General features: G+C 41.8%; 46 protein-coding genes and 1 tRNA gene (1 of these 47 running past the window's edge). 17 read left to right on the forward strand and 30 right to left on the reverse strand.

The genetic code is table 11. The features are described from left to right. The first annotated feature begins 276 nt into the window (after nucleotides 1–276). From QO187_RS09155 to QO187_RS09165, 3 genes are read left to right on the forward strand one after another with little or no spacing between them, the layout of a single operon-like run. Nucleotides 277–1,191, forward strand: coding sequence for an ABC transporter permease (locus QO187_RS09155; RefSeq protein ID WP_201548896.1), 915 nt, complete (start codon nucleotides 277–279; stop codon nucleotides 1,189–1,191). A 1-nt stretch (nucleotide 1,192) separates the two neighbouring features. Continuing rightward, entirely contained in the window at nucleotides 1,193–2,260 is a 1,068-nt protein-coding gene (locus QO187_RS09160) for an ABC transporter ATP-binding protein (RefSeq protein ID WP_371548120.1), read from the forward strand. After that, nucleotides 2,257–3,228, forward strand: a complete 972-nt coding sequence (locus tag QO187_RS09165) for a peptide ABC transporter ATP-binding protein (protein WP_102093680.1) — start codon at nucleotides 2,257–2,259, stop codon at nucleotides 3,226–3,228. Before QO187_RS09160 ends, QO187_RS09165 begins: the two co-directional genes overlap by 4 nt. A gap of 102 nt (nucleotides 3,229–3,330) precedes the next feature. Here QO187_RS09165 and QO187_RS09170 read toward each other — a convergent pair whose 3' ends face one another. From QO187_RS09170 to serS, 5 genes are all read right to left on the reverse strand, one after another. Further along, nucleotides 3,331–4,377 (reverse strand): NERD domain-containing protein, encoded by a 1,047-nt coding sequence (locus tag QO187_RS09170; RefSeq protein ID WP_371548123.1) that lies wholly within the window; start codon nucleotides 4,375–4,377, stop codon nucleotides 3,331–3,333. 127 nt (nucleotides 4,378–4,504) lie between these two features. Next, nucleotides 4,505–6,538: a hypothetical protein gene (locus QO187_RS09175; RefSeq protein WP_371548125.1), complete on the reverse strand. Its 2,034-nt coding sequence runs from the start codon at nucleotides 6,536–6,538 to the stop codon at nucleotides 4,505–4,507. 98 nt (nucleotides 6,539–6,636) lie between these two features. After that, the gene (locus QO187_RS09180) at nucleotides 6,637–7,092 is read right to left on the reverse strand and encodes a toll/interleukin-1 receptor domain-containing protein (RefSeq protein WP_371548126.1); all 456 of its coding nucleotides are present in this window, start codon (nucleotides 7,090–7,092) and stop codon (nucleotides 6,637–6,639) included. A 336-nt stretch (nucleotides 7,093–7,428) separates the two neighbouring features. After that, nucleotides 7,429–9,426, reverse strand: a complete 1,998-nt coding sequence (tkt, locus tag QO187_RS09185; RefSeq protein WP_201608105.1) for a transketolase — start codon at nucleotides 9,424–9,426, stop codon at nucleotides 7,429–7,431. 295 nt (nucleotides 9,427–9,721) lie between these two features. Then, nucleotides 9,722–11,008 carry a serine--tRNA ligase gene (gene serS / locus QO187_RS09190; RefSeq protein ID WP_371548129.1) on the reverse strand — a complete coding sequence of 429 codons (1,287 nt, stop codon included), beginning with the start codon at nucleotides 11,006–11,008 and terminating at the stop codon, nucleotides 9,722–9,724. A 498-nt stretch (nucleotides 11,009–11,506) separates the two neighbouring features. Between serS and QO187_RS09195 the strand changes: the two genes are divergently transcribed. Beyond that, nucleotides 11,507–12,166 (forward strand): YcxB family protein, encoded by a 660-nt coding sequence (locus tag QO187_RS09195; RefSeq protein WP_101206317.1) that lies wholly within the window; start codon nucleotides 11,507–11,509, stop codon nucleotides 12,164–12,166. Nucleotides 12,167–12,431: 265 nt separating this feature from the next. Continuing rightward, nucleotides 12,432–12,917: a Dps family protein gene (locus QO187_RS09200; RefSeq protein ID WP_102093673.1), complete on the forward strand. Its 486-nt coding sequence runs from the start codon at nucleotides 12,432–12,434 to the stop codon at nucleotides 12,915–12,917. A 118-nt stretch (nucleotides 12,918–13,035) separates the two neighbouring features. On the opposite strand, the gene QO187_RS09205 is transcribed toward QO187_RS09200, so the two are convergent. From QO187_RS09205 to QO187_RS09215, 3 genes are all read right to left on the reverse strand, one after another. Then, on the reverse strand, nucleotides 13,036–13,740 hold the full coding sequence (locus QO187_RS09205; protein ID WP_102093671.1) for a DUF2057 family protein: 705 nt from the start codon (nucleotides 13,738–13,740) through the stop codon (nucleotides 13,036–13,038). 87 nt (nucleotides 13,741–13,827) lie between these two features. Then, nucleotides 13,828–14,631: a DnaA regulatory inactivator Hda gene (hda, locus tag QO187_RS09210; protein WP_102093670.1), complete on the reverse strand. Its 804-nt coding sequence runs from the start codon at nucleotides 14,629–14,631 to the stop codon at nucleotides 13,828–13,830. Between the two features lie 328 nt (nucleotides 14,632–14,959). Beyond that, on the reverse strand, nucleotides 14,960–16,066 hold the full coding sequence (locus tag QO187_RS09215; protein ID WP_102093668.1) for an AI-2E family transporter: 1,107 nt from the start codon (nucleotides 16,064–16,066) through the stop codon (nucleotides 14,960–14,962). A gap of 521 nt (nucleotides 16,067–16,587) precedes the next feature. On the opposite strand from QO187_RS09215, the gene purM reads away from it, so the two are divergent. Continuing rightward, complete coding sequence (gene purM / locus QO187_RS09220) at nucleotides 16,588–17,649, forward strand: phosphoribosylformylglycinamidine cyclo-ligase (protein ID WP_102093667.1); 1,062 nt, start codon at nucleotides 16,588–16,590, stop codon at nucleotides 17,647–17,649. Then, entirely contained in the window at nucleotides 17,649–18,341 is a 693-nt protein-coding gene (gene purN, locus QO187_RS09225; protein ID WP_102093665.1) for a phosphoribosylglycinamide formyltransferase, read from the forward strand. The genes purM and purN overlap by 1 nt, the downstream gene beginning before the upstream one ends. A 173-nt stretch (nucleotides 18,342–18,514) precedes the next feature. On the opposite strand, the gene QO187_RS09230 is transcribed toward purN, so the two are convergent. Beyond that, nucleotides 18,515–19,888: an NAD-dependent succinate-semialdehyde dehydrogenase gene (locus QO187_RS09230; protein ID WP_371548133.1), complete on the reverse strand. Its 1,374-nt coding sequence runs from the start codon at nucleotides 19,886–19,888 to the stop codon at nucleotides 18,515–18,517. A gap of 388 nt (nucleotides 19,889–20,276) precedes the next feature. After that, nucleotides 20,277–21,266: a LysR family transcriptional regulator gene (locus QO187_RS09235; protein ID WP_102078583.1), complete on the reverse strand. Its 990-nt coding sequence runs from the start codon at nucleotides 21,264–21,266 to the stop codon at nucleotides 20,277–20,279. Nucleotides 21,267–21,964: 698 nt separating this feature from the next. Here QO187_RS09235 and QO187_RS09240 point away from each other — a divergent pair. Both QO187_RS09240 and QO187_RS09245 read left to right on the forward strand, forming a co-directional pair. Then, nucleotides 21,965–23,551 carry an isocitrate lyase gene (locus tag QO187_RS09240; protein WP_101206309.1) on the forward strand — a complete coding sequence of 529 codons (1,587 nt, stop codon included), beginning with the start codon at nucleotides 21,965–21,967 and terminating at the stop codon, nucleotides 23,549–23,551. Between the two features lie 153 nt (nucleotides 23,552–23,704). After that, the gene (locus QO187_RS09245; protein WP_102093076.1) at nucleotides 23,705–25,345 is read left to right on the forward strand and encodes a CYTH and CHAD domain-containing protein; all 1,641 of its coding nucleotides are present in this window, start codon (nucleotides 23,705–23,707) and stop codon (nucleotides 25,343–25,345) included. Between the two features lie 144 nt (nucleotides 25,346–25,489). Here the strand turns inward: QO187_RS09245 and QO187_RS09250 are convergent, their stop codons facing one another. Further along, entirely contained in the window at nucleotides 25,490–26,005 is a 516-nt protein-coding gene (locus tag QO187_RS09250; protein WP_102093075.1) for a L,D-transpeptidase, read from the reverse strand. A 140-nt stretch (nucleotides 26,006–26,145) separates the two neighbouring features. Here QO187_RS09250 and QO187_RS09255 point away from each other — a divergent pair, with 140 nt between their 5' ends. Continuing rightward, nucleotides 26,146–27,414, forward strand: a complete 1,269-nt coding sequence (locus QO187_RS09255) for a hypothetical protein (protein WP_371548135.1) — start codon at nucleotides 26,146–26,148, stop codon at nucleotides 27,412–27,414. Between the two features lie 145 nt (nucleotides 27,415–27,559). On the opposite strand, the gene QO187_RS09260 is transcribed toward QO187_RS09255, so the two are convergent. Then, on the reverse strand, nucleotides 27,560–28,798 hold the full coding sequence (locus QO187_RS09260; protein WP_057761167.1) for an argininosuccinate synthase: 1,239 nt from the start codon (nucleotides 28,796–28,798) through the stop codon (nucleotides 27,560–27,562). A 336-nt stretch (nucleotides 28,799–29,134) separates the two neighbouring features. Here QO187_RS09260 and pyrC point away from each other — a divergent pair, with 336 nt between their 5' ends. The 3 genes from pyrC to QO187_RS09275 all read left to right on the forward strand — a co-directional run bounded on the left by pyrC (nucleotide 29,135) and on the right by QO187_RS09275 (nucleotide 31,763). Further along, the gene (gene pyrC, locus QO187_RS09265; RefSeq protein WP_102093073.1) at nucleotides 29,135–30,205 is read left to right on the forward strand and encodes a dihydroorotase; all 1,071 of its coding nucleotides are present in this window, start codon (nucleotides 29,135–29,137) and stop codon (nucleotides 30,203–30,205) included. A 291-nt stretch (nucleotides 30,206–30,496) separates the two neighbouring features. After that, nucleotides 30,497–31,156, forward strand: coding sequence for a ribonuclease T (gene rnt / locus QO187_RS09270; RefSeq protein ID WP_101206451.1), 660 nt, complete (start codon nucleotides 30,497–30,499; stop codon nucleotides 31,154–31,156). A 531-nt stretch (nucleotides 31,157–31,687) separates the two neighbouring features. Then, nucleotides 31,688–31,763, forward strand: a tRNA-Glu gene (locus tag QO187_RS09275). Nucleotides 31,764–32,004: 241 nt separating this feature from the next. On the opposite strand, the gene QO187_RS09280 is transcribed toward QO187_RS09275, so the two are convergent. The 12 genes from QO187_RS09280 to QO187_RS09335 form a co-directional block, all read right to left on the reverse strand. Beyond that, nucleotides 32,005–32,613, reverse strand: a complete 609-nt coding sequence (locus tag QO187_RS09280; protein WP_371548138.1) for a BLUF domain-containing protein — start codon at nucleotides 32,611–32,613, stop codon at nucleotides 32,005–32,007. A gap of 430 nt (nucleotides 32,614–33,043) precedes the next feature. Next, nucleotides 33,044–33,772, reverse strand: coding sequence for a 2-C-methyl-D-erythritol 4-phosphate cytidylyltransferase (gene ispD, locus QO187_RS09285; protein ID WP_371548140.1), 729 nt, complete (start codon nucleotides 33,770–33,772; stop codon nucleotides 33,044–33,046). A 167-nt stretch (nucleotides 33,773–33,939) separates the two neighbouring features. Then, the gene (locus QO187_RS09290; protein WP_057761172.1) at nucleotides 33,940–34,248 is read right to left on the reverse strand and encodes a septum formation initiator family protein; all 309 of its coding nucleotides are present in this window, start codon (nucleotides 34,246–34,248) and stop codon (nucleotides 33,940–33,942) included. Between the two features lie 166 nt (nucleotides 34,249–34,414). Continuing rightward, complete coding sequence (gene eno, locus QO187_RS09295) at nucleotides 34,415–35,731, reverse strand: phosphopyruvate hydratase (protein WP_057761174.1); 1,317 nt, start codon at nucleotides 35,729–35,731, stop codon at nucleotides 34,415–34,417. Between the two features lie 313 nt (nucleotides 35,732–36,044). Next, complete coding sequence (locus QO187_RS09300; protein WP_371548142.1) at nucleotides 36,045–38,411, reverse strand: heavy metal translocating P-type ATPase; 2,367 nt, start codon at nucleotides 38,409–38,411, stop codon at nucleotides 36,045–36,047. Between the two features lie 247 nt (nucleotides 38,412–38,658). Continuing rightward, nucleotides 38,659–38,880: a heavy-metal-associated domain-containing protein gene (locus tag QO187_RS09305; RefSeq protein WP_371548143.1), complete on the reverse strand. Its 222-nt coding sequence runs from the start codon at nucleotides 38,878–38,880 to the stop codon at nucleotides 38,659–38,661. A gap of 254 nt (nucleotides 38,881–39,134) precedes the next feature. Then, nucleotides 39,135–39,392 (reverse strand): heavy-metal-associated domain-containing protein, encoded by a 258-nt coding sequence (locus QO187_RS09310; RefSeq protein WP_341610138.1) that lies wholly within the window; start codon nucleotides 39,390–39,392, stop codon nucleotides 39,135–39,137. Nucleotides 39,393–39,419: 27 nt separating this feature from the next. Further along, nucleotides 39,420–40,295, reverse strand: coding sequence for a 3-deoxy-8-phosphooctulonate synthase (gene kdsA / locus QO187_RS09315; RefSeq protein ID WP_371548145.1), 876 nt, complete (start codon nucleotides 40,293–40,295; stop codon nucleotides 39,420–39,422). 215 nt (nucleotides 40,296–40,510) lie between these two features. Beyond that, entirely contained in the window at nucleotides 40,511–42,145 is a 1,635-nt protein-coding gene (locus QO187_RS09320; RefSeq protein WP_371548147.1) for a CTP synthase, read from the reverse strand. A gap of 230 nt (nucleotides 42,146–42,375) precedes the next feature. Next, nucleotides 42,376–43,461, reverse strand: a complete 1,086-nt coding sequence (locus QO187_RS09325) for a porin (protein ID WP_371548149.1) — start codon at nucleotides 43,459–43,461, stop codon at nucleotides 42,376–42,378. Between the two features lie 299 nt (nucleotides 43,462–43,760). Continuing rightward, nucleotides 43,761–44,870 (reverse strand): porin, encoded by a 1,110-nt coding sequence (locus QO187_RS09330; RefSeq protein WP_371548151.1) that lies wholly within the window; start codon nucleotides 44,868–44,870, stop codon nucleotides 43,761–43,763. 609 nt (nucleotides 44,871–45,479) lie between these two features. Continuing rightward, a complete protein-coding gene (locus QO187_RS09335) occupies nucleotides 45,480–47,678 on the reverse strand; it encodes a malate synthase G (protein ID WP_371548153.1) in 2,199 nt (732 codons plus the stop codon). Nucleotides 47,679–48,229: 551 nt separating this feature from the next. On the opposite strand from QO187_RS09335, the gene QO187_RS09340 reads away from it, so the two are divergent. Continuing rightward, the gene (locus tag QO187_RS09340) at nucleotides 48,230–49,027 is read left to right on the forward strand and encodes a tRNA-(ms[2]io[6]A)-hydroxylase (RefSeq protein WP_371548155.1); all 798 of its coding nucleotides are present in this window, start codon (nucleotides 48,230–48,232) and stop codon (nucleotides 49,025–49,027) included. A 178-nt stretch (nucleotides 49,028–49,205) separates the two neighbouring features. Here the strand turns inward: QO187_RS09340 and QO187_RS09345 are convergent, their stop codons facing one another. The 6 genes from QO187_RS09345 to mtgA all read right to left on the reverse strand — a co-directional run bounded on the left by QO187_RS09345 (nucleotide 49,206) and on the right by mtgA (nucleotide 53,751). Beyond that, a complete protein-coding gene (locus tag QO187_RS09345) occupies nucleotides 49,206–49,406 on the reverse strand; it encodes a hypothetical protein (protein WP_057761189.1) in 201 nt (66 codons plus the stop codon). Nucleotides 49,407–49,478: 72 nt separating this feature from the next. Next, nucleotides 49,479–49,805, reverse strand: coding sequence for a hypothetical protein (locus QO187_RS09350; RefSeq protein WP_102092250.1), 327 nt, complete (start codon nucleotides 49,803–49,805; stop codon nucleotides 49,479–49,481). A gap of 66 nt (nucleotides 49,806–49,871) precedes the next feature. Then, complete coding sequence (locus QO187_RS09355) at nucleotides 49,872–50,138, reverse strand: hypothetical protein (protein WP_102093062.1); 267 nt, start codon at nucleotides 50,136–50,138, stop codon at nucleotides 49,872–49,874. A 53-nt stretch (nucleotides 50,139–50,191) separates the two neighbouring features. Next, nucleotides 50,192–50,362: a hypothetical protein gene (locus QO187_RS09360; RefSeq protein ID WP_185156594.1), complete on the reverse strand. Its 171-nt coding sequence runs from the start codon at nucleotides 50,360–50,362 to the stop codon at nucleotides 50,192–50,194. Nucleotides 50,363–50,677: 315 nt separating this feature from the next. Continuing rightward, nucleotides 50,678–52,876: a polyphosphate kinase 1 gene (ppk1, locus tag QO187_RS09365; RefSeq protein WP_102093079.1), complete on the reverse strand. Its 2,199-nt coding sequence runs from the start codon at nucleotides 52,874–52,876 to the stop codon at nucleotides 50,678–50,680. A gap of 185 nt (nucleotides 52,877–53,061) precedes the next feature. Next, nucleotides 53,062–53,751, reverse strand: coding sequence for a monofunctional biosynthetic peptidoglycan transglycosylase (gene mtgA, locus QO187_RS09370; RefSeq protein WP_102093061.1), 690 nt, complete (start codon nucleotides 53,749–53,751; stop codon nucleotides 53,062–53,064). Between the two features lie 298 nt (nucleotides 53,752–54,049). Here mtgA and QO187_RS09375 point away from each other — a divergent pair, with 298 nt between their 5' ends. From QO187_RS09375 to QO187_RS09385, 3 genes are all read left to right on the forward strand, one after another. Next, nucleotides 54,050–54,364 carry a glutaredoxin family protein gene (locus QO187_RS09375; protein WP_102093060.1) on the forward strand — a complete coding sequence of 105 codons (315 nt, stop codon included), beginning with the start codon at nucleotides 54,050–54,052 and terminating at the stop codon, nucleotides 54,362–54,364. Nucleotides 54,365–54,852: 488 nt separating this feature from the next. After that, the gene (locus QO187_RS09380; RefSeq protein WP_101205167.1) at nucleotides 54,853–56,625 is read left to right on the forward strand and encodes an L-lactate permease; all 1,773 of its coding nucleotides are present in this window, start codon (nucleotides 54,853–54,855) and stop codon (nucleotides 56,623–56,625) included. Nucleotides 56,626–56,716: 91 nt separating this feature from the next. Next, nucleotides 56,717–57,671, forward strand: the 5' portion of a protein-coding gene (locus tag QO187_RS09385; RefSeq protein WP_102093059.1) for an alpha-hydroxy acid oxidase. 233 nt of this gene lie beyond the right edge of the window; the window shows 955 of its 1,188 coding nt (coding positions 1–955); it begins with the start codon at nucleotides 56,717–56,719; its stop codon lies off the right edge, out of view.

Consider the following 57,671-nt stretch of genomic DNA (forward strand, 5'->3'; position numbering starts at 1 on the left):
GCTTTGTACTCAACAAAAAACTTGGTAATCCGCCTCTTCAGTTTGATTTGCTTATTTCAAGTTGAGAGTGGGGTTTAGTTTATTTATTGATATTTTGTATGGTCTGATCAATCCACGTATTCGCCATACTTCTTAATCTAACATTAATAAATACTCATATTATAAGTAGTGACGAATAGCGATTGCATGGTTTTGAAGGTTTTTGGCAGGTTTCTAATGACTGTTAGGAAGGAAGCCCAAACGAATCCAATGCGCTAGCCACTATAGGAAATGCTCATGAAGCCTTCTGCTCTCCCCTCTGATGTCAATCTGATGGCAGCCACACCGCCGTCATCTTGGCAGCTATTTTTATCGACGTTCTGCCGAAACAAAGGCGCCGTGATTGGTTTTATCGTACTGGCATTAATGGTACTTGTTGCCATACTTGCGCCTGCTATTGCGCCTCACGATCCTTACGAGCTGTTCACCGGTCAAGAGCAATTGCCGCCTGCCTTTTTAGATGGCGGCAATGCGATGTTTTGGCTAGGCACTGATGATGCGGGCCGAGATACATTGTCTCGAGTGATGTATGGCGCACGTTATTCATTGTTTATCGGTCTAAGCGCAACGACTCTGGCGATGTTGGTTGGTATCTCATTAGGTCTAAGTGCGGCGTTTTGGCCAAAGGTCTGGGGCAAGGCCGTCATGTTAGTCAATGACATTTTGATGTCCTATCCGAGCTTGCTATTGGCCATCATCATTGCCGCTATCTTAGGCCCTTCTATGACCAATACGATTATCACGATCGCACTGGTCTGTACACCACCGTTTATACGTCTGACCCGTGCCACTGCAATGGTAGAGCTACAACGTGAGTACTTTATCGCCTCCCAAGTGATGGGTGCTGGCGTGCTCAGACTGTTGTTTATCACCATTTTGCCCAACTGTATGGCACCGCTTATCGTACAGGCAACGATGATTTTCTCGTCTGCTATTTTAGAAGCAGGTGCGATTGGTTTCTTGGGCTTTGGCGTACAGCCACCAGATGCAGAATGGGGCGCGATGCTAGGTACGGCGCGTCAATATATTCAAAGTAATGTTTGGCTAGCAATTTGGCCGGGTGTCGCTATTTTCTTGGCTGCACTATCGATCAACCTGACTGGTGATGGCTTACGCGATGCGCTAGATCCTAAATTAAAGCAGGTGACCTAAGATGACTGAACCATTAATCAATACACCTATCACTCACACGTCTATGAATGGTGCATCAACAAAAGACTCACCCTTGCTGTTAGATATTGAAAACCTGTCGGTTACTTTTGGACAAGGAGTGCGTGCCTTTCGTGCAGTGGATGATGTGTCGCTAAAGATTACCCAAGGTGAGGTCATTGCTGTCGTGGGTGAATCTGGCTCAGGTAAATCAGTCACCATGATGGCGCTGATTGGGCTATTGCCACCTTCTGCGACCGTACGTGCACAGCGAGTGGTCTTTGACAATAAAGACATGCTCAGTATGTCAGCCAAAGAGAAACGCGGCATCATTGGCAAAGACATCTCTATGATTTTTCAAAATGCGATGTCTTGCCTAAATCCAAGCTTTACTGTTGAAATGCAGTTAGGTGAAGTGCTACGTAAGCACCTTGGTTTACGAGGCGCAGCGGTACAGACACGCATATTAGAGCTGCTAGAGTTGGTTGAGATGCCCGATGCCAAGAACCGTCTCAAAGTATATCCGCATCAACTATCAGGTGGTATGAGTCAACGAGTCATGATAGCGATGGCGATTGCTTGCGAGCCAAAACTACTTATCGCAGATGAACCAACCACCGCACTCGATGTCACGGTACAAGCACAGATCATGGATTTGCTGAGCCGTTTGCAACGCGAAAAACAAATGGCCATGGTATTAATTACCCACGATTTGGGCCTTGTCGCGCAAAACTCGCGTGATGTCGCGGTTATGTATGCGGGACAAGTGGTCGAAACCAGTACCGTGCCAGAGATTTTCCAAAATCCTGCACATCCTTATACTGAAGCATTGCTACAAGCCATCCCTGAATTAGCCATCGGTCAAGATAGGCTAAACAGTTTACCAGGGGTCGTGCCAAGTCAATATGACCGGCCAGCTGGTTGCTTGCTGTCTCCGCGTTGTCCGTATAAAGAACCTGCTTGCGAAGTACCGCCACCTATTTTAGATACACCCAATGGCAAGGTGCGTTGTATTGATTCTAATATTACCTCTCGCCCCTCTCACGCTGCTACCTTGGAGTCACAAGTATGAGTAATAAAGTGGTCCTAAAAGCAGACAATCTACACAAGCACTATCCAGTATCACAAGGTCTGGGCAAAGCAAAGGCCTACGTAAAAGCGCTCAATGGTGTCTCATTCGAGCTTGAAGCTGGCAAGACATTGGCAGTCGTCGGTGAGTCAGGCTGCGGAAAATCTACCCTTGCCCGCCAGTTGACACTGATTGAAGCGCCCACACATGGTGAGCTATTTATCAACGATGAAGGCACCACTGGCTATAGCAGAAAGGCACTAAAAGAGTTGCGTACCGAAATTCAAATGGTCTTTCAAAATCCTTATGGTAGCTTAAATCCGCGTCATACCATTGGCTATCAATTGACAGAACCATTGGATATCCATACCAAACTGTCTAAAGAGGAAAAGCGCGACAAAATCAACGAGATGATGAGACATGTCGGTCTACGTCCCGAACACGCTGGTCGTTATCCGCATATGTTTTCGGGTGGTCAGCGTCAACGTATTGCCCTCGCCCGCGCCATGATGCTCAACCCTAAAATCGTCGTCGCTGATGAGCCAACTTCCGCACTCGATGTATCTATTCAGGCGCAAGTCTTAAATCTATTTATGGATTTGCAGGATGAGTATCGTACCGCTTACGTTTTCATCTCGCACAATTTGTCGGTCGTGCGCCACGTCGCTGATGATGTGATGGTGATGTATTTGGGTCAAGCTGTTGAACACGGCCCGAAAGAAGCGATTTATAACGCGCCAAAACATCCTTACACCATCGCGTTACTAGCTGCTGCACCAACGGTAAACGGCCATAAAAACGATTTGACCCTACAAGGTGAGCTACCAAGTCCGCTCAATCCACCAAGTGGCTGCGCCCTACATAAACGCTGTCCCTATGCCAAGCAGCAATGCAGCGAGGTAGAGCCACAACTGCGCGAATGGGACGGTCGATTGGTTGCTTGTTTACGTTTAGAAGAGATATATGGTTAAGGTGACTAAGGTTAAAATGATTAAGGTTAAAATGATTAAGGTTAAGATGATTAAGGTTAAGATGATTAAGGTTAAGATGATTAAGGTTAAGATGATTAACGATTAATCAATATTCACCACACCGCGACATTTAGGAAATTTGCTACAACCAAAAAAGGTCTGACCTTGATTTAGGCCTTTTTTTGCCACGCGCTTTATCATCTCACCGTTACACCTTGGGCAGGTTGGTGTTTGAATTAAATCAGCTGTATGGTCTATCACCTCAACTGTCGCAGAGGAACTCGCTGCTAGTTCAGGATCCATAACTTCAAACGGCGTAAGAAAAACCTTATTAGCAATATCGTGCGATGTAATTGTATGCTGAGTGACTGCCTGCTGAGTATTCAAACTATCAATTGATAACTCGCTAGTTTCAATCTCAGTTTGGCCAGACCATCCATGTACTTCCCTACTTTTTAGAACAGCTCGTTTAGCGGTCTCTTTTACTATCGGCTCTGATTTAGGCTTATTGGCCACTTTAGCAAATGGTTTATCATTAGCGTTACCGCTAGGCTGCTTATTCGTATTTTGGCTTGGATTGCTATGCTTGTCTTTTAGATAGGCTTTATGCTCTCTATTGGTACGCCAAGACTTACTAAATCTATTGCTATTAATCTGCTCAACGATAGATGCAACCTCATCTTCAGTGAGTATCTTATCTTGCTTTTTCTTTACATACGAGACCATCCCACTCGTCAATACGTGCTCGGGCAACTCATCACGAGTTTTCAGCTCACACTCACCGATGAAAGCAATCATCGAATGGAAGTAGCTCAGCTCTAAGCCTAATAAATCTGCGAGCGTCTTAATGTGCAAGTAGTTTTGGCGCAATGGATTTTGGAATTTGAATTTACTTCCATTTTGGAAAACTTGTGTCCACTGTCTTTGGTTCTCGCTACCATATATCCAGCCTTTATAGTTTTTGGTCTCAATCACAAAGATGCCGTATACAGAAACGATGATATGATCGATTTGGGTACTGCCACCATTGGCTCTTGGCAAGGTAATACCGTTTAATCGGTGATAAACATCTTTTTCAAGCTTTAGCCACATGGCGACGTTGATGACGGTTTCACCTAGGAAACCTTTAAAGCTGGATTTTAGGGACATTGTTTCTAGCTATAAAGTAATATCTAAACTAGATAGGTTATACTTCAATAATCTATCTAGCTCAGCTAAGTATAATTAAGAATCTGATTGGAAAAATCAGTACTATTATATTGATTCTAAATGAATTTTATAGCTTAAAATGCTCGATACTTAAAGCCTTATGATTATTGGAGTTGCCATATAACTTAGTATTTCTACTGAAGTGAGCATTCTTGACATTTATATTTAACTTATCAGCGACCCATTGTAAGTCTTGATATGTTAACTCATATAGATATAAATGATTATGTATTATCTGATTAATTAGTTTTTTGAAAAAAGTGCTATTTGTTTCATTCATAATACTTTGAATGTAATCTTTAGGTAGTGTTGTCGGGTGAAGTTTTAATTTCACTGCCAAATTAATTAGCTTATGCGAAAGACTTTCAGAAGATATATCAATAAACTTTTCTATCTGCTTCTGTGAAATGCTTTTTGCTACTAAATCTACTATGAAATATGATAAGTTGAAGGCTATAAGCCTCACATATGTTTTTGCTTTTTCCTGAGCTTCAAGTAACGTTAAACTTTCATTTTCCATTATAATATTTGTTAGCAAACTTACAAATTCATCTTCAGTCATGATGATAGAGTCTACGAAAAACCTTACTATTTTGAACCCTAAAGTATTACATTGTTCTATCGCATATTCAATCTGACTGGTTGGAAGCGAGCCGAACCTATTTTTGAGCACCTGACCTATAACTTCTATGCTTCTAAGGGCTGAACCTGCTTCATCTAATAATTTTAATTGTTTGGCAACTTCAAGATCGTCAGAAATATGCGGCTCCATACTTTGAGTTGCATGAATGTTTATTTCTTCTACAGTATCTTTTTCATGTGATGCTCTATCTTTTGACCTTAACAGCTCTTGTCTTTTCTTTGTTGTACTATCCCCATTATAAGACAGCGTATAATTTTCTAGAAAATTCTGAAAAAACTTATTATCACTTCTGATATCAAACTCCTCTAAGTCTGATAACAACTCAGAGGAATATAAGATAATATTATCTACTAAGTCCGTATTCCTCGCATGATGGACTAAGAATATTAAAACGCTTGCCTTCTTCTCATTATTTAAATTCTGACAAATATCTTCAACAACATCTGTCATATTTCCGTAGTTATCAGCTATATGTTTTCCAGCACAGTAATAGAATACATACTGCTGATTAAATCTGTAAGTATTCTCGTGATCTATATAAATAATATGAGAATTTACCAAAATTTCTTTGATATTATCAATAGTAATGAATTTTTCGCTATATTCTCTAAACCATGAATTAAAATCACTCTCTGAAAAACTATCTTTATCAACTTTTAATAGTCTAAAAGAAAGATAGGATAAGAAGCTAATAACTGAATCAAACGACTCATGGTTAACTTGCTTAGATAAAAGAGAATATAAAAGAACTCTATAACATTCACCTAAAGAAGTCATAGTATAATTTCGAGTAGAGAAGTTTTCATGCGTCTGAAGAATAGTTAAAATAAATATTGGCTTTGCATCGACGACATTGTTTTTAATAACAGACTCTACATGCCCTGTTAGACTATCAACTCTTTCATGGTATTCATTATTATTGATAGTATATATGCTAGGGTTACCAACAGACAGCCATTTGCTATATAACTCATCCCTCTTAACATATCCAAAATCTTGAATCCTATAGCCTTCTATTTCAGAATGCTCACTATAAATACTATTAGAAAAATAGTCTCTTTCTGAACAAAAGAATATTACTATATCGTAAAATTTAATAGAACTTGAAAAGCATATCTCTAAATACTTGTCATTCAGTGCAATATCCTGAATATCATCAACTACTAGTGCTTTTTTACCATTAAATACTTTTCCCTGAAAGAACTCTCCTTTTTTATTTTGCTTTTCAAAAAACTTTTCAGCACTTACTTCTTTTAAATCACGGCCGTTTACTTTTATTAGACCGTATCCTGCTTCAAGTAAGTCAATAGCTATTTTTTTACAAAGACTTGTCTTCCCAGAATACTCAGAACCAACAAAGGTTATTTTTTTGTCTAATTTCCAGATATCAATACTATCTATTATTTCGCCATCCTCTAAACTTTTCACGTGAGGATAAACAAATATATCTTCAAGCAATAACGAGTCTTTTTTAGGATGCTTTATCCTATCTGAAAAGTTATTTAAAGACGCTTGAAATTTAAGTAATGGACTGTTTGAAGCAAGTAACTCAATATTTAATTCTTTTTTTTTAGCTCATCTAGAACCCTTACTAATTCATCATTAATGTTAACTAAGCATTCATTACGGTCTTCAAATTTATCAAGTGGCTTAGCGTCTTTGGGTTGACAAATAATTTCCTTGAAAACGTACTGATTCCAGGTGCAACTGGATAGTATAATTGGAAAGATTGCTGTCTTATCAATCTCGTTTCGTTCTATTGCAGTCTTAAGCTCAGTATTCATACATACATTGGAAGATAAATAATCTTGAGAGAGTAAACATATAAAGATAGAACATTCTTCAAGAGCTGAATTAACATCATCTATAAAATTACTACCAGTTAAAATTTCTCCATCATGCCACAAATCGTATCCATAGTTATTTAATGTACCTCTGAGATACTTCATAATTTGTAGCTTATCATTCATATCTTCGTGGCAATAACTTAAAAACACTTTGCGATTTTCCATAATATTTTCTTGACCTTTCAGAAAGGGAATTATTTAGTTTACTTGTATAAGAGTTTGAAATAACATATTAAATTTTATAATTTCTGATGATTAATAAGTTCTGCTACAACTTGCTCATCAAACTGAGAGTACTGAATTCTAAGCTAAACTTAATTTACCATAAATACTCAACTCATGACTATTTTTATCTCTAATTACAGTAGGCATACTGATGAAATAATCACGGACAATAGCGCAAAGCAGGATTAGCCCCAAAACCTAAATATCATTCACAAAAAAAAAGCCACCAGATTTCTCTGATGGCTCTTTTTTTAAACACTAACTAAGTTAGGTCTATCACACCAAACTATTTACCGCTTCAATCACAGCATCCGTCGTGATACCAAACTCTTTATACAAGTCGCTAGCAGGAGCAGATTCGCCATAAGTCGTCATACCGATGACTTTGCCATCTAGACCAACGAACTTATACCAGTAATCTACATGCGCGGCTTCTACTGCGACGCGAGCACGAATATTGGCAGGCAATACCGCTTCGCGATAGCTAGCATCTTGCTCGACAAAAATCTCAGCACATGGCATAGACACTACACGTACGCCAACACCATTTGCGCTTAGTTTTTCATACGCTTCCATCGCTAAGCCAACTTCTGAACCAGTGGCGATGATGATTGCTTGTAGCTCGCCTTGCTCTTTTGCCAGTACATAGCCACCTTTGGTGATGTTAGCGACTTGCTCGCTATCACGTGCTTGATGTGGCAAGCTCTGACGGCTAAAGATCAATGCTGATGGGTTGTTTTCTGATTTGATTGCTTCTACCCAAGCACTCGCAGATTCAGTCGCATCACACGGACGCCATGTACGTAGGTTTGGCGTGGTACGTAGGCTAGTTAATTGCTCAACTGGCTGATGCGTTGGGCCATCTTCACCCAGACCGATAGAGTCATGGGTATAGACGTGGATGACGCGCTGCTTCATGAGTGCGCCCATACGTACTGCGTTACGTGCGTATTCCATAAACATGAGGAACGTCGCTACGTAAGGGATAAAGCCGCCATGCAATGCGATACCATTGGCAATCGCAGTCATACCAAACTCGCGTACACCGTAATAGATATAGTTGCCGTCAGCATCTTTTTCGATGCCTTTAGCACCTTTGAATAGCGTCAGGTTCGAGCCAGCTAGGTCGGCTGAACCACCCAATAGTTCTGGCAATAATGGCTGCAAGCTGTTGATAGCGTTTTGGCTCGCTTTACGGCTAGCAACATCCCCACCCGCTTCTTGCGTTTGCTGAATATAGGCTTGCGCTTGACTAGCAAAGTCAGCAGGCAATTCACCATTTAGACGGCGTGATAGTTCTGCTGCAAGCTCTGGATAGGCTTTCTTATACGCTTCAAAGTCTGCGTCCCAGTTCTTTTGCTGCACATCGCCTTTGGCTTTGGCATCCCATGCTTCATAGATTTCATCATCTAACTCAAATGGGGCATGCTTCCAAGATAGCGCATCACGAGTCAAGGCGATTTCATCATCACCAAGTGGTGCACCATGACTGGCGGCTAGACCTTGTTTGTTCGGGCTACCAGCACCGATCGTGGTTTTACAAATAATTAGACTTGGCTTAGCAGTCTCTGCAATCGCTTGCTCCGTTGCTTGCGTGATTGCATCAGTATCATGGCCGTCGACTTTGATCACTTGCCAGCCGTATGACTCAAAGCGCGCTTCGGTATCATCAGTGAACCAGCCTTCGACATTACCATCGATTGAGATACCGTTATCATCATAGAAGAATACCAGTTTTCCAAGCGCCAACGTGCCAGCTAGCGAGCACACTTCATGACTGATACCCTCCATCAAGCAACCATCGCCCAAGAACGCATAGGTATGATGATCGACAACGTTATGACCGTCACGGTTGAACTGTGCGGCAAGTGTCTTCTCTGCGATCGCAAAACCAACCGCATTAGCAATACCTTGTCCTAGTGGACCAGTCGTCGTTTCTACACCAGGCGTGTAACCAAGTTCAGGATGCCCTGGGGTTTTTGAATGCAGCTGACGGAAACCTTTAAGGTCATCAACGCTCACATCGTAACCTGATAAATGTAGTAATGAATAAATAAGCATCGAGCCATGACCGTTTGACAGTACAAAGCGATCACGGTTGTGCCAATTAGGATCAGCTGGATTGTGCTTCAAAAATTTGCGCCACAAAACTTCGGCAATATCAGCCATGCCCATTGGCGCACCCGGATGTCCAGAGTTGGCTTTTTGAACTGCGTCAAACGACAGTACACGGATGGCATTGGCTAGTTTACGTTCGCTAATTGGAGCTGGCATAGAGTGTCCTAATATTCGAATGAGTCGTATAAAGATAAGAGGAGAGTTTACTCAGAGGATAATCCATCAAAAACGCGACAGGCGTCCTCAATGGATAGGCTATAAAATAAAAATGCAATATTAACATATTTGCTATGAGCCTAGCCAAAAATGCGGTGACAAGACCGTTTATATTTAGCAATGACTCACATCAGTTTTGTTAAACGATAAGCAATGACGGACTTTGATTTAAGTTATAAATAACAAGCTGCGAGTGACCTAAGTGACAAGCAGCTCATTACTTATATTCAATCTATTAAACTGAAATAGTCTCAGCACCGCCCATAAACGGACGTAATACTTCTGGAATCGTGATGCTACCATCAGCGTTTTGATGATTTTCCATCACTGCTAGTAGCGTACGACCCACGGCCAAACCTGAACCATTTAAAGTATGAGCTAAGCTGGTTTGTTTACCATCTTTGACACGCGTACCCATACGGCGCGCTTGGAAATCACCACAGTTAGAGCAGCTAGAGATTTCACGATAAGTATCTTGGCTTGGCAACCATACTTCGATGTCATAGGTCTTTTGTGCGGCAAAACCCATATCGCCAGTACATAGTTGTACCGTGCGGTATGGCAACTCAAGCTGCTGCAAGATATATTCAGCCTGCCCTGTCATTGCCTCAAGCAACTCATCAGATTGCTCAGCGGTAGCGATGTTGACCATTTCAACTTTTTCAAACTGATGCTGACGAATCAAGCCACGGGTATCACGCCCGTGCGAACCAGCTTCACTACGGAAACATGGCGTATGCGCCGTGAATTTTAGCGGTAGCTCTTTGATATCCAAACGTTCGCCGCGTACCAAGTTGGTCATTGGCACTTCAGCGGTTGGAATAAGGTAAAAATCCATTTCATCGTTATTCGTGTGATTGCTCAATTTAAATAAATCATCTTCAAACTTAGGCAACTGACCCGTACCTTTCAAGCTATCGCTATTAACGATATAAGGTACATAGGTCTCAAGATAGCCGTACTTCATAGTATGCGTATTCAACATAAATTGAATCAACGCACGATGCAATTGCGCCAATTGTCCTTTAAGCACGTTAAAACGGCTACCAGTCAACTTAGTCGCTGCCTCAAAGTCCAACATACCAAGCGTCTCACCAATATGAGTATGATCTTGAATCTCAAAGTCAAACTCACGCGGCGTGCCCCATTTACGCACTTCTACGTTATCGTCTTCTGACGTACCGACTGGTACATCCGCCGCCGGAATATTTGGAATTTGCAAAGCTGCTTGAGTGATACGCTCTTGTAGCGTACGTAGCTCGTCTTCCGCAGCTTTAATCTCACCGCTAACGCTTTGCATCTCAGCCAATAGCTCACTAGCATCTTCGCCTGATTTTTTTAGGGCACCTACTTGTTTAGCACCAGCGTTACGGCGTGATTGCAATTCTTCGGTTTTGACTTGTAGAGACTTACGCTCGTTTTCAATCGTCTGCCAGAACTCCATATCAAGCTCATAACCACGGGTGGCTAGCTGCTGTTGTAGGTCGCTTAAATCGCCGCGTAAGAGTTTCGGATCAATCATAGTAGTTGCCTGTAACACTAAAGGTGAGTAAAAGGTTTAAAAGTATTATTAATAGAGTAATTGCCTAGCACATCGCTATCACAGTCTTTGTGATAACTGGCTATGACGTTATGTTTTATATCAACATATCTTGTAGACGCTATAATACCAAGACACGGCAGATTTGACCATGTTTTGGATATCTTTGACTGCTTTTCACTGTTTTTGGCTGATTTTCACTAGCTTTTGTTCATTAGGCTAATCACTGATAGCAAGTTATTCTATTTCTAATTTCTCACTTTTGCTTTCGTCTAGTCTGAATAAACTGAGTATAGAGCTTGAACTACGTCATTAATATAACATCTATCAGTGAACAGTCTTGCTTATATGTTTCATTTAGGAGTACTTTTCGGTAAGATAAGCGCATACCTTTATTCACTTCTAGCCAAGTACAGCATTGCTGCTTCGCTTTGGCAGTTTTAATCCAACGCTTTTAATATAAGTATTTGAGAAACCTTTATGGCCTTGTACCCCTACACGCTCCAACCTGTCGCCTTAAACCTAACTGAGGCTGAATTCCACCAAGCACAGTATGAACTGTTTGCCAGTGCCAGCCCGTCTTTTGGTTTATCAAGCTTTAAGACCAAAGAGTGGATCATCATGGCAGTGGTTGTGGTACTTGCTATTGCAGGACTTATCTTTGTAACAGGCTATTCAACCATTATCTTTTGGTTAATGCTGGTTGGTGTGGTGATATATCTATTGGCGCGTACTTTAGGTTTTAAATGGTACGTAAAAAGAGAGTTTGACAAACAAGTGGCCGACCAAGAGATGCCAGATGAAATGCGCCAAATGAAGTTAGGTGTACAAAAGCATGGTCTAGTCATGGCGATGCCAAGCAACCAGCCTGATATGATGAAAAACTCGCAAATGCGCGGTATGCAAATGCGTGCAGGCGCAACTCAGCAAGCGGTTATTCCTTGGACCTCTATCAAGAGCTGGGATGAGACTGACGACTATATCTTTATGATGTTTGAGCTAAAAGGTCAGCAAGGTAGCCAAATCGTACCGAAACGCTTGCAAGCACAGAAGTTTCCTATCGATACGATACGTCAACATTTACAAGAAGTGGTTCCCGTTAAAGGCTTAAATCCTGAAAACTTGCAGCCACCAGCGTAAATGTAATGAGGTCTCTCTATCGTTTAGAAAAACAGTAAAGAGACTTAGTTTTAGTTTTATAAAACCAATCGTAAAATTGTATTTATTAAATTTAACTTATTAATAATAGTTTGCTATTATTATAAGCATCAAAGGAAGAGATAGAGTTTATATTGATAGGTACAGATAAAAAATAAAGTATTTTCGCTGTATTTCAATTGATTAGAGTCTTTATTCTTCTTTATTTATTATCATATAACTACACTCACACTATAAGGACAATACTATGAGCAATTCTAACAATGCTACTAACCAGATCGGTCTAGAAAAATCTGACATGAGCGAAATTATCGCTCAATTAAACAATCTGCTATCAACGTATCATGTATTTTACTTAAATGTACGTGGCTATCATTGGAACGTAAAAGGTGAGCATTTCTTTACTTTGCATCCAAAGTTTGAAGAGCTATATACGTCACTACAATTACAAATTGATGAAATCGCTGAGCGTATCTTGACTTTGGGTGGTACACCACTTCACGCTTATAGCGATTTTACGCAGCATACTAGTATTAGTGAAGACAAAAACGTCAAAGATGGCACAAGCTGTGTCAAAGGCGTAGTCACTGGCTTACAAGCGTTAATTGCAGAGCAACGCCAAGTATCAGCGTTAGCAGAAGAGAGCGAAGACCAAGGTTCAGCTGACCTAATCGATGCTTACGTACAAGAGCAAGAAAAACTGGTATGGATGTATAACGCGTTTTTGGGTTAAGAATCGTTAGATTTTACTAGGCTAAATTTTAATAAGCCTAATGATCATCAAATACTAAATAATAAAAAAGCACCTAATTAGGTGCTTTTTTATTGTCTATCTTTTAGAAAAGACTGTTTTATTTTTCGATCCATTGACGCATTTTTTCACGTTCAGCAGGCGTGGCTTGTAGCCATACTTGCATAAACGTATCTAACGTACTAGTAGAAGTATTTACGCTAGATGTTTGCTTAACAGTGGTCGTGCCAGTGTTGACGTTGCTAGTAGAATTTACTACTGGTTGATCTAAAGAGGCGATAGCACGTTGGTTCTGTAACTCTGCATCACCTGCACCGCCGAACACGCCGCCTAGCGCTTTACCAAGGCCTGAAAATAGACCACCTTGGTTACCGGCCATACTTTGCTGGCTAGCAATGACAGTATTGTTTTGTTGCACAGCGAGCGTAGGCTGCTTGGCATATTCTCTAGCAGCTTCATAATCTTCTGGTTGATTAGGCATAGTCAAACGATATGTTTGATTGTCGGCCAATTGTGCCGTCACACTGACATTACCTGAACGCAAATAATCATGCTCATCACGACGCAAGTTATATAAACGGTCATACTTAGCAGTAATAGCATGTTGTCCAGGCTGTAACGTAAATGTTTTCTGCAGCGGCTGAAAAGCGCTCTGCTGAATTTCCTGTCCATTAATAGCGGTTACTTTGATATGGTCATCAACCTGTAGGGTCACTGCTGCCTGTGACAACATAGAGACCGAGGCAGCACCTACCAATAACGTACCTATCGTTAATTTTTTTAGCAAAGAAGCATTCGATTTCATAAGTTATTCCATTAATAGTAAAAGCGAGTTGGACAAAGTATTTGTATTCTAACGGTTATTCATTTTTTGCTGCTAAGAGTTTCACTGTTAAAAATCAAGTGGCATCGTATGTTGGTCTTGATCAGGCGTGTCGTTATCTACTTGCGTCTCTTGAGCGATATCCGCCAGCTCCGCGGCAAGCGTTTGCTCATCGATGGTACGCAGAGCATCGCTTATGACTGCTTTTGAGATATTACTGCGACCAAGGTTAGAAAACATTGGTTGAATATAATTAAGTACTTCCATCATCGCACCGATACGATGCGGTCCATCGGTCAGTAAGTGATCAATAATTCGATCGTCAAACTGCCATCCACGCCGACGCAAAATAGACTGTAATAATGCTTGTCTGTCTGCCAAATCATGACCAGTAGGCACTTTAAAAGTAGGTGCCTGTGCCAAACGCGTCATTAAATCCCTTAGCTGGAATGGTAAGTCGTCAGCGGGTTTATTGGCGGCAAACAATAACTGGCGTTGCCCTTCTCGGCTACGATTAATCAAATGAAATAAAGCTTCTTGCCACTGACTGCTTTGCTCAAGCACTTCCAAATCATCGATAGCAATCAGATCAAAATTTTCTAAAGATGATAGTACATGGACATCTGTATGAATCAGCTCATTAAGGGACAAACAGATAGCCGATTTGTCCATTTCGATAAATGACTCGCAAATAGCAGACAGCAAATGAGACTTACCTGTGGCAGGGCTACCAAACAGATATAGTTGACCGATCAGGCCGACATGTAACTGCCGTACTGCATCGATAATCGACATCCAACCGGGACCGGCAAAGTCGCTGAGACTTGCATCATGCTTAATGTCCAGATTGAGACTTAGCTGTGCTTCTGCCATGAATCATCAACTCGTGTTGCGTAGTGCAATGGAAAAATACAATAAAAAAGATAGGTTACTTTGAGCTGTATTCATTACTATTAATACTAGTCGATACAGCTGTAAGTAATGGCCCTATAGCCTTTGCAAAAATCGGTCAGTCACTTTGTCGAAAACAACGTTAGCAAAACTGGTACCAAAACGGTTGATACTATCAACACTGCGCCTATATATAACATATTTACAAAATGACTGACAAGTCTTTTACCCATTAAGCCTTATCAATCATTGCGTTCCTATCCTAATATTACATATCAATCTTTATCTAGTGTATTCAATAATAAGATAATTATCTTTTTTCAAACAGTGCCAGTTGTTTACGGCCTTTATAAAAGTCAGTGGTCCGATAATAGTTGTATAAATGGCGGAACAGGACATTTAAGACAGCGGACACTGGTAAGGCGATTAGCATACCGACAAAACCTAATAGACTGGCACCAGCCAATACGGCAAATATGACCCATAATGGCGATAGACCAATCTTATCACCTAACAGCAATGGTTGTAGGATATAACCTTCTGCAGCTTGTCCAATCAAGAACGCCCCTGCGACCAATGACAAATACGTCCAGTCCAATCCGAACTGAAATAGGCAGGCGATAATAGCCGCGATAAAACCAATACCAAACCCTAAGTACGGTACAAAACTGGCAATGCCTGCTACCATACCAATGATAAGCCCAAGCTCTAATCCAATAAGCTGCAACTGTACAGCATAAATAGCGCCTAGCAACACCATCACCAGCAATTGACCTTTGATAAATGCCATCAAGGCCAGATCACACTCCTTAGCTATTTCAGTCACTTTTTGACAGTAAGCACCTGGTATCGCCATTTTCCAGTTATGCAAACGCTGATCCCAATTAAATAGGAAGTAAAAGGTCAAAATAGGCACTAATACAATAAGACCTGCATTATTGATGAAGTTCATACTTGAGGTCAGTATTTGGCTCATCATGGTACTAGCATCAGCGAACTTATAGTTCGTTTGCATATAATCGACGAGAGTATCGGAAAACTCTTTAGACTCTAATTGGGGCAGTTTGATACGAGTATTACTATTGAACCACTCTCGTACGACTTGGTTATACCAATTAAATATCTTTGGCAAATAATCCCACGCCGCTTGCAACTGATGCCACAATGTCGGTACCAACCACCATAATAATAACGCCATCCCCAAAGTAATCGTCGAGTAGACAATAATAATCGCGACCCAGCGCTTGATATATTTTGATAGGCGCTTGACTAGAGGATTAAATAGGTAAGCCAGCATAAAGGCAAAAACGAAGGGCACGATGACGGGCATCATTAAATACAAAAGAAACACAGCCACCACTAACGCCACGACAATAAATAAACGCCGAAAAAAAGGATCTATTGGTTGATTCATCATGGCAAGTAATCCTATAGTTGGACGAGGTTAAAAAATTGACAGGTTTGAAAAAGTGACAGGGAGTCAGTCAGTGATAGCGATTTCTAAATGGTATAACTATAGCTATCACAATGTATCACTAGGCTAATTGCTTTCTTTTCTCATTAGTTTTAGCTAGCTAAACTGAGACGTATCAACGTTCCTAAAGAACCTAATTTTTGATAAATTTATGTTTAGTCGTTTTTATTCTGTCAATCACATTTGGACTTGTATTAAGGCCATTATTGACAATAAATTTAGCGTTCTATTATCGCAGAGTACAATAAAAAATCAGTCATTTTTTGTTTCTTAACCGCTTATTTGCCACTTAATGCAAATCTTAGTCAAATATTGGCAAGTTGCTTTGCGAGTACGGTCTGTTTTTGGGTATAATGCGCGCACTGTCTTTAAACTTTGCTTTTGAACTTTATAACGCTGATTTTTGCGTGCTCAATTACTTTACCTTCTAATCCCAATTATCTATCCCCAACTGTGAGATGACTATGAGTGACAAGCCTTCTTTAAGCTACAAAGATGCTGGTGTTGATATCGATGCAGGCGATGCTTTGGTTCAGCGAATCAAGTCCGTTGCAAAAGCTACTACTCGTCCTGAAGTCGTGGGTGGACTTGGCGGTTTTGGTGCGTTATGCCGCATCCCAACAGGTTATACCTCACCATTATTGGTTTCTGGTACTGATGGCGTCGGCACCAAACTAAAATTGGCCCTACAGCTGAACCGTCATGACACGATTGGTATTGATTTGGTCGCGATGTGCGTCAATGATTTATTGGTTTGCGGTGCAGAGCCATTGTTCTTCTTAGACTACTATGCAACTGGTAAGCTGGATGTTGATGTAGCGGCGACTGTCGTGACTGGTATTGGTGATGGTTGTAAACTTGCTAACTGTGCGCTTATCGGTGGTGAAACTGCTGAAATGCCAGGCATGTATCAAGACGACGATTACGATCTAGCTGGTTTTTGTGTAGGCGTGGTTGAAGAAGCAGAAGTCGTCACTGGTGAAAATGTCGCAGAAGGCGATGTACTGATTGCACTTGCCTCAAGTGGCGCGCACTCAAACGGCTATTCATTGGTTCGTAAAGTCATCGAAGTTAGCGGTGTGGATGTTACGAGTAGCGACGAGCAACTAGACGGCCAGCCTATTCAAGACGCTTTAATGGCTCCTACCCGTATCTATGTAAAAGCAATCAAAGCATTACAAGACACGCTTGGTAGCTCAGCGCTTCATGCGATGTCACACATCACAGGTGGTGGTCTGACAGATAACTTACCACGTGTACTACCTGATAATCTAGCAGCTAGCATCGATACCAATAGCTGGCAGTTCTCAGAGCTATTCACTTGGCTACAGACCCAAGGTAATATCGCGCAGAGCGAGATGTACCGTACCTTTAACTGCGGCGTTGGTTTTGTCATCGTTGTGCCAAAAGACAAAGCAGATGCTGCTATCCAAACCTTGACTGATGCAGGCGAGACAGCTTGGCAAATAGGTGAAATGATCAAACGCAGCACTGATGGCCAGGCGGATGCAGTGGTGTACCGTTAATGTCAACTGATAACGCAAGCCAGCCTATCAAACCATTGCGTATTGCTGTTCTAGTCTCAGGAAGTGGTAGCAACCTGCAAGTGTTAATCAATGCAATGCAAGCAGGTGCGCTACCGATTGAAATCGTTGGTGTCATTAGTAACCGTGAAGATGCTTATGCATTGACACGTGCTAAAGATGCCAATATTCCAGTTGCGGTATTGTCACACGTTGCTAGTGGTAAACGTATGGGTATCAAGACATTTGAAACCCATGCCAACGAGCAGTTAATAGCATGGCAACCTGATTTGATTGTCTTGGCTGGGTTTATGCGCGTACTAAGTGGCGCATTCATCGATAATGCACCAGCGTCCATGATTAATCTTCACCCTTCTCTACTTCCGGTTTATAAGGGTTTAGATACTCACAAACGGGTTATACAAGCGGGTGAACGTCGTCATGGTTGTAGTATTCATAAAGTAACCGCGGAGCTTGATGCAGGTCAGGTATTGACTCAAGCCGTATTAGATGTCGATATCAACGACACTGTAGAGAGCTTGCAGTCACGGGTACAGAAGCTTGAGCATCAGTTGCTACCTTGGACGATTTTACTCCTAGCAAAAAATGTATTGTCACTTGAAACAAATAATACATCATCGAAAACACAAACTTATTTACCTAAGTTGCCTCTGCAACTGCTTATAGACGGATAGAAAATCTCAAGCTTATTAAGTTGATTTTAATACCACTTTATATAGCGCAATAAAAAGCCCAGCTACTCATTATGAGCAACTGGGCTTTTTTATTTGATAACTATTTATTATTTACTATTACTTAAAATCGTAAATAGTTATCTATTTAGCTAATTTGTCTAATCAGTTCATTCTTAGAATACGTGAACCGCTTTAATATTGACAAACTCTTTGATACCAAATCCACCATGCTCGCGACCATAGCCTGAGTTCTTCACACCACCAAATGGCAGTGCAGGATTGGCAAGACCGTAACCATTGATATAGACCATACCAGTATCAAATTGCTCACTGGCTAAGCGAATGGCTTTTTCTTCATCTTTTGAGAAGATAGCGCCGCCTAGGCCGTAACGACTGTCATTTGCAATGCGCATTGCATCGTCTTGGTCTTTCGCACGGATTAGTGATGCTACAGGACCAAATAATTCGTCGTCGTAGGCAGGTTGACCTTTTTCAACGTTCTCTAAGATAGTTGCTGGATAGAAGCTACCTTTACCTTCAGGTACCTTACCGCCAACAGCAATCGTTGCACCTTTAGCCACACTTTGTTCTACTTGCTCATGTAGCTGCTCACGTAAATCTGCACGTGCTAATGGACCGATATCTGAGCTGTCATCCATTGGGTCACCCGCTTTGGTACCTTCAAATTTCTCAACGATACGCTTGCGGAATTCGTCATATACGCTATCGACTACGATAAAGCGTTTGGCCGCTACACAAGTTTCACCGTTATTGATTAGACGTGCTTGCGTACAAGTTTCTACTGCTGTTTCAATGTCAGCATCTTCTAGTACGATAAATGCATCGTTCGAACCTAGCTCTAATACAGCTTTTTTAATTGCTTTAGCTGCTTGCTGTCCAACGATCACGCCTGCTTTGTCACTACCTGTTAATGTCACGCCGCGTACTTTGTCATTGCCAATCAATGCTTCTGATTGATCATGGTCAATAATAATCGTACGGAACAAATCACTTGGTAATTCAGACTCGTGAAGAATTTTTTCAATTAGTAGACCAGAGCCTGTTACGTTTGATGCGTGTTTTAGTAAGACACTGTTACCTGCCATCAAGTTTGCAATGGTATAACGGAACACCTGATACGCTGGGAAGTTCCAAGGCTGCATACCGTAGATGATACCGATAGGTTGGTACGTCACTAGCCCTTTTTTCATGCTTTCGATATCTCGTACATCATCAGCTAAAGAAGCGACGCCATTTTCAGCAGTGTAATCACAGATAGCTTTACAGAGATCAATCTCTTGCATGCTTTGGCTATATAACTTACCGCGCTCTTCAGTCATCAGCTTAGCCAGCTCTTCTTTGTACTCCATCAGCTTATCACCAATAGACTTGATGATACGGCCACGTTCTTCGTGACTCACTGTACGCCATTCTAGAAATGCGTTATATGAAGCATCGACAATCTTGTTGACTTCGTCGTTGCTCATATAATTGTAGTTACTGATTTCTTCGCCCGTGGTTGGGTTAATAGTAGTAATGTCTGACATAGTTACTGTCCTTATTATTCGAATTTATAATCGGGTTTGTTGCCACTTGTAGTTATTTTGCTGTGACAGCTTTAATTATTAAATTTACGTCGATAGCACAATCTATTGGTAGCTCGTTTTCTATCTGCCGTTATCTTAACAAGCTATTTGATTAAGAGTTTTACAATATATTGTGAAGTGTGTTGAAGATGTTAATAGTGTGACTGACTTATTAAGTATAACTAAATATCATATAATAACTCTTAAACGCTATAACACAAAAAACCAGCCTAGTGGCTGGTCTAATAACTATATATAGTGGGAGCTAAAGAAAAATATTTTTATTAAAATTCAGATAATCAAAAATATTCTGCTCTAATAAAAGATAGATTTAACTCACACAAACCAATCAAAACAAATGATTAATAACCGGTATCTCTTGTGGTGGATTTTCTTCTTCAGCAACGACTTGTCGTGCCACATGCATAATTAACTGACGTAACCAGCGATGGGCTGGGTGATGCTGCAACAAAGGAGACCATGCCATCGTAAGCTCAAACTCAGGAATAAAAAACGGCGGATCTTCCATCATAATGCTGTCGTTATTTGCCTGCATTCTTGCCACACGCGTGGGCAAAGTCGCTATCAAATCTTTATTTGCTGCAAGCATAGCAGGCATTTGATAGTGTCGAGTAAAGACACTGATTTGACGTTTTTGCCCAAGGCGCTGTAGGGCCTGATCGATAGATCCTAGTCCACCAGATTTCTCTGGATTAACCCCAAAACCCACACCCATACCGGTTTTAGATACCCATACGTGCTGTGCTTTAAGGTAGTTTTTCAGATTAAAACGATTGGCATAAGGACTTTCAGACGACAGTAAACAACTAAATGTATCACGCCATACCAAAACCTGATGAAAGCTTTGTGGTATCTCATTAAAACGGTTAATCGCTAAATCAACTCGTCCCTGCTCCATATCTCGATAAGAGACGTCTGATGGAGTCAAAAAGTCCAAAATCACATTAGGTGCTTCAGAACGTAGTGCTTTTACCAGCTTAGGTACTAGGGTCGCTTCAGCATAATCCGATGTCATAATACGAAACACACGAGAGGTACTATAAGGGCGGAATTCGGTACGTGGCTCCAACACTTGAGTCAAATCAGCGAGTATCTCGCGGATACGTGGCTGTAGCTCAAGGGCGCGTTCAGTCGGTGTCATACCCTCAGACGAGCGTACCAATAATGGATCATTAAACAGCTTACGCAAACGGCGCAAGATATTACTCATAGCAGGCTGAGTAATCCCAAGCTGCTCGGCTGCGCGAGTAACGTTTTTTTCTCGTAGCAACACATCTAGATGGACTAATAAATTTAAATCAACCCGCTGCAAATTCATATTTGGTTCTCTTGGCTTTTGAATAAACGCCATATTAAGGCTGGCATTTGTAGTGCTGCTACGGTGATTTGTGCGCTATAACAGCATAATTTCATTATTTTTTACTAATTTTGTTCTGGATTTTTCTATTAGCTATCCATTATAACTCATTAAACCTATCGTAAGACCCTGTTATATAAACATTATATCATACAGAAATACCAAAGATAACTATCATAAATTAGATAAATCTTGGTAAGGTGGTTATAGTGAGTTCTATAAAGGATTTGCAGCATAGAGGACGAACGTTAGGTTCATAAGCTGTTTTTATCCGATTAAATATTATCGCTAAGTAATATATTAATGGTTTTTATCAGTCGTTAAATACGGTTAATTGACCTCATTATTGTAACATCTCTTGCTACCAATTATGACATCACTGCCTATTAAATATTCAGATACCTTTTAGATATATAGTGAGAATCGATGAATATTTATAAACCAGCAATTATTTTCAACTGTTGAGTTCAGCAAACTTCTTGTAATAGCCTAACGGTTTGTTTAGGGTAAATAGAGCTTCGATAGATAAACGATAGACCAAATTTTGAATATTACTTTTTAGTACAAAGGTTTTAGTAAAGCGGATTTTAGTAAAACGACAGACCCATTATTTTAACAATTAACTTATTTGTTTTTACACCCCACCAAGGAGACTATAGATGTCAACTGCATATAAATCAGCGATCGACTTAGTACGTGAATTAAAGCAAAAGCACGGCAACTGGCAGAACATTAGCGAAGTTGATGCTGCACGTATGATGTCACAGAACCGTTTCAAAACGGGTTTGGATATCGCAAAATATACTGCAAAAATCATGCGTCAAGACATGGAAGATTATGACAATGATACGTCTCAGTACACGCAGTCTTTAGGTGCATGGCATGGTTTTGTTGCACAGCAAACTATGTACGCTAAGAAAAAATATTTCGGTACGACTTCTAAAACTTATATCTACCTTTCAGGTTGGATGGTAGCTGCCCTACGCTCTGAGTTTGGTCCACTACCTGACCAATCTATGCACGAAAAAACATCAGTACCTAAACTAATCGAAGAAATCTACACCTTCTTACGTCAAGCAGATGCTAAAGTATTGAACGACTACTTCCGTGAGCTAAACGCTGCTGAAGAAGCTGGCCAAGACACTTCAGCTATCCTAGAAAAAATCGAAAACTTTGATTCACATGTTGTGCCAATCATCGCTGATATCGATGCAGGTTTCGGTAATGAAGAAGCCACTTACCTATTGACTAAGCAAATGATCGAAGCTGGCGCTTGTGCCATTCAGGTTGAAAACCAAGTATCTGACGCTAAGCAATGTGGTCACCAGGCTGGTAAAGTCACTGTGCCACATGAAGACTTCATCTCTAAGCTAAACGCTATCCGTTATGCATTCTTAGAGCTTGGTGTTGAAGATGGCGTTATCGTTGCTCGTACTGACTCTGAAGGCGCATCACTAACGCAAAAAATTCCAGTATCAAATGAGCCAGGCGATCTTGCTTCTAAATACATCGATTTCATCGAAATGGAAGAAGTAACGCTAGAAAATGCTCAAGAAAACGACAGCCTACTTAAGCACAATGGCAAACTAGTACGCCCAGTTCGTCTACCTAACGGTCTATATCAGTTCCGTGAAGAGACCAACATTGACCGTGTTGTACTTGACTGTGTAACTGCTCTAGAAAACGGCGCTGACCTACTATGGATCGAAACACCGACTCCAGACGTAGAGCACATCAAAATGATGGTTGACCGTATTAAAGAGCAACAGCCTAAAGCCAAGCTTGTATACAACAACAGCCCATCATTCAACTGGACGCTTAACTTCCGTAAGCAAGTTATCGCTCAGTGGGAAGAAGAAGGCAAAGATATCTCTGCATACAATAAAGATGACTTGATGAGTGCTGATTACGACGGTACTGAGCTTGATGCAGCCGCTGACGTAGCCGCTAAAAACTTCCAACGTGATGCGTCACGTGAAGCTGGTGTATTCCATCACTTAATCACGCTACCGACTTACCACACGACTGCTCTTAGCGTTCATGAACTTGCTAAAGGCTACTTCGGTGAAGAAGGCATGCTTGCTTATGCAGCTGGCGTACAGCGTAAAGAAATCCGCGAAGGTATCTCTTGTGTTAAGCACCAAGCAATGGCTGGTTCAGACCTTGGCGATGACCACAAAGAAATCTTCTCAGGCGATAACGCTCTGAAAGCTGGCGGCGGCAAGAACACGATGAACCAGTTCTAATAACCGACAGACTAGCAGTATTTATCAAAAAACCGCCCTACATCATGTAGGGCGGTTTTTTATTGCGGTTTAAATAATCAGAGAATGGTAGACTAATAATTGTTTATCACAACCATCGATCAGAGCCATTAGTCAGAATTATTAGGAGCTAATATGCAAGAGATAGAGCTGAAGTTTTTGGTACCAGAGTCACGACTGAAGGGATTAATGCGTCAAACGCACGTTAAATCCTCACAAGTGACACAACTGGCTGCACACTATTACGATACGCCTGACCAACAGCTTGCACAGGCAGGTATCGGTCTGCGTATTCGCAAAGAAGGCGATACATGGGTACAAACCATTAAAGCTGGTGGTGATGGTATCGCGGCACGCTTGGAGCACAATGCCGTACTCGATAATGAGCAAGTACAAATAATGCTCAATAATAATGAGCAAGTACAAATAATGCTCAATAATAATGAGCTGATGCCTGATTTAACGATATATGAAGACACCCCAATCGCTGCAGCATTGGCTGACTTTAAACTCAAAAAGCTAGCAAAGACGCTAACACGACTTTATGTGACTGACGTCGAGCGCACTACGCGGTTGCTAACAGAAAGTAATGAGAATGAAACCGATAACTGTATCGAAATGGCTTATGATCAGGGAGAGATTATTCATGGTACTGATGACTCGCTACGCAAAGCTATTCAAGAGATAGAATTTGAATTGGTGTCAGGAGATTTAGATTTTCTATTTACGACTGCCAAAACATGGTGCAAGCGCTATAAGCTGTGTCTATCTACCGTTACCAAAGCTGAAAACGGTAGCTTACTTATTAACGGACAAAATCACAGTCCAGCAGTCAACGCAAACCTAAGTCAATTGCAAATAGACAAAGACAGCAGCGCACCTGCCTTTATACGTGCGGTCGTACACAATTGCTTATTGCAGATATTACCAAACAGCAGTGCTATCGTCGCTGGCAGCATAGATGACGATCATATTCTACAGTTACGGATTGGTATTGATCGCTTGCGTACTGCGTTGAAAGCATTTACCGACTTCTCTGATGAAATTAATCCTGAATGGCTACCGATACTAAAGCAAACTGCAACCTTACTTAGCGATTACTATCAACTTGCTTATATCAACGCACAGATCGAACCTGAGCTACAAGCATGTGGCGCGCCTGCCGTTGACTGGACGACAGATATCGAAAATATCAAGATCACACCTATCAATACGCTGCAAGCCAATGACTTTCAGATAACCTTGCTAGAGCTGATTGCCTTTACTATGAGCGACCCAAGCATTGAACCTCAGACTGATCAGCTTGCCCGCGATAAGCTAACGAAAATCCTCTCTAAACAATATAAAAAATGCCTTAAAACCAATAAAAAAGCTGACGAAATAAGTGATGAAGTAAGTGACGAAGTAAGTGTTGCTGAGCTTGTGAGCGATGACATCGAGGTAAACACAGACACTGCTGATAATGACCAACCTGAAAGCGAGCTGCTTAATCAGTTAAGAGATTTGCGTTACATCAGTGAATTTTCTACGCCTTTACTAAGTAAGAAAAAAGCTAAAAAGAAAACCAAACGTTGGCTAAAAAGGCTGATAAAAACGCAAAAAGCGTTAGAACAACTAAACGATGATAATCAATATCAGCAGTTCTATGAGTTAAAATCAACAACAGATACTAATGCTTTATATGGTGCGGGTTGGTTTACGGCCATACTGACTGATGACCAGAGTCATATTGATGCACGGTTAGCAAAATTTGCGGACAGCTCAACGTTTTGGTAATAGTAGTATCATTTTTATGAGGGATACTGCTTTCATAAAGTAAACTCACTCAATAAAAAAGACAGCTAGTTATATAACTAGCTGTCTTTTTTTATTGTGTTTAAATAGTTTCTGTCAGCGCCATAGCTAAATGTGCAACATGTCCTAATTAGCCACAATCGTAACAGGCATACCCTCTTCTACTTGCTCAAATAATTCTACAATATCTTCATTACGCATACGGATGCAGCCATGTGATAGCGGAATACTCATTGGTTCAGTATCTGGTGTACCGTGAATATAGATATAGCGCTCATAAGTATCGCAGCCACCTTGGCTATTGCTACCTTTGTTTAACCCTTCTTCAAGACCGCTTAACCAGAGAATACGGCTCAATATCCAGTCACGCTTTGGATGTAGCTCACCAAGATTTGCATCGTATATCTCACCTGTCGGCACACGCCCAACAAATACCGCATTCATAGGCTCGCTACCACCTATTTTTTGTTCAATGATATGCCTACCGAGCGGTGTGCAACCACTATCCTGCTGACTACCAATACCATTCTTTGCAGTGGAGACTACGTATCTCGCAACCTCAGTTTGCTGCTGGTACATCGTCAATGTTTGCTCAGCGATATTAATCACGAGTTGTTTATCAAGCGTCTTATTATTGGTCATAAATGCTTCCGACTATCAGTCATTCATCAGATTACTATCAAGGTTATTAGTAAAATGATTGAAAATTTCTATTATCAAGGGATTGTATCAAGACATTTGGCACCGTAATATAGGGGCACACTTTTTGATGCTAGCAGATTATGACGACTATTTCACCGACACGTGTGTCGATGTATGATTTTTTATATCATGATACCCAGCCTATGCTGTCACTTTTGGCCGATGCGGCACAGCTCTCTCTGCCGCAAGCTCGCTTAGGGATGGATGCCAGTCTACAAGCCATCGTAAGTGCGCTGCTCGCCTATCAGCAGCGTCATCAGGGACAAGCAGTCAGCAAAAAGCTGTTTAGTCGTAGTGCTGTCAAAGAGTTACGGCAGTATAATTCAATGAACTTTGCCACCATTAGCGCCACACTCTACCATCGTCACGATGCAGCAGATGCTGTATTTAGTGACAACGCCCGTGTCATAAAGGCAAGCGAACATATCGCTGAAAAGATCGATGCAACGATGCAACAGGCTCAAACTCTACTCACCTCATTGTGCGTGATTGTGCTGCGTGAATTGGCTATCCTGACAGAATACAGTCAACTAGACAGTGATGAGATCAATAAATGGTTTGCGCTACAACCACAGTTTTTATCAGCAGCCCGATTTAGCCCAGAGCATACGCATACCTTATCTGCTGAGACAGAAAGCAATAGTGACCTGCCCGAATCAACTACTGAAGCTGATGAAGCGATAGAGAATAGTCCCGAGAGTAATGCTGAGCATACGTTATTAAATGCTGAGCAGTTATCAAGCACTCCACCTTCTTTTGATCCTTACTGGTATGAGCTGACCGGATTCAAACCTGAAAACTATGCACCTGTACAAGACATGCAAATGGCAACAGGCAATTACTTAAAAGCCATTGGACGCTCACCTGACAATCTACAGCAGGGGCGTCACAACGATATGCTGGTATTTACGGAGATGCATGCCGTTGCCTTACCACATCAACGTTGGCTGCTTCAATTAGCCAAAATCTCAGATATCTATCTCAGTCGAAATCGACTGCGCGTTAACTCTGAACCAGCCAATCCGCCTAAACCGCCTTTAGTAAGTTTGGGACTAATCGGCGGCAATAACGATAATACACCGACCACTACTAGTGAAAAGCCCATCGAATATGAGGCTTCTACACCGCTATGGAAAAATCCTGTCATTCTTATCATCATACTTGTCGTTGGTGTCCTTGGTGCACTCGCTACCTTGAAATACCAATCGCAAAAATCTGACGGTGCGATCCTAGCAACTGAAGAAGTATTAGAACAAGATGCCATTGATGAGCGCCAACAGCAAGATGTCGCCATCGTAATGGTAGATGAAGATGAATCTGACGTTGTAGAGACAGAAAAAGCTGAGTAAAGCCTTTTACTTTTGAAATAGCTATCCTCAAAGCAACCGTTTTAGCAACCATTTACTAGCCATAAAAAAAGAGACCCTATCAACATAGAGTCTCTTTTTTGTTATGCCATCTAAGTTACGAATTGACTATCAGTAGCCAAAAAACTTACTTAGATAAATCGCGACCACGGCTAGCTTCGATAGCTAGACGTAAACCATTTAAACGGATAAAGCCTTCTGCGTCTTTTTGGTCATAAGCGCCCGCATCATCTTCGAAAGTGGCAATTTTTTCATCAAATAATGAATCGTCAGATTTACGACCAACAACGCTCACGCTACCTTTATACAGTTTTACGCGTACCGTACCGTTGACGTATTCTTGTGATTTGTCAATCAATGCTTGTAGCATCATACGCTCAGGGCTGAACCAATAGCCATTGTAGATGATTTTTGCGTAGCGTGGCATTAGCTCATCTTTTAGATGGGCAGCTTCACGATCAAGCGTTAGTGATTCGATACCGCGATGCGCTTTTAGCATAATCGTGCCCGCTGGTGTCTCATAGCAACCACGTGATTTCATACCGACGTAACGGTTTTCAACGATATCTAAACGGCCGATACCATGTTTGCCACCGATTTCATTCAGCTTAATCATGACTTCATAAGGCTTAAGCGCTTCGCCATCGATAGCAACGATGTCGCCTTTTTCGTATTCTAGTTCTAGATACTGTGCTTCATCAGGTGCTTCTTCTGGGCTGACAGACCAGCGCCACATGTCATCTTCTGCTTCGGTATACGGTTCTTCTAGAACACCGCCTTCATAAGAGATATGCAGTAAGTTAGCATCCATTGAGTAAGGAGACTTTTTCTTATTGCCCGCATAATCGATTGCGATATCATGCTCTTCAGCATACTTCATCAAGCTTTCGCGGCTTGATAGATCCCACTCGCGCCAAGGAGCAATAGTTACTACGTCTGGTGATAAGGCGACTGCACCTAGCTCAAAACGAACTTGGTCATTGCCTTTACCAGTCGCACCATGACTGATAGCATCGGCGTTATGCTCTTTAGCAATCTCAACCAAACGCTTGGCAATCAATGGACGAGCAATAGACGTACCTAGCAAGTACTCACCTTCGTAGATAGCATTAGCACGGAACATAGGGAATACATAATCACGAGCGAACTCTTCGCGCAAATCTTCGATATGGATATGCTTGATACCCATTGCTTGAGCTTTGGCTCGTGCTGGCTCAACTTCTTCGCCTTGACCGATATCAGCGGTAAAGGTGATTACTTCCGCATCATAAGTTTCTTGTAGCCATTTAGCGATGATTGAGGTATCAAGACCACCTGAATAAGCCAAGACGATTTTATTGATATTTTTTGGATCAAGTTGAGCCATGAAGAACTCCCATTATGAAATATAGTTTTAGAAAAGGCGACGATCAAATCGAAAGCAAGTCGAACGATAATTACACTGCTCAGTGTACATCATATTTACTATAGGCAAAAGTCTAACTGCCATAAGGCATGCGCTTTTGAATTAAATTCTAGTCAACCTCATTTTTGCCACTAGGATTTAAACATCATTTAACGACAAGATATTAATCTTAGCTCGATGAATTATGTACAGATATCTAGCCTTATATTTAGTCAAGTGGGCAAATCTGTTATGATAGACCCACAGTAACACTCCCTTTTGTTTCCTTTATTTGACGATATAGAGCGCTTTGACACTATGACTGATTCGATTAGAGAATTGACCATCCTTCAGCCAGATGACTGGCATATTCATTTGCGTGACGATCTAGCCTTGAGCACGACCGTACCGCATGCAGCAAGCAGCTTCAACCGTGTCATCTGTATGCCTAACCTTGTGCCTCCAGTCAAAAATGCGCAAGATGCGATTGCCTACCGCGCACGTATCATGGAAACTTTGGCAGCAAGTGATTTAAGTCTTGAGCGCAAGTCAGCTTTTGATCCGCGTATGACTCTATACTTAACGGATAATACCACTGCCCAAGATATCGAGTTGGCAGCGCAGTCAGGTATCGTACAAGCTGTCAAACTCTATCCTGCTGGAGCAACTACCAACTCTGCAGATGGCGTCACTAATATTAATGCCTGTGTCGATGTCTTTGAAGCATTAGAAAAATATAATTTGCCATTGCTAATCCATGGTGAGGTAACCCAAGACCATATAGATATCTTTGATCGTGAAAAGCGTTTCTTAGATGAAGTGCTGGCACAAATTATCGTGAAATTCCCTACGTTGAAAATAGTAGTAGAGCACATCACTACCAGCGATGCGGCAGATTTTGTATTGTCGCAAGGCAACCATGTTGCTGCGACTATTACGCCGCAGCACTTGATGTTTAACCGCAACCATCTATTGGTTGGTGGCATCAAACCGCATTTTTATTGCCTACCTATTTTGAAGCGTGAGAGCCACCAAAAAGTGCTATTAGATGTAGCTACTAGTGGTAATCCAAAGTTCTTCTTGGGTACTGACTCTGCGCCACATGCGACAGACAAAAAAGAAGCCGCTTGTGGCTGTGCCGGTTGCTATAGTGCAGCCACGGCGCTGCCTTTGTATGCGACCGCCTTTGATAGTGTTGGAAAAATAGATAAGCTTGAAGGTTTCGCTAGTCGTTTTGGCGCTCAGTTCTATGGCTTACCTCTGAATGAAAGTACGATCACGCTTGTCAACACGCCTATGCAAGTACCGACTGACTATCCTTATTTTGATGGTGCATCATTGACGCCCTTGATGGCAGGTGAGACGCTACATTGGTCAATTAAGGCTTAACGCACGCAAAGCTTAGCCTTCAATAAACGACCTATTATTTTATCCTATGATATTAATGATACCTTTGTAGTAGATTTCTTTGTACTAAAGGTACAGTTAATATCATAGGATGCTTATTTCTTATTTGATATATTAGTACGACTGATAAAAGTGATTTAACTTTATATGACCAATCAAAACATAGCGACCTTGCCTGACGAAGACTTATCACACCCTAAATCTGCCAGTCTTAATGCTACTCTAAATACTTCTCCTAAAGATGCAGCCTCAGCGACAGATGAGCAAGCGCCTATGGCCTTAAAAGACCGCTTTCGTAAGTTCTTGCCTGTCGTCGTCGACGTGGAAACAGCAGGCTTCAATGCCCAGACCGATGCCCTGTTAGAAATTGCCTGCATTCCCGTCTTACTGAATGAGCAAGGTGTATTTTATCCAGGTGAAGCTTTTAACGCTCATATTGAGCCTTTTGAAGGCGCAAACTTAGAGCCAAGTGCGCTTGCCTTTACTGGTATTGACCCTAAAAACCCAATGCGTAAAGCCATTGCGGAAGATGAAAAGACAGCATTGCGCCGAATCTTCAAAGGGTTAAAAGACGTACGCCGTGACGAAGAATGCCGTCAATGTGTCTTAATTGGGCACAATGCTCATTTTGACTTGGCTTTTTTGAATGCAGCTGTGCTACGAACCAATAGCAAAAACCACAATCCATTTCATAACTTTTCAGTATTCGATACCGTCACCTTATCAGCATTAGCGTTTGGTCAAACTGTACTAGCACGCGCTTGTAAAGCAGCAGGGTTAGAGTTTGATGGTAAGAATGCTCACTCAGCTCTGTATGACACTCAAAAGACTGCTGAACTATTCTGTCATATATTAAATAACTACCCTATGTTGGCCAATGCGCTGCATAATGAAGACGCGAAAGAAGAGTCAGCTGATAGCGACAGTCAATAAGTCACATATCCTATATTGCCAATCATACATAATAGTGCTATTTGTAATACTTGATGACTTTGACATCTTGATTTGGCAATCAATAGGGATATGATTGATATCATAATATATAGACGGAACTATTTTAGTGATGACAGACGTAGTTGTTCTATTCGATACGAATAACTGTCTGATGATAAAATATCACTCTTAAGTGATGTAGTTATATCCTATAGATGGTTTAAGTTGCTCACACTGTCTTGATAGTAAGCACTATCAAGATTAATAGGAGGGACTTTATTATGGATCCACAGCTCAAGTTATGGGGTACCATTCTCGGCTATATGCTACTTGCATTGACGATTAGCGCCTGTACCTCTTTATGGATTCGCTATCATTTAAAGCGAAATGACCTACATCCTCGTCGCGCAATTAAAAAAAGATATTTAATTTTAAAAAGACGTAGAAAAAGGCTTGACAGGAAGCGCCGACGCTATTAAAATACGCACCACTTCAGCATAAATGGTGAAAGCAGTTGAAGTGTTGTTACTAGTCCCCATCGTCTAGAGGCCTAGGACACCGCCCTTTCACGGCGGTAACGGGGGTTCGAATCCCCCTGGGGACGCCACTATTTGGCGTCACTTGTTAGCACTATTGCTTAGCATTAGATTAGACTAACAAGCGTACCACCAAAAACCCAGTTCATAATTTATTATGAACTGGGTTTTTTTATATCTCTCATTAAGAGCTAATTTATTCTTTTAAATGAAAAAGCCAGCATTCAATAGATGCTGGCTTTTTTTTATTTGACTATCTTATTACTTATAAATATAGCTAGGCTCAATGGGAACTTTATTCATATCTATCGATTACAGCAGTAACCATAGCAACGTAGCCACTATCATCAATCCTAATATTGTCTGGATTAAAAAGAACGCCTGATGCTGCCCTACAACCTTACTTAGAGTCACCCCTAACGTACTGTATTTGACAGGTGGCGTATCAACGTTACCTGTTCTCGTTTGCTCTTCATAGTAGCCCTGCAGCACGTCTAAGAACTTCTGCCACTCATTAGAATCCCACTCATACGGCTTAAATGGCATTAACTTTTTAAGCTCAGGCTCTTTAGTCATCCAACGCTCAAGGGTAATCGAACGTAATGACCAACCGGCAAAACGACGTTTGGTAATTTCAGAAAAATCTAAAATCTTTAATTCTTTATGTCGATCATCTACCAACAAACGATTTTTTAGATTGGTTAGTGCCTGCTCTGAGCCTTCGACACACTGTAAAAAGTAGCCATTGCCATAGCAAAGAATACCCGTGACATTATCTATTTGATTGCGTTCAACCGCGGTCTCTGAGATATCATTAAGCGTGCTAGGACTTGAAAGACCAGTAGAGGTAATCCGGCTTATATATACAAGCTGGCAGAGATCTGGCGTTACTGGATTTGTTGAATCGTTGATTGTTGACAATCAGCTTCTCCCTATTATCAGGTAAATGTCGCTAAAACAATCATACTAACTTCAGAAAAAATATAGAGACAACATAACTAATCGTAATGAATCGGTCTGATATATTATTGATTTTATAAGTTTTTATATTAATTGTATTAAGTTAGTTACATCATAGGTTAGTTTGGTCATTAAAGCAACCTATTACTGGACATAGGCCCGCTCAGACACAAAAACATATCTAATAACCATATTATATTCCAAAGTAGATTATATATATTCTCGGTATAGGTTTTAGTAATAGATTATTTTTGAATTCATTAGTTTTTAAGAATAGTATAGAAAATTTTAACGAGGATATAGTGGCTACTGAAGCCATAGTTCTTATCATGGCCATTATTAAGCATAAAAGGAGTAAAACTGATGCTCGTTAGCGGAAGCAGAGTTGAAACTAAGACTGAAGTGCCATAATCGCTGTTAACAGTACCGCATCATCAGGATAGGTCAATTTGATATTTTGGCGACTACCAGAGACTAAGCGTATTGGAAAACCTAGTTGTTCAAAAGCACTGGCTTCATCTGTGATACTTAGCTGATGCTCAAACACATAATTTAGGACTTTTTTCAATTGACCTAAGCGAAAAACTTGCGGGGTTTGTGCTTGCCACATGTTGCTACGATCCATGGTAGATTTGGTATAAGAATGTGGACGACTCTCTTCTGCGGAGATAGCTGGCTGATAGGAAGCTTTTAACGTATCGGCCACTGGTGTCGCTAAGATAGCGCCGTAAGGCTCCAGCATCGCTGCTTCAATCACTTGATCGATATCTACATTCGGTACAGCGGGACGTGCCGCATCGTGAATAAGCACCAAATCTGAATCATCAGCACCTGTCTGACTAATTGCTTCAACGCCTGCTTGTACTGACTGCCAACGCTCTGCTCCGCCGACTGCATAGTGTACACGAAGGGCAAACTCTAATTGTTGAGCCGTGCTGTCATCGGCTGATATGACCAATAGACACCTATTGATGTAATCACTACAAGCAAGTCGTGCCACGCTATGCTGCAACAGCGTCTGACCTTCTAGCATTGTATATTGTTTGGCGATAGACGCACCAAAACGGCTGCCGCGACCAGCTGCAACGATCATGGCATGTATATTAGGGATTGTATTCATAGTAGTGTACTCATGGTTTAAGCCCATGACAGTATATGTAGAGAGGAATAAAGCAGGTGTTAAGTGTGATGAATGGTGTCAGATAACAACATTATGATGATGCATCATGAAAATTAATTCATGTCGTAAAAGTTAGTATATCCGTGAAAGTTAGTGTATTTATAAAGCTAATAGTTGCTGTGCGTGGTTGGTGCGGTGGATACTTGGACAAAAGTCTCATTCGGTTTGATTAAACCTAAATCTAAGCGAGCATGCTCTTCTACGGCCTCAAGCCCCGTTTTCAAATCTTGAACATCGGTGCGTAATAGATTATTTGCCGCAACTTGATTGTCATTCAAACGTTGTTGCTCTTCGATTTGAGCTGTCAACTTATTATGCTCAAAACGGCCATTTTCACCCAACCAATACTGATATTGCAACCCTAAAAGCACTGCAACGGCTAAAGCAAGTAGTATAAATTGGCTAAAATATTTCATAAGGTGATAACGCCAAACGGTATAAAAGAGGATAGTAAATTTTAAGCTGATTAGGCGATATATAAATGGTTATATATCGCCTAAATATTGACTTCAGCTGATGATTTTAGGCTTTTTAGCGTATATTACTTAACGCATATTACGCGCCAAAGAGCCAGTCAAACTCTTAGCCACGTAGACCGATAAATTCTTCACGGCCACGGTAGCTTGCGCGTACTTGCTGCTCGATACGTAGCAATTGATTGTACTTCGCTACGCGGTCTGAACGGCATAGCGAGCCAGTTTTGATCTGACCAGCAGCGGTACCAACTGCCAAGTCTGCAATGGTGCTGTCTTCCGTTTCACCTGAACGATGTGAAATGATGGTTGCATAGCCATTTTTCTTAGCCATATAAATCGCATCTAGCGTTTCTGACAAGGTGCCAATTTGGTTAAATTTAATCAAAATTGCATTGGCAATGTGCTTATCAATACCTTCTTGCAAGATCGCAGGATTGGTCACAAACAAATCATCACCAACCAATTGAACTTTATCGCCAATCTGCTCGGTCAGATATTTCCAGCCATCCCAGTCCGACTCGTCAAGACCGTCTTCGATAGAGATAATAGGATACTGACGTGCCAGCCCAACTAGGTAGTCTGAGAACCCTTGGCTATCAAAGGCTTTGTTACCTTCGCCTGCCAAAACGTATTGACCATTTTTATAAAATTCACTAGCTGCACAATCTAGCGCAAGATGAATATCTTCACCAGCTTTGTAGCCGACTTGTTCAATCGCTTGCATGATAACCGTGATGGCTTCTTCGTTACTACGTAGGTTCGGCGCAAAACCACCTTCATCACCAACGGCAGTGTTTAGACCTTGTGATTTCAACACAGACTTTAAGCTATGGAAAATCTCTGTACCAGCACGTAGCGCTTCTGAGAAGCTAGTGAAGCCTACAGGCTCAATCATAAACTCTTGAATATCAACCGTGTTGTCCGCGTGCTCGCCACCGTTCAAGATGTTCATCATCGGCACAGGCATGGTCAACGATGTTTGATTGCGTAGATTGGCAATGTATTGATGTAATGGCAGATTCTGTGACTTGGCTGCCGCTTTTGCAGTCGCAAGTGACACAGCTAGCATGGCGTTAGCACCCAAGCTTTCTTTGTTTTCTGTACCATCTAGCGCAATCATGGCATCATCAATCGCCTGTTGCTCAGTCACATCTTTGTCAATCAAGGCACTGCGGATTTGACTGTTGACATTAGAAACGGCTTTTTTGACGCCTTTACCCATAAAGCGGGTCTTGTCGCCATCACGTAGCTCAAGCGCTTCACGTGAGCCTGTTGATGCGCCACTTGGAGCAGCAGCACGGCCGACAGTACCGTCAGCTAAGATAACATCAGCTTCGATAGTTGGGTTGCCGCGCGAGTCTAAAATTTCACGAGCGCGAATGTCTTTAATTGCGGTGACGTTGTTGGTTTCTTCAGCGTACATAATGTCTGTTAATTCCTTTGGTCATGCCAAGTTTGTGAGATAAATAACGGCAGCTAGCATACAAAAAAGATAAAGCAAAATATCATATAGCCAATATACCTAGAATCCCTTCAAGCCTTTCTGCCATATGGCTGTATTTACATATGAAGGAAGGCTTATTGAACAGATTAACGGTTGGCTATCGTGCTTGGCATCATAGCATATATTTTGCCAAACTTCCCTTATCTTACACTGACTTGCGGTCATAAATATAATCAGGGTTAGCGGCGTCTAGTGCAACGCGATTGTCTGTGTCTATGACATATCAGAGCGACTATTTCAGTGATGATTTTACCAAACTGCTTTTCTTATCCATATTAGATACCGTATTCTCAAGCGCAACCTCTGTCTTAAACCGTGTCAATCGTAGTGCATTCATAAGTACTGAGATGGAGCTAAGCGCCATAGCGGCCGCTGCAATCATCGGATTTAGAAACCCAAACGCAGCAAGCGGAATACCGAGACAGTTATAAATAAAGGCAAAAAACAGATTTTGCTTGATATTGCGTAGCGTCGCTTGAGCGATTTTTTGTGCCGCATCGATATGCATGAGCGACTCACCCATAAGACGTGCAGAGGCACTATGCTGCGCGACATCAGTCCCCTCAAACATCGCAAAACTGGCATCGGCAGTAGCCATCGCTGGCGCATCGTTGACACCGTCTCCTGCCATCGCTACCTTATGACCAGCAGTTTGCAATAGTGCAATTTGGCTGGCCTTGTCACGCGGGCTCATCTTGCCATAAGCCTTATCAATACCCAACTGCCCTGCTACATGATCGACGACGGACTGCTTATCACCACTCATCAAGATGACATTGATACCCGCATCTTTTAGCGCAGTGATTGCTTGCGGGGTATCTGCTTTTAGATCATCTGCTAGGGCAAACGCGCCTAATGGCTCATCATTAATACTAATCGCAACGGTACTGGCAATTTGCCATACTTTTGGCATAAATCTTGGCAACGTCAAGTTCGCAAACTCTGCCGTACCCACTTTTACTAATCCAAGCCCTTCGATATTTGCTTGTATACCAGCACCTTTTATCACACTGATATCGGTCACATTAAATAGAGACAGTTGACGTTCTTTGGCCGTATTGACGAGAGCAGTTGCTAGTGGATGACTGGCGTGCGCCTCGACACTGGCCGCAATCTGCAATACATCGTCCACAGCAAGCGACTTATCCACCATGACATGATCGACGATAGTAGGTTTACCAATAGTCAATGTGCCCGTTTTATCGAGTACTACCGTATCGATATTGCCTGCTGCCTCAAGACTTTGTGCATCCTTGAACCAAACACCATGACGCGCGGCAACACCCATACCAGCCATGATCGCCGCTGGCGTGGCCAAACCAAGCGCACAAGGACAAGCAATGACCAATACTGATACGGCATGCATTAGGGCAGTATCAACCATACCTGTTAGCCACCATGTGACCCCAAAAGTAACCAACGCAATCGTTACTACTACGGGGACAAAAATAGCCGTTACTCGATCCGCGAGACGCGCTAGATTGGCTTTTGAGCCTTGTGCATCACTCAACGCTTGTACCATATCGCCGAGTTTCGTGTCGCTGCCCTTCGCACTGACACGGTATAGCAGACTGCCATTCTCTACCAAAGCGCCTGCCAGTAATCCATCGCCTTGCTCTTTTTTGAGGGCTACCGACTCACCAGTTAAATGACTCTCCACGCACCAACCGCTGCCTTCTATGACGGTACCATCTGTAGCGACGCGGCTACCTTGTTTTGCACGTAAGACGTCATCCACTTGCACATCAGACAACGCAATCCTATGAAATTCACCATTTGGCTGTCGCTGCTCTACTTCATCAGGTGTCAATGACAATAATAAATCAATACTGTTTAGGCTGTGCTTCTTGGTACGTTCCTCAAGATACTTACCTGTACGCACAAAGGCAATGACCATCACCCCTGCTTCAAAATATACGGCTGGGCTATTACTCGCACCGTGTCCGCCCAGATGCCCACTTTGCAAAAGACTGTTTAAAGTACCATCGCCGTGCGTGAGCCATAGATAAGTCGAATACGCCCATATCGTCACGGTACCAATGACCACTAGCACATCCATATTGGCAAGGCCACCTTTTATAGATGCCCATGCGCTCTTATAAAAAGGTAACGCCAAGCCAAACTGTACTACAGTCGCTAAAATAAATTGCACCCAGACTGGCGGCATCCACGCCATACCAAAACCCGCCAACATACCTACCATACCCACCAAAAACGGCACCAAACAAACCCATAATCCGATCAAACGCCATGGGTATTGAGTGGCGGTATCTTCGTCAGTCTGAGCAAATAAGCTATCGGCTGCCTGCACATTAGCGACAAAGCCTGTTTTATTCACCCACTCTGTCACCTGTTCGGGCGTCGTCTGGGTCGGATCATAATCGACATTGGCGGTCTCGCCAGCAAAACTCACACTTACCTCGTACACCGAAGGCTTTTTGTTAAGCACTTTCTCGATTCTTGAGGCGCAGGCCTGACAAGTCATGCCATCAATCGCCAATTGCAAATGCGCGCGTTGCGGTGCCAGTGGCGTGTTGGACTCAACATCAGTTTCGACATCATAAGACTCATCTTTGGTAGTACGGGTGGTATCGTTCATAAATAAAACTCGTCATGGTGCCTATAAATTTGTAGGAACCACGATAAAATATCCGTGGGTGGGCAAACAATTCAAATAAAGCAATTGGGTTATATTGTATTCAGTATGAGTATTTTAGACAAAGTAGCCATGTATCAAAGTATCAAAGTATTGAGACTGAATGCTCATAATCGTTAATCATTAAAAAACCAGCTATCATGCTTGTAATAACATGTTAGCTGGTTCTGTAAATAAGTGATGAGATTTATCAGTTAGCAACTGTCGCCTCAAATCCGGCATCATCAATAGCTGAAACAATAGCCTCTGCACTGGTTTTGCTATCATCAAAGGTGATCGTCGCTAGGTTATCAGCGAGGTCAACAGTAATAGTCTCTAATCCATCAATATCGGCTGTTGCCGTATGTACGCTTGCTACGCATCCGCCACAAGTCATACCGTCAATTTTAATAATACGTGTTTGATCTGCCATATTGGGCTCCTTATTTTTATTAGTAATGAGCAACTCTAATAGTGATTCTGTTAATACTTACTTTGACACCTTTTAAGTTATCAAAGTAAGAGCAACTATCAAAGCTACATTAAATAAGCATAAGCCCTATTATCCTCGACAACAAGACTGTTTGGTTGTTGCTTTATTAACGAGATGCTATTAACGAGGCAGTAACTTATTAATAAAAACGTAAAATAGCTCATCGACAAGTTTATAACAATAGTTATTTGTGATTATAAATCGTTATGGTGCGGGTTCTGCGGTGAATCAATCGGAAATGGCTGAGTCACATAATCCACCATACTAATCGCCGCCGTCAAGGCATGGATACTAGTATCTGTATCATCATAACTTACCGTTGCGACATTATGCTTAGGATCCAAATTAATAGCCGTCACGCCTGAGATATTTTTAAGCACAGTCATTACGCTATCTAAGCCTTCTGCATCATCGATATTTTCGATGCTTACTTGTGCCATTTGAATTGCCATTGTATAGCCCTCTTATTACGTACCGTATCAATGAGTATCCAATACTTCAAAACCTTTGACCAAATCATCAATTTGCTTAAGCTGATGCAAGAATGGCTCTAGCTGGCTCATACGCAGCGCACAAGGCCCATCACATTTGGCGGTTTCTGGACTTGGGTGCGCCTCTAAAAACAGCCCTGCCAACCCTGTAGCCATACCTGCACGGGCAAGCGTCGTAATCTGCTCACGACGTCCACCAGCACTATCACTACGTGCACCTGGCTGTTGTAAGCTATGCGTCACATCAAAGAATACCGGTATATCCATCTGCTTCATGGTATCAAAACCAAGCATATCCACGACTAAATTATTATAGCCAAAGGCACTACCGCGCTCACAAAGTATCAATTTATCATTACCACCTTCTAAGCACTTATTGACGATATGACGCATTTCGTGCGGTGCTAAAAACTGCGCCTTTTTGATATTAATAATGGCATCTGTCTTTGCCATCGCATGCACCAAGTCAGTCTGACGCGACAAAAATGCAGGTAGCTGGATAATATCGGCAACTTCAGCGACTGGTGCTGCTTGATGTGGTTCATGCACATCCGTGATAATCGGTACTTGGAATTTTTCTTTGATTTGCCCTAGCCAATCGATACCTTGCTCTAAACCCGGCCCGCGATAAGAATGTAAGCTTGAACGGTTGGCTTTATCAAAGCTGGCTTTAAACACATAGCCGATGCCCAAACGCTGACAGATCTCGACATACTGCTCGGCAATCTCAAACGCCAATTCTTTGGACTCTAAAACATTCATACCACCGAACAATACAAACGGCTGGTCGTTACCAATGTTAATCGTATCGTTGTTAGGAGTGTTGAGCGTGATATGTGATTGTGCGGTCAATAAGTTTTCCATGAAGCCATTACCTCTTATTTTGTTATTAATATCTCTGTCCCATATTGTAACCGATAGGCTGATTAAAAAAAGTATGCAAGCGTAATTAGACGTCATTAATGAGGATGTTGACTCGGTAATAACAACAAACGGCCTGAGTTAAGCAAAAAAAAGACCAATCCGAAGATCAGTCTTTTTTATAATAAACGCTTTCAATATACATTACATTCTGAGAGTTATTTTGCTTCGCTATGGTTCTTCGCCGCTTTTACAAAACTATTAAACAATGGATGACCACCGCGTGGCGAGCTGGTAAATTCAGGATGGAACTGTACGGCGATAAACCAAGGATGGTTAGGAATCTCAACCGACTCAACCAAATGCTGCTTGGCAGAATAGCCTGATATCGTCATACCTGCTTGCTCTAATGGCTCGATATAGCGATTATTCATCTCATAACGATGACGATGACGCTCAGTGATATTGGTTGAACCATAGATTTGCGCAAGCTTACTACCAGCCACCAGTTCCGCTTGCTGCGCGCCTAAACGCATGGTGCCACCGAGGTCTGAATCATCGCTACGAATCTGCAATTCGCCGCGCTCATCCAACCACTCGGTAATCAAACCGATGATAGGCTCAGCGGTCTTACGATCAAACTCAGAAGAGTTGGCATTAATATTAAGTACGTTACGGGCATATTCAATCACCGCCAACTGCATACCCAGACAGATACCCAGATACGGCACTTTATTTTCGCGGGCGTAAGTGATGGCTCTCATTTTACCAGTGGTACCGCGCTCACCAAAACCACCTGGGACCAAAATCGCATCGGCGTCGTTTAGACGCGCATACAGCTCATCGTCCGTCTCTAGTAGCTCAGCATCGATATAGTCAATTTTGACATCTGACTGATGCACGATACCGGCATGTAGCAACGCTTCGTTGATCGACTTATAAGCGTCTGGTAACTCGACATATTTGCCGACCATCGCAACCGTCACTACCGCTTGAGGGTTGAGCTGGGCTTCGACCACTTTGTCCCAATCGCTCAAATCCGCTTCAGGGACGTCAAGACCAAAACGCTCACAGATGAGATCGTCAAGATCTTGCTCATGTAGGGTGCGCGGGATTTGATAGATGCTTTGGGCATCTTCACACATGATGACTGCGCGCTCTTCGACATTGGTAAACAGCGCAATCTTGCGGCGGTTGTCTTGCGAGATATGGTGGTCAGAGCGGCAGATCAAGATATCTGGCTGCAGACCGATAGAACGTAACTCTTTTACCGAATGCTGGGTAGGTTTGGTTTTGGTTTCACCTGCACTAGCGATATAAGGCACCAGCGTTAGATGCATGAGCATAGCGCGATTGCGTCCAAGCTCTACTTGCATTTGGCGTACCGCTTCCATAAAAGGAAGTGACTCGATATCACCGACCGTACCGCCAATCTCGATAATGGCGATATCATAGCCTTCGCCACTGGCAAGAATTTTACTTTTGATTTCATCAGTGATATGCGGAATCACCTGTACCGTACCACCCAAATATTCACCGCGGCGCTCTTTATTCAAAACGTTTTGATAGATACGACCACTGGTAAAGTTATTGCTCTTACTCATCTTAGAGTGGCGTAAGAAGCGCTCATAATAGCCCAAATCCAAATCGGTCTCAGCGCCATCTTCGGTGACGAACACTTCGCCATGCTGGAACGGACTCATCGTACCTGGATCGACGTTGATATACGGATCCATTTTGGTCATCGTCACGCTCACGCCACGTGCTTCAAGGACTGCGGCAAGAGAGGCTGCGGTAATACCTTTTCCTAGTGAGGACACTACCCCACCGGTCACAAATATAAACTTGGTCATAGTACTCTGTCGGTAATTGGTAAAGAAGGATTTTACTAAAAATACGCTACAAAATATAGGGCAAAAGCGCAAACTCTTTAAAACACTCAGTTTTTAACGCTTAATTGTCATAAGTGCGTAATCATCGTAAATACGTAGCTATTATAACCCACTGCGGCTTTAAAAAGGTCACAACAAAAAAACTCACCCCGAAGGATGAGTTTTTTATAATACGTTTTCTAATGTTTAGATTAGAATTTGTATTCAATACCCGTACCTACAATCAAGTCATCTTTGTTATTGTCACGGCTGATTTGCCCTGCATAAATATGACCCGTGGTCGCTTTATTGAATGCATATTCTCCACCAACTGCGATTTCATTTACATCAGCATCTTTTACGCCTTTTTCGTCAGTGGTATTAACATACTGTGCTTTAACTGCCCAAGGTGTTGCACCAACTTTATATTTACCACTAATTAGCCAAGATTTTTCATCTTCACTGGCTTTGTTAACGCGGTTGTTGTTAACGATGCTATAATTATCGTAGTATTGGCTTTGTTGGTATAGAGCACCTAAAGTTAAGCCCGAAACCATATTCATTTTGCCCATATCTAAACCAGCAACCAAACGCCACGTATTATCAATCACGCCAGTATTTACATTGTTAGCACCCATGTCTTTGTCATAAGCACCGGCTAGATAAACACCATTTTTGTCATAGGCTAATAAAGCAGAATAACCGTTATCTTTTACTTTTCTATCACGATAGACTGCAGGCTTCGTACCAGATGCTGCGGAAACGAGAATATCACCGTCGGCATCAGTTTCTGATAATGCGGTAGCTGCCATAAAACTCACTGGCATACCGACAATAACAGGTGATTGATAGGCCACCATATTGTTAGCACGGTATTCACCTGAAACACCCGCATTTTTAATATCAAATAAGCTATCATTAAACACGTCAACTTTGTTTTGTGCAAGTTTCAATGGGGTATCATGGCGTCCCGCTAGTACAGTACCTAAAGTGTTGTGGGCTAAGCCTACATAAGTATTACGTGATCTAAACTGTTGGCTATCGTCATCAACATCAATACCATATTCCAATTGATAGACTAATTTAGTGGTATCAGTTAAATCGTCGTCACCTTTAAAACCGATACGTGATTGATTAGAGTTAAGTTTAAATGTATCTTCATCTGTCTTGTTAGCTGCATCGTAGTCTGTACTAACATAATCTAAGGTTAAAAATGCTTTACCATATACAGTTGGAGCAGCATGGGCAGCAGAAACTGAAAGTGCAGCGACGGCTGTGGCTAAAAGTAATTTTTTCAAAGGATATCTCCACTTTACGATTTGAGTGATAAATTGGCTAAGATTGGCCGATATATATAATGGCAGGGTGACTACCCTATAGAACATTTATATATATGAGCTAGAAGCATTACTTAGACACAACTTTACCAACCAAATATTACAGTAAGGTGAAAAAACCAAAATTTACACAAATGTTATTATTAATTTTACGGATTCTGTTATTTAAGACACGCTGTTGTTCAAGACACAGTATTGATTACAAAACAAAAAAACCCACCCCGAAGGATGAGTTTTTTATTTAGATTCTAATGGTTAGATTAGAATAAGTATTCTAGACCGCCACCGATAGCGAGTACATCAATATCACCACGTAAGTCGATTTTATTAACATTGCCGTCTTCGTCTCTCGAACCAAAACGACCATTGTTTAATTCCGCTGAATTTAGACCAGCATAGGCATGAGCGATCATATTATTTTTAAACGCATATTTGCCACCTACAACGACTTGATTTGAGTCATTATTCTCAAGACCACTGATATTGTCGGTTTTGTCATACTGAATATAAACAGAGGCTGGACGGGCAAAATTCGAAAGACCCATTTCAGCACTCACCACTAAACCGTCCTCTGTTGCAGTAGTAGTACCGGCATAGTCAGCTTCTTGATATAGAACGCCTAACTTTACAGGAGCTGCGATATATTTACCTAAATCGACGCTAGCACTGCCACGGATAATATCACCACTAACACTCATGTCTTGCTCATAAGCAATACCAGCGGTAATGCCTGTACCTGGATCAAACATCAATGAGGCACCATAGCCTGCGTCACGATCACTCTCAGATATAAAGTCTTCATCAGCACCATACATCAGCGCAAGCGCTAATGGTAGGTCATTGTATTTAGGCGCTTTCCAAACGATTGAATTATTGATACGGTTACCAACGGTCGGGGTCAAAATATTAGCAAAGCTGTCGTTGTTGTTCAGAGTACTAGAGCCAAGATTATCCCAATAACCTTCATTAACTGATACGTTATTGATATAGTCAATGACTGTGTAGTTACGACCAAAGCGGAATTCACCGAAGTCTTTATTTTTTAAACCTAAATAAGTATCACGACTTTTGAAGCCAATGTTATCGCTACCACTATCATCAACTTGAACGCCGTACTCTAATTGGTAAATTACGTCAGTGTTGGCCGTTATCGCTTCAGAGCCTCTGAAGCCTAAACGTGAAAGCTTAGAATTAACTTGTAATGAACCGTTGTCTTCATTAATTCTGTTATTATTATCCATATTCTGACCATCAATTTCAGCATTAACGTAATCAGTAGTAACGAATACTTTACCATAAACGGTAGGTGCTGCCTGTGCTGCAGATACAGATAGAGCAGCAACGGCTGTAGCTAAAAGTAGTTTTTTCATGGGGGTATCTCCACTTTACAATTTTAGTAATGAGCGAGCTATTATTAGCCGGTGCCCAAAATGGTATCGTCACAAATCCTCAAAGATATAATGTGTAACTGGCTACCGAGATTAGTCAGAAACAAGTGTGGCGAATTTCTATTACAGTAAGGTAAAAAACCATGACACACATGACTGGGATTAAACAACGCAACTGCCATGTAACGTTTGGTCTTTATTGCTCCGTGCGTAACATCCGTTACCAAACTCATACTTCGAGTACAAGCATAACAACTTTGACATAATTTGCAACATATTTTTTTGCCTTTTCGATACATCTATTATCAAATAACAGATACTTTATTTTACTTGAACGATTGTTAAAAAACTTCCACTTACTCAATTAGATACAAATAATATTGGTTAATATGATTACTAATATTCTTAAATTTTTATAATAAACATCGAAAAATAGTCCAAAATAAAGCGCTATTTACTAAAAAATAAATAGCGCTAATTAAGAAGTTAATAATCCATTTGAGCAAATTTATCAGTTACAAATAAGCAAGACTGACTGGCATACTTGCTCATCAAGTATGCTCAAATACCTGTCATATTTAGTCTATTGTTCTAAGCGTTGGCTTTAAGATCCAAACGTGCTTGATGCAACAATGGTTCAGTATAACCACTAGGCTGCGCGCGTCCTTTGAATACTAGATCACAGGCGGCTTTGAATGCATAAGAGCTATCAAAGTTATCTGCCATTGATTGATAGTCATCATCGCCTGCATTTTGCTCATCAACGACCTTGGCCATGCGTTTCATCGTATCCATCACTTGCTGCTCACTAACCACGCCATGATGCAACCAGTTGGCAATATGTTGGCTTGAGATACGCAAAGTAGCACGATCTTCCATGAGACCTACATCGTTGATATCAGGCACCTTGGAGCAACCAACGCCTTGATTTACCCAGCGTACGACATAACCCAAGATACCTTGAGCATTGTTTTCAAGCTCTTGCTGCTTTTCTTCGTCAGTCCAGTCGGTATTTTTTGCTAATGGGATGGTCAAGATGTCGTCCAAGCTAGCGCGCTCGCGTGATTTTAGCGTGTCTTGTACATCAGCTACGCTGACTTGATGATAGTGTATGCTATGCAAGGTAGCGCCCGTTGGTGATGGTACCCATGCAGTGCTAGCACCAGACTTAGGATGAGCAGCCTTAGTATCCATCATCTCTTTCATTTCATCAGGCTTAGCCCACATACCCTTACCAATTTGCGCACGGCCTTGTAGGCCTGTCTCTAGACCGATATCGACGTTCCACTGCTCGTAAGCAGGCTGCCATGCTTGCGATTTCATCTCGCCTTTTGGTACAAATGGACCTGCATTCATGCTGGTATGCATCTCATCACCAGTACGGTCTAAGAAACCTGTGTTAATAAAGATAACGCGCTCTTTGGCTTGGCGGATTGCTTCCTTTAAGTTGACCGTCATACGGCGCTCTTCATCCATGATACCGATTTTGAGCGTATTGCGCTCTAGACCTAGCAAGTCCTCTGACGCATTAAATAAGTCATTGGCCATTTTAACTTCTTCAGGGCCATGCATTTTTGGCTTCACAATATACATTGAGCCTTGACGTGAGTTTGATAGCTCGTTTTTGCCTTTGATATCATTAAGTGATAATAGTGGCGTGATTAAGCCATCCATTAAGCCTTCAAATATCTGCTCTTGACCATCGCCTAGATCGACTAAGATGGCAGGGTTCTGCATTAAGTGACCGACGTTACGAATTAATAGTAGCGAGCGACCTGGTAGGATAAGTGCGCCGCCATCTGGCGTGGTGTATTCGCGGTCTGGGTTTTGTTTACGCGTACGAGTTTTGCCGCCTTTTTCAAAGGTTTCTTGTAGGTCGCTATTCATTAAGCCAAGCCAATTACGATAGACTTCGACTTTTTCTTCTGCATCTACAGCAGCGACTGAGTCTTCACAATCCTGAATGGCTGTCATAGCCGACTCAAGCAGTACGTCCTTGATGTTTGCTGGATCGTCTTTACCCACTGGATGATTACTATCGATTTGAATCTCAGCATGCAAGCCGTTGTTCTTTAACAGCACACCTGTAGGAGCTTCAGCGTCACCAACAAAACCTGCAAACTGAGCGGCATCTTTTAATTCAGTACTGCTATCGCCTTGTACGACTTCTAGCTTGCCATCGATTACTTTAAAACCAGTCACATCATTGTAAGAGCCTGATGCTAGTGTGAAATGCTCATCTAAAAATGCTTTAGCGTAAGCCACAACAGCAGCACCGCGAGTAGGATTATAGCTACCACCCGCTTCTTGACCATTGTCACTGCTGATAACATCGGTGCCATACAAAGCATCGTATAAGCTACCCCAACGTGCGTTGGTCGCATTAAGCGCATAACGAGCATTACGAACTGGTACGACTAGCTGCGGCCCTGCGATGTGCGCGATTTCGTCATCGACGTTTTTGGTATCAACCGTGAATGCTTCGCCTTCAGGTAGCAAATAACCAATTTCTTGTAAAAATGTCTTATAAGCTGGATAGTCGATTTCGCCATCTTTTGCAGGATTATCTAGATGCCATTGGTCAATTTGCGCTTGAATCTTGTCACGAGTCGCAAGCAACGCTTTATTGCGCGGGGTAAACTCTTTAATAACCTTTTCAAAACCTGACCAATAATCATCTGAATCCACACCGACTTTCGGTAGTACTTCGTTTTCAATAAAGTCATATAACTGCTGATCGATGGCAAGACTGCCTTTTTGAATACGATTGGTGTTAGAAGACTGGCTCATATTGTTATCCTTATCTGTTCGTGAGGGGTACTAATACTGAGTTGTGACAGTAACTGTTTAAGATTTTTTAATCTTGTGAGGTTTTAAACGTTCATATCTCATTCATTGTGGAATCTTTGATTCTCTAATTTTTTTACGAAGATATATCTACAAATTTGATGTTCTAGTAAAAGGCAATCTATTGATATCAGGTTTACTCTTTACTAATAGTGAATCATAAAAGTAAGACGAAATGCTTAAATAGCAAAATCTCATCCTACTATCAAATAATAAAATTAACAAGGAAACACCATTCACTAAGTAAATACTTAGGCTGTTTAATAATGATAGTCTATAAGTGGCCTACTCTAGAGGCTATAATCATCATCTGGGAAATAGATGCAGCAATGTTAATATAAACAGTAAGTAATCATTGATACCTTTAATTATGCTTAACCGTTATCTATTAATAAACACCTATTGATGACTGTCAGTTATTTAGCATCGTATCTAGGTCAGACTAACGATATAATTACTGGTATTACCATTCATAAATAAAGTTTTCTTAGACTATGACTATCAATCAACAAGACCTCACGACATTACCATCAACAGTAAATGCTATAGATAACGAGAGTATCGAAAAAAAATCTGTCGAAGAAAATATCTCTCAAACTGTAAATAGTAGTGCTGAATCAGATCTAATCGAAGAAAAACTGCCTGAAGAAGACAGTGTCGATATTACGCATCTGCGCACTCCTATAAAGGTAGACTTATCTCCTGTTTATAATTTTTTAGGGGCTCGAACCACGCAATCTTGGGTAAATGCTGCGATTGAAAACCTACCTATGATCATTCAAGACCATGCTAACTGTGAAAAAAAGGCCGCTGGCACTGCCATGAATTTGATATTTCGTTATGAGTTCTCGTATGACTTGCAGCGTAAACTCGCACAGCTGATACGAGAAGAGATGCTGCACTACGAGCAAGTACTGGGTATCATGAATGAGCGCGGTCAAGAGTGGAAATATCTAAGTGCTGGACGCTATGCTAAGGGTATGTTGAAGCACAAGCGCACTTACGAGCCAGCAGCGATGGTTGATGTATTAATAATTGGCGCATTTATTGAGGCGCGCTCTTGTGAGCGTTTTGCAGCGTTAGCCGAGGTCATCAATGATGAACGTTTAGCAAAATATTATCGTTATCTGCTCAAGTCAGAGAGCCGTCATTTCGAAGATTATCTTGCACTCGCTCAATCATTGTCAGATGAGAATATCGATGAGCGTGTCGCTTTCTTTAAGGAAGTAGAGGCTGAATTAATAAGTAGCCCAGATGCTGAGCTACGTTTCCATAGTGGTACACCTGCTTAAAGCCCATGCCTTACTTAAACATGTCTATCTATACAATGTCGAAAGTAAAAATATAGTAAGCAAAAAAGGCACTGTGTTTGATACGAGTTATATACTCTTACCAAACACAGTGCCTTTTTATCTATATACAAATGCCTATTTATGTACAAATACTAATAGCTACCGATATAGTGAATTCTTACTTTTTATCTTCCATCAATGGACTGTCATACTGTTTGTTACTCTTGGCGACATTATGCGGATCATGATCTTCCGTAGCCTTTTCTGCTGCGGCTGGATTTGCTTTTTGTAATGCATCATCAGGGACAATACCATTATTGTCATCTGCATCTTTTAAGTTATGATCGCTATTGACGCTTTCATTATGTGAGTTATTCATTGTTACTCCCTACTATGATAATTACTCGTCTAACCCAAGAAACACTATATATCTTTTGAGATTTAAACCCATTTAGTCTTTCTCATCAGGATTTAAGATACGGGTTTGTGCGTTATCAATATTGGCATAACGATTTAAATCATTAATACCCTCACTCTTGGGTGCTGCACTACCGACAGTATCTTCATTGATATTGTCATCAAACGCGGTACTTCCCTCTTGATCACGGCGATCTGGTTGACGCGCTGGATTGTCATTATCATTTACATGTTCTGAGTCGACAACAGACTCATCAAAAGTATCAGTTCCTTTGTTCTCAGTAGTATTTCTTTCAATTGCACTATGATCATCAGATCCTAGTACCTTTGTCTTGTCTATTGCTGAGTCTTTGGCTTGCATTATCATATCCTCTTTTTATATTTATAATTTTGTCGATTTGGTTAGCCCGCTGTTAGCTATACTCCTTTACTCATTACCTTTTTGGCTCAAGTCGTAGGCACTTAATTCTGCTGCATTCTTGCCACCTGCTGGAAGATTTTCTTCTTTACGTGGATCAGCATAAACTTCGTCAGTCTCTTGCGAGTCTTGCTCAGGGCCATCAATTTCAGGCTTGTGCTTGCGCCCTGCGTAGCTATCTTTAGGGTTTTCTAACTCATTAGCAGCAGGGTCATCCACGATTACTTTTTCTTCTGTTTCCGTTGCTACTGGTGTTACTGGTTCTTGCATAGTCATGGCGTATCCCTCGCTTTATTATTAATTATTAGGACGATGTTCGATGTTATAGATTACTTATCAGTACGTAGATCATCATCAATAAAAGGCGTTTGCTCTTCTTCACTTAATGATTCAGGGGCGTCGACTTTTTTATTCTCTGCTAAGTTTTTCTCAACTTCCTGACCATTTACCTGTTCTGCAGCTTGTTTTATATCTGAATTGTCATCATTAGTAGTACTCATGGTTTATTTCCTATTATCATGATTTGATTACATGGTTTTAAAACATTAAATCGATATACGTTTTGAACTTGTCCCAACGCCCAAATGAGTAACCAATACTTATCAAGTAGCGTCAGAATTGATATTAATTATAGGTATGACCTTGGGTAATGCACCAGTGTACTGCCGTATCAATATGTGAATAATTGTGAGGTTGCAAGTCAGTTTGTAACTTTTGCAATTGGTGAGCAAAAAAAACCAAGCACCAGTATTTACCAGTGCTTGGTCAGATAGATAATTGAACAGCTGATTATCGCCTAAAGGTGCTTTTACGAATTAGCTAGACTCTTCGACATGATTAATCTTTTTTAGTAAATGCTCTTGTGCGACATGTGGCTCCTCACCTGCTGCTGGCTGTAGCTGCTGCCAAACGCCAGTGCCATCAAGTGTCCACGCTTGCGTATTATCCCGTAAGTAGTTAATCAAGCCATCTTGATAAATCTGTTTAAACAGCTTTTTGTTCTCAATCGGGAACGCCACTTCTACGCGATGGAACAGGTTACGATCCATCCAGTCTGCACTACCGCAGTATAAACGCTCATCGCCATTATTATAGAAATAATAAACGCGCGTATGCTCTAAAAACCGTCCGATAACAGAGCGCACAGTGATGTTTTCAGACAGCCCTTTTACTTGTGGACGTAGACAACACATAGACCGCAGAATTAATTCAATCTTAACGCCTGCCTGCGAGGCATCATATAACTTATCAATGAGGCGGCGCTCAGTGAGCGCATTGGCCTTAATAACGATATGAGCACGTGTGCCCGCTTTGGCATGAGCGATTTCATCATCGATAAAGCTCATCAATTTCTCATGCAAAGTAAACGGTGCATGTAGCAGTTTTTTGAGGTTGGCAGGCTTACCCATGCCGGTTAACTCTTGGAATATTTTATGAACGTCTTCTGAGATATCAGGATCAGCGCTAAACAGACCATAATCTGTGTAGACTTTCGCATTGGCCGCGTGATAGTTACCCGTACCCAAATGGACATAACGGCGGATTCGGTCGTCCTCGCGGCGTACGATTAGCATGAGCTTTGCATGAGTTTTATAACCGACGATACCGTAGACCACGACCGCGCCTGCTTCTTGTAGATAGTTAGCAACTGCAATATTAGACGCTTCATCAAAACGCGCACGCAGCTCAATAACAGCCGTGACTTCTTTACCATTACGAGCGGCAGCTGCAAGTGCCTTGACGATTTCTGAATTGGTGCCTGAACGATATAGCGTTTGTTTAATCGCCAATACTTTGGGATCGCTGGCCGCTTGCCAAAGTAAATTGATAATCGGAGAAAAGGCATGAAAAGGATGATGAACCAACACATCACTTTTACGCATGGCGGCGAACATACTGGTCGATTTATCTGACTTATCCATTTCTCGGCGAAATGCCTTTGGCACGACATGAGTAAATGGCTGATAGCGTAGTGCAGGAATATTAAAGTCAAACAGCAAACGCGTTAGGTTGACGGGGCCATTGACACGGTATAGCTGATTGTCATGCAACTCAAACTCATTGAGCAAATACTCACTGATGTGCGTTGGGCAATCGGTTGTTACTTCAAGACGCACCTTATCACCGAAGCGGCGGTTTTCGAGCTCTCCTTCTAGTGCTTTGGCAATATCTTCGACATCATCGGCCAAATCTAAATCAGCATTACGTGTCAGCCTAAATTGGTGACAGCCTGTCACACTCATGCCAGGGAATAGCTCACCGATATGCTCATGAATGATAGCGGATAGCATCACATGATGCTCTTTGCCACCCGTCAGCTCATCTGGCAAGCGAATTACGCGTGGAAGACTACGCGGCGCAGGCACAATCGCTAAGTTGATATCGCGTCCAAAGGCGTCTTTTCCTTCCAATGTGGCGATAAAGTTTAAGCTTTTATTTACAAGACGCGGGAACGGATGCGCAGGATCAATACTAATCGGTGTCAATACAGGTACGACTTGCTCCGTAAAATAGCGCTTCATCCATGCAGACTGCTCAGCGTTTAGCTCATCACGTTTGAGATAGCGAATATCCTCAAGCGCAAGCGCTGGCAAGATGTCCTCATTGAGAATACGGTACTGCTCACTGATTGCGGCATGAGTGATAATAGATATCTCGTTTAGCACTTCGCTAGGACGCATGCCATGAGCACTGGTCGATACATCACCGATGTTAAGCTTTTGCATGATGCCAGCGACACGAATCTCAAAAAACTCATCGAGATTGGATGAAAAAATAATCAAGAAAAATAAGCGTTCAAGCAGTGGGTGACGCGAACTAGATGCCTGCGCCAATACTCGCAGATGAAACTGTAATAAAGACAAATCACGATTGATATAACTGCTCGGTGAATAGCTGCCATCTTCTGAGCGTTGCCATTCGATTTCTGCTAAATTATTTGGGCTATTATCTATATTGATGTCTTTATTAACATTGTCATTAGCGCCGTCTTCAACATTATTAACGTCAATCATATCGTTAACATCACTACTGCACTGATTACTAGTCATCTCTACCACGTCACTACTCCTTTTGCGTTATCGATACGCCATCATCTTTTATCGTTCTGTCTTTTCTAGGGCATGTCCTAGTTTTATTCGAAATAGCCGAGCCTACAACATTCGATCATATAACCTAACCTAGCCCTAATGATTTATATTTACGAAGCTGCTTGCGGTAATACAGCATTTTTCATGCGTTTTTTGATAATACGTTGCTTGTTACGCAAACGCTTATCACCTTGATTGTCTTCGTAGTACTTTGGATTGGTAAGCATCGCAATCAGAAGTGCTGACTCATCTCGGTTTAGATTGGCCGCAGACTTATCGAAATAATGATGCGCTGCCGCGTCGATACCATAGATACCATTGCCAAACTCCGCCACATTTAGGTAAGCAGTCATAATGCGCTGCTTGTCCCACAAGGTCTCAATCATCACAGTGATGACAGCCTCTTCCGCTTTACGCACATAAGAGCGATGCGAGGTGAGGAACAAGTTCTTTGCCAATTGCTGAGTAATCGTTGAGCCGCCAGCAGACATTTTGCCTGTCTCTTCATTTTTCTTTTGCGCCGCTTTGATACCTTTAAAGTCAAAACCGCTGTGCTGACTAAACGTCGAGTCTTCACTCACAATCGCTGCTTGCTTGGCAGATTTGGCAATCGCATCATATTCAGCCCATGTCTGAGTGACCGTACCGCCCGTTAGTCGATGCGTCAACATAAACATACTGTTGTTAATTGGCTGCGTTTTCCAAATTAATAATAGCCCGACGACCAATATATGGAATGCGACAACCAATAGCATAATTGCCAATAACAGACGTTTGATAAATGTGCCAAAACTTGCCATGCGCGATATCCGAGTGGTTAAAAAAGTAATAAGATAAGATAGATACTCTATTAATGACTATGAGACATCAACTAAGAATCAATGATTGTAAACGGGCCATTTATAGCCAATCATTAACTGCTGAGCATTCGTCATTAATAATGATCAATAGCAGGTCATCTTACCTAATCTCACAATCGCTGTCATTATTTACCCCACTTCTTTATGATGTAATAATAAACCAACTATTTTTTACTTTTTATCAAAATAGCCTAATAGTCAGCATTTTTTGGCATACTTTAAGCTCAGAGATCTCACCATGCATAATAATAGTATAGAAGTATTACGAGCGCGTGTTATCGCCGCAAGTCCACACCTTAGTGTCACTGAAGATAATCCTCAATGGTGGCTACTAGGGACCTCTGGTTGTCATTTGTGTGATATCGCTGAGCAAATACTTGCACAGTTTCAGTCGGTACAGCCAATCACTTACCAAAATGTCGATATTGCAGAATTTGATGAGGCGCTTATGATGGATTTTGCCACGTCTATCCCTGTGATTTTGACTCCATCAAAACGATTAGACTATCCATTTTCAGTCATGGATTTACAGCAACTGTTAGCTCACAACTAACGGCACTTTGTTTTGATGTTATAGAGCTTTTAAATTTCTTATATTAGAATATCTACCGCTAATTTTAGCTAGTATGGTATTTCAATATTTGCTAGACTACTTTTATATTTTGTTTGGTAAATTGATTATACTAATGCTAATGATTTACTGATCAATAATCTCAACTCTCTAATCTTGCACTCTGTTAAATCATATACATACAATTCTCAGCGAAAGCACCTAAGAGCAACTATTAGGGCGTGTTTAACACGCCTTAATAAATATAGTTAGCTGAATGTAAAACTGTTATAGATTTAAACGCGCTACTGGTATAAATTTTACTTGCGTGCTGCGTTCCCAGAGGCTGCGCAAAATTCATCCCAGTAGCGCTATGACATTTTTAGAGTGTATCGACTATAGTAATAACTTAGTATGACTTTAAAACCAGTAAAAAATAAGCTGGTATACACAACAATAAGGACTGTTAATAACAATAAGGACTGTTAATTATGTACACTTTCTTAGCCTTAGCGCCAATTCTCGTTGTATTCATACTACTCATAGTTATGCGCCTGCCAGCTAAGATAGCTATGAGTATTGCCTATTTGGTGACAGCTCTGCTAGCCTTTTTCATTTGGCACGCTAGTGGTGCTCAGGTAGCGGCTGCTACTGTTAATGGGATTATTGTGGCACTTACTATTTTATTCATTGTATTCGCAGCTATTTTACTGCTGAATACGCTGAAAGAAAGCGGCGCTCTTGTCGCCATACGTAAGGGCTTTATGGATATTTCACCTGATAGGCGCGTCCAAGCGATCATTGTGGCATGGTTGTTCTGCTCTTTAGTAGAAGGTTCATCAGGATTCGGAACACCATCTGCAGTGGGTGCTCCGCTGTTGTTGGCTTTAGGCTTTCCAGCGATGGCATCGGTCATGGTTATTCTTATCATTCAATCTACACCCGTATCATTCGGTGCAGTTGGTACGCCTCTACTACTTGGCGTTTGGTCTGGTATTACTGATAAACAAGATTTAGCACAGTCCATTGCCCCTACTACTGCCGAAAATTATTTATTACAGATTACAGCTAACGTAGGCCTTGTACATGCGCTTATTGGGTTTTTGATACCTTTAATTTTAAGTGCTTTTTTGACAAGGTTCTTTGGTGAAAAACGCTCCTTCATAGAAGGGCTTAAAGTATGGCCATTTGCCATTTTTGCAGGTCTTTGCTTTACTATTCCTTATTTTTTGGTTGCTAAATTTCTAGGGCCTGAGTTCCCTTCACTCATTGGCGGTTTCATTGGGTTGTTAATTGTACTTCCCGCTGCTAAGCGTGGTTTTTTGATGCCTAAAGATACTTTTGATTTTGCCCCTCGCGCAAAATGGGACAAAGACTGGCTGGGTACTTTAGACGAGGTAAAATATGATGATTCAGCAACCCCAAAGTTCTCTTTAATTCGTGCATTTTCGCCCTATTTCATTGTGATTGCCTTATTGGTCATAACTCGAGTGATTGCACCACTCAAAGCTTTTCTGGTAGGGGATTTAACAACCATTAGCCTTACTAATCTTTTTGGTACAACAATCTCTAGTAAGATACAGCTCGCCTATTCTCCTGGTAGCATTCTAATTATTACTTCTTTATTATGTATTTTACTGTTCAAAATGAATAGCCAAGCGGTAAAGCGCAGTTGGAGTAACTCGGCAAAGACCATGGTTGCTGCCGCACCAGCTTTGCTATTCTCGGTGCCTATGGTACAAGTATTCATTAATTCAGGCTCAGCCGCTGAAGTCGCTACTGCGCTACCGGCTATGCCAATATTACTGGCTGAAAGTGCTGCCGATGCTTTTCAAAATGCGTGGCCGCTAGTGTCTCCATGGATTGGGGCAATGGGTGCTTTCATCGCCGGTTCAAATACTATTAGCAATATGATGTTTTCATATTTTCAATGGTCAACAGCCAATCAGATCGGACTCAATAGCGACCTTGCAGCACAAGTAATAGCCTTGCAAGCTGTGGGTGGTGCGGCTGGTAACATGATTTCGGTGCATAATGTGGTAGCTGCTTGCGCAGTAGTCGGCTTGGTGGATAAAGAAGGCTATGTGATTCGCAAAACACTGCTAGCGATGATTTATTATGTCGTGCAAGCAGGTTTGATCGGTATGGCTATCATCTTCGGTCAAATATGGTGGTGGGCTTTAGCCGTTCTCTGGCCCATAACATTCTTTGGACTGATGTCTTTTTGTGGCAAATTTTCCCGTAGAAAACTGAATGGACGATAATCAGGCAAGCTGACGCTATTAAACTAGATCTAGTAGCGTTAGGTTAAGGTTGCCTTCTAGTTAAAACATAACAGCAATAAGAGATAAACCTATGAAAGACTTAACTAAAATCACCGAAATCGAAGATCTGCGCCGCGTTGCTGAGCGTAAAGTGCCGCGTATGTTCTATGACTATGTCGATTCAGGCTCGTGGACTGAGACCACCTATCGTAATAACGAGACTGACTTTGACCGTATCAAGCTGCGCCAGCGAGTATTGGTCGATATGGATAACCGCAGTCTGGCAACGAGTATGATCGGTGAGCCAGTCAAGATGCCTGTAGCCATCGCCCCAACGGGGTTTACCGGCATGATGTGGGCAGATGGTGAGATACATGCCGCACGCGCCGCTGAAAAATTCGGCGTGCCCTTTTCACTATCGACCATGAGCATTTGCTCTATCGAAGATGTCGCCACTCATACTAGTAAGCCGTTTTGGTTTCAGCTGTACGTGATGCGCGATCAAGACTTTATGGCCAATCTGATTCGCCGTGCCAAAGAGGCCAATTGCTCAGCACTTATCTTGACCGCCGACTTACAAGTGCTTGGACAACGTCACAAAGATATCAAAAATGGTCTATCCGCACCGCCTAAGCCAACACTAAGCAATATGATCAACCTCATGACCAAGCCGCAATGGTGTATGAATATGCTGGGCACCAAACGTCGCACGTTTGGTAATATCGTCGGTCATGCACAAAATGTTGAGGATCTGTCATCACTCTCTGCTTGGACGGCAGAGCAATTCGATCCGCGTCTGAGCTGGGACGATGTGGCGCGTATCAAAGACATGTGGGGCGGTAAACTTATCATCAAAGGTATCATGGAGCCTGAAGATGCTATTATGGCGGCTCGCAGTGGCGCGGATGCCCTAGTCGTCTCAAACCATGGCGGTCGTCAATTGGATGGCGCGTTATCTTCTATCTCTGCCCTCTCTGACATCGTACAGGCAGTACAAGCCGAAAACAGCGATATCGAGGTATGGCTAGACAGTGGCGTTCGCTCTG

Source organism: Psychrobacter sp. Arc9, assembly GCF_041431295.1.
Lineage (GTDB): Bacteria > Pseudomonadota > Gammaproteobacteria > Pseudomonadales > Moraxellaceae > Psychrobacter.

Coding starts and splice junctions, on each gene's coding strand:
- QO187_RS09155 (WP_201548896.1), top strand. CDS start 277: ATGAAGCCTTCTGCTCTCCCCTCTGATGTCAATCTGATGGCAGCCACA.
- QO187_RS09160 (WP_371548120.1), top strand. CDS start 1,193: ATGACTGAACCATTAATCAATACACCTATCACTCACACGTCTATGAAT.
- QO187_RS09165 (WP_102093680.1), top strand. CDS start 2,257: ATGAGTAATAAAGTGGTCCTAAAAGCAGACAATCTACACAAGCACTAT.
- QO187_RS09170 (WP_371548123.1), bottom strand. CDS start 4,377: ATGTCCCTAAAATCCAGCTTTAAAGGTTTCCTAGGTGAAACCGTCATC.
- QO187_RS09180 (WP_371548126.1), bottom strand. CDS start 7,092: ATGGAAAATCGCAAAGTGTTTTTAAGTTATTGCCACGAAGATATGAAT.
- tkt (WP_201608105.1), bottom strand. CDS start 9,426: ATGCCAGCTCCAATTAGCGAACGTAAACTAGCCAATGCCATCCGTGTA.
- serS (WP_371548129.1), bottom strand. CDS start 11,008: ATGATTGATCCGAAACTCTTACGCGGCGATTTAAGCGACCTACAACAG.
- QO187_RS09195 (WP_101206317.1), top strand. CDS start 11,507: ATGGCCTTGTACCCCTACACGCTCCAACCTGTCGCCTTAAACCTAACT.
- QO187_RS09200 (WP_102093673.1), top strand. CDS start 12,432: ATGAGCAATTCTAACAATGCTACTAACCAGATCGGTCTAGAAAAATCT.
- QO187_RS09205 (WP_102093671.1), bottom strand. CDS start 13,740: ATGAAATCGAATGCTTCTTTGCTAAAAAAATTAACGATAGGTACGTTA.
- hda (WP_102093670.1), bottom strand. CDS start 14,631: ATGGCAGAAGCACAGCTAAGTCTCAATCTGGACATTAAGCATGATGCA.
- QO187_RS09215 (WP_102093668.1), bottom strand. CDS start 16,066: ATGATGAATCAACCAATAGATCCTTTTTTTCGGCGTTTATTTATTGTC.
- purM (WP_102093667.1), top strand. CDS start 16,588: ATGAGTGACAAGCCTTCTTTAAGCTACAAAGATGCTGGTGTTGATATC.
- purN (WP_102093665.1), top strand. CDS start 17,649: ATGTCAACTGATAACGCAAGCCAGCCTATCAAACCATTGCGTATTGCT.
- QO187_RS09230 (WP_371548133.1), bottom strand. CDS start 19,888: ATGTCAGACATTACTACTATTAACCCAACCACGGGCGAAGAAATCAGT.
- QO187_RS09235 (WP_102078583.1), bottom strand. CDS start 21,266: ATGAATTTGCAGCGGGTTGATTTAAATTTATTAGTCCATCTAGATGTG.
- QO187_RS09240 (WP_101206309.1), top strand. CDS start 21,965: ATGTCAACTGCATATAAATCAGCGATCGACTTAGTACGTGAATTAAAG.
- QO187_RS09245 (WP_102093076.1), top strand. CDS start 23,705: ATGCAAGAGATAGAGCTGAAGTTTTTGGTACCAGAGTCACGACTGAAG.
- QO187_RS09250 (WP_102093075.1), bottom strand. CDS start 26,005: ATGACCAATAATAAGACGCTTGATAAACAACTCGTGATTAATATCGCT.
- QO187_RS09255 (WP_371548135.1), top strand. CDS start 26,146: ATGACGACTATTTCACCGACACGTGTGTCGATGTATGATTTTTTATAT.
- QO187_RS09260 (WP_057761167.1), bottom strand. CDS start 28,798: ATGGCTCAACTTGATCCAAAAAATATCAATAAAATCGTCTTGGCTTAT.
- pyrC (WP_102093073.1), top strand. CDS start 29,135: ATGACTGATTCGATTAGAGAATTGACCATCCTTCAGCCAGATGACTGG.
- rnt (WP_101206451.1), top strand. CDS start 30,497: ATGGCCTTAAAAGACCGCTTTCGTAAGTTCTTGCCTGTCGTCGTCGAC.
- ispD (WP_371548140.1), bottom strand. CDS start 33,772: ATGAATACAATCCCTAATATACATGCCATGATCGTTGCAGCTGGTCGC.
- QO187_RS09290 (WP_057761172.1), bottom strand. CDS start 34,248: ATGAAATATTTTAGCCAATTTATACTACTTGCTTTAGCCGTTGCAGTG.
- eno (WP_057761174.1), bottom strand. CDS start 35,731: ATGTACGCTGAAGAAACCAACAACGTCACCGCAATTAAAGACATTCGC.
- QO187_RS09300 (WP_371548142.1), bottom strand. CDS start 38,411: ATGAACGATACCACCCGTACTACCAAAGATGAGTCTTATGATGTCGAA.
- QO187_RS09305 (WP_371548143.1), bottom strand. CDS start 38,880: ATGGCAGATCAAACACGTATTATTAAAATTGACGGTATGACTTGTGGC.
- QO187_RS09310 (WP_341610138.1), bottom strand. CDS start 39,392: ATGGCAATTCAAATGGCACAAGTAAGCATCGAAAATATCGATGATGCA.
- kdsA (WP_371548145.1), bottom strand. CDS start 40,295: ATGGAAAACTTATTGACCGCACAATCACATATCACGCTCAACACTCCT.
- QO187_RS09320 (WP_371548147.1), bottom strand. CDS start 42,145: ATGACCAAGTTTATATTTGTGACCGGTGGGGTAGTGTCCTCACTAGGA.
- QO187_RS09330 (WP_371548151.1), bottom strand. CDS start 44,870: ATGAAAAAACTACTTTTAGCTACAGCCGTTGCTGCTCTATCTGTATCT.
- QO187_RS09335 (WP_371548153.1), bottom strand. CDS start 47,678: ATGAGCCAGTCTTCTAACACCAATCGTATTCAAAAAGGCAGTCTTGCC.
- QO187_RS09340 (WP_371548155.1), top strand. CDS start 48,230: ATGACTATCAATCAACAAGACCTCACGACATTACCATCAACAGTAAAT.
- QO187_RS09345 (WP_057761189.1), bottom strand. CDS start 49,406: ATGAATAACTCACATAATGAAAGCGTCAATAGCGATCATAACTTAAAA.
- QO187_RS09350 (WP_102092250.1), bottom strand. CDS start 49,805: ATGCAAGCCAAAGACTCAGCAATAGACAAGACAAAGGTACTAGGATCT.
- QO187_RS09355 (WP_102093062.1), bottom strand. CDS start 50,138: ATGACTATGCAAGAACCAGTAACACCAGTAGCAACGGAAACAGAAGAA.
- QO187_RS09360 (WP_185156594.1), bottom strand. CDS start 50,362: ATGAGTACTACTAATGATGACAATTCAGATATAAAACAAGCTGCAGAA.
- ppk1 (WP_102093079.1), bottom strand. CDS start 52,876: ATGATTGACGTTAATAATGTTGAAGACGGCGCTAATGACAATGTTAAT.
- mtgA (WP_102093061.1), bottom strand. CDS start 53,751: ATGGCAAGTTTTGGCACATTTATCAAACGTCTGTTATTGGCAATTATG.
- QO187_RS09375 (WP_102093060.1), top strand. CDS start 54,050: ATGCATAATAATAGTATAGAAGTATTACGAGCGCGTGTTATCGCCGCA.
- QO187_RS09380 (WP_101205167.1), top strand. CDS start 54,853: ATGTACACTTTCTTAGCCTTAGCGCCAATTCTCGTTGTATTCATACTA.